Consider the following 57,671-nt stretch of genomic DNA (forward strand, 5'->3'; position numbering starts at 1 on the left):
CGAAGCTGCTGGAGCCGCTGAGTGACGTGGAGCGGGCTGCGGCGCGGAGCAAGCTGCTGGCGGCAACGGGCAGCGACGCCGAACTGACGGAACGGCTACTGCCGTTCTACCGTCTGATCCGGCGTGACCTCCGGGACCTGCCGGTGGTGATCGGCGCGGGCGGGCTGTACGTCACGGAGTCCTCGCTCCGGAAGAACACCGGTACGCACTACACGCCGAAGTCCCTGGCACAGCAGGTCGCGGACGGCGCGCTGGAGCCGCTGGTCTACGAGTACGGCCCGCTCCAGACGGCGGACCGCACCCAGTGGCGGCCGAAGGCTTCGACCGAGATCCTGAAGCTGAAGGTCGCGGACATCGCGATGGGCTCGGCGGCGTTCCTGGTGGCGGCATGCCGGTACCTGGCGGGCGCGCTGGTGGAGGCGTGGAGCCGGGAGGGCGACGCGCGGGCGGTCGCCTACCTGGAGGCGGCGGACTCCCTGTCCGCGTCGGCGGTGGAGGCCGAGGCCGAGCCGGTGATGGTGGAGGCGCGTCGCCAGATCATCGAACACTGCCTGTACGGCGTGGACATCAACCCGATGGCCGTGGAGATGGCGAAGCTGTCGCTGTGGCTGGTCTCGATGGACCGGGATCGTCCCTTCACGTTCCTGGACGACCGCCTGGTGGCGGGCGACTCGCTGCTCGGTATTACGTCGGTGGAGCAGCTGGAGGCGATGCACCTGGATCCGGTGCGGGGCCGCCGGATTCACGGGGACGGCATCGACTTCACGGGGGGCGTGCGGCGGGTCATCGCGGAGGTCGCGGAGGAGCGGCGGAAGCTCGCCGGCATCCCGGGCACAGGCTTGGAGGAGCTGGAGCAGAAGCGCGCCATGCTGGCCTCTGTGAGGGAGAAGACCCGCCAGGCGAGCGTTTTCGCGGACTTGGTGGTGGGCGCGGCGCTGGCCGGTGCGGGGCGGAGCGGGTCGGATCAGGACCAGCTGTCGTTCGCCGCGGTGACGGCGGCCCATGCGGTGTCCGACGCGGCGGATGACGAGCAGCTGGCCGCCGCCGAGCTGCGGCTTGCGGAGACGCTGGCGCGGGATTGGCTGGCTACCGGGAAGCCGACCGGAGCGTTCGAGCGAGAGCCCGTTCATTTGCCGCTGGTGTTCCCGGAAGTCTGGGACGAGCGAGGCGGGTTTGATGCGGTGGTGGGCAATCCGCCGTTCCTGGGTGGCAAGAAGCTTACGGGTGCGCTCGGCGAGGCATACCGAGAATACTTGGTTGGTGAGCTGGGGCGCGGAGCACGGGGCAGCGCCGACCTAGTGGCGTATTTCTTGCTGCGGGTGCATGAGTTGCTCAACGAGAGTGGCCAGACGGGGCTGATCGCCACGAATACGCTTGCGCAGGGTGACAGCAGGGAAGTCGGACTTGATCAGATAGTGGCAGATGGCGTGACGATCCGGCAGTCGGTGAAGAGTGCGCCGTGGCCGTCTCGGAGCGCAGTGTTGGAGTACTGCGCGGTCTGGACGAGTTGGGCAGAGGTTGATGAAGCTGGCCAGCGCATCGCGGACGGGGAAGCGGTAGGTAAGATCACTACCGCTCTTGATGCTGCAACGCGAGTGACGGGTACTGCGTGGCGCCTAGCGGAGAACCAAGGGGTCGCATTCCAGGGGGCGATCGTCCTGGGGCTGGGGTTCACCCTGGACCCTGACGCAGCGCAGAATTTGATTGCGCGAGACGAGATTAATTGCCACGTGCTGTCCCCGTATCTTAGTGGCCAGGACCTCAACTCGCGCCCAGACGCCTCTGCCAGTCGATGGGTGATCAATTTCTACGACTGGAGCGAAGAGAAGTCTCGGCAGTACAAGGATGTATTTGAGATCATTGAGCGGGAAGTCAAGGAAGAGCGGCAGCGCCGCAAACCTGATGGTTCTTTTGTGCTACGGAATCCCCTCCCGCAGCGATACTGGCACTACGCGGATAAGCGGCCGGGACTCGTAAGGGCGATCTCTGGTCTTGAACGGGTGCTGGTGATTGCGCGTGTCAGTGACACTCTCATGCCGATTTTCGTTCCAAACGGCCAGGTGTTTCACGAGAAGCTTGTGGTGATTGCCAGGGAATCGGGGGCGTTTCTGGCGTTCATGTCGAGTGCCGTGCACTACTGGTGGGCGGATCGTCAGAAGACGACTCATGGGGGAGCGGGTACGGCCACGTATGCGCCAGAGCGGTGCTTCGAGACTCTTCCGCAACCTGGAGAAAATGATCTCCTTGAGTATCTCGGCGACGTCTTGACTGATCGCCGTCAAGCGTTGATGCGTGAGCGTCGCACGGGCCTTACTGCCATGTACAACCTCGTCCACGATGAGAGCTGCACGGACGGGGACATCATGGAACTCCGTGAAATGCACCGCGCGATCGATGAGGAGGTGGCCCGGGCCTACGGCTGGGATGACCTACTGGTTCAACCTGGTGGGCTCGACCACGGGTTCCACGACACCCGGCAGGGGCCCCGCTACACCGTCGGGCCGGTTGTCCGGCAGGAAATTCTCGACCGGCTACTCGAAGAGAACCAGCGGCGTTACGCGGCCGAAGTTGCCGCCGGTCTGCACGACAAGAAGGGCGCCAAGAAGAAGGCGGCGGCCCCTGTCCAGCGGAAGCCGAAGCCTCCGGTGGAGGAGCCGCCGAGCCTGTTCTGAGTGCGAGGACGAGGGAGCGGTGGGCCGGTCAGCGTCAGTGGCGTGCCGGTCCGCCGCCGGCGTTCCGGTCGCGGGAGACCTTGACCGCGACCCACGGGCCCAGAACGAAGATGTTCCCGTCCTCGAACTCCAGCCGTTTCCGCCGCCCCCGCAACTCCCTTACATCCCGCACCCGGTGTGGGATCCCGCCCACGGCGATCACATCCCCTCGCCGCACCCCATCGGGCATGACCTCCAGGGTCTGCATCACGCGCTGCACGCCCATTCCCCTACCGCCGAGGCGCAAGGCTGCGCTTGTTGGCCTCGCGGACCTTGGCCAGCAGTACCTCGTGGTGTACGGCGCCGGCCGTGGCGTCTTCGGTCGAGTCAGCCTCGTCCTCCGGATCCGGCGCCGACTCCTCGGTCACTGCGCGCACTTCCTCAGGGCCGTCGCCAACTTCCATGCCACATCGGCCCGGCAGCAACCGAGTTCCACCAGCGGCGACAGGTAGTCGCTCGTCAGGGACACCAGATCCACCCCGAGCGACGGCAACACGATGTCCACCCCCGCCAACGCCTCGCGCAGCTCGTCCCGTGCCGCCTCCGCCTCCCGCGCCTTGTCCGACGAGCGCTCGCGCTTGCCCGTATCCATGTCCGCCTGCCTCCTTGCCGATCACTGTCTTTCAGCGATGAGCATGGAGGCGTAGCGCTACGCTCACCAGGGGTAACGGTTTTCGGAGCATCGGAACGAAAACGGGAGTCGCCAGTGCCCGCCCCCAAGGAACTCGACCCAAGCGCCTCCCTCGTCGCGCTCTACGGTGCGAAGCTGCGCAAGCTCCGTATCCGCGCCGGGCTCACGCAGCGCCAGCTCGGCGACAAGATCCCCATTGCGCACAGCCGGATCGCCCAGTTCGAACTGGGTAACGAGGTCCCTCCCGAGGACGTCAACAGCAAGTTGGACGTGCTGCTCGATGCCGGTGGTGACTTGATCGACCTCTGGGGTCATGTGCGCCGGACCCCGTTCCCTGACTGGGTACAGAAGTTCATGGCCTGCGAGGCCAAGGCGATCATGATGCGCAAGTTCTCGCAGGTCATCCCCGGGCTCGCGCAGACCGAGGCTTACGCGCGAGCGGTGCTTGGCGCTGGCCAGATCTACGACGACGGAGATACCGAAGACAAGGTTGCCGCCAGGCTCCGTCGGCAGGCCATTCTGCGCCGGGATGCTCCTCCGTGGATGTGGTTCATCCTGGATGAGGTTGCGCTCCATTGGATCGTTGGCGGACGCCACGTGATGCGCGAACAGTTGGCCCACCTGCTGCACCTGGGGCAGTTGCCACGTGTGCACTTACAGGTGCTTCCCTTCAACAGCGTGGATCCCGCTGCCATGGGAGGTTCCTTCTCGCTGCTGACCCTGCCCGATGGTGGTGAAGTTGCCTACGAGGAGGGGATTGTCTATGGACGGCTCATCGAAGAAACGGACGAAGTCCTGCGACGATCGGTCCTTTACGATCGCCTCCAGGCCAACGCGTTGTCCCCGATTGAGTCTGCGGACCTCATCCGCACGGCTATGGAGGAGCGGTATCCGTGCATGTCACCCAAGGACCGTTGATGAACATACGGTGGCACAAGAGCAGTTACAGCAATGCGGCCAACGGTGACTGCCTAGAGGTCGCCGACGGCAGCCCCGGCGCCGTCCCTGTCCGGGACAGCAAGGTGCCCGCCGGTCCCGTGATCCTCGTCGGGGACGCCGCCTGGAGTGCCTTCGTGCAGCACGTCCGAGGGGTGTAGGTCGGCCCGCAACCGGGGCGCGGATTCCTGGACCCCGGTGCGGCGCGTCGCCCTTCTAAGGAATGGGAGAGAACCCACCCAACCAAACCCGGTGGTCCAACTCCCGTCGCCACACGATCGGGTGAAGGGCACGACGGGGACCCTGACCGGTGGGGTACGGTCGGCCGCAACAACCCCATAGACGCAGACGGCCCCCGACAGGACGGCAATCCTGACGAGGGCCTGACCGATCCGGAAGAAGAGACCTTCCCGATGGCTGATCCGCAGTCTAACGCGGTCGCTCCCGCGCGCCCCGCGAATCCGATCCCCACAGACGCCCCCAGCGCCGGGGTGATCCACTTCCGCCACCGCCACACCGACCGGTTCACGGTCGTCGGCAATCATCTGGCCCAGCATCCGCAACTCTCCGCCGTTGCGATCGGACTCGCCGTCTACATCCAGTCCGTTCCGGACGGGGCCAGCGTCACGGCCAAGGCCCTCACCCTCCGCTTCCGCGAGGGAGAGATCACCATCCGTCGGGCCCTCAACGAGCTTGAGGCGGCGGGGTATCTGGAGCGTCGGACGATTCCGCTCGGTGGCGGCCGTTTCGCGACCCGCACCCTCGCCTACGACAAGCCTGGTTGTGCCGCAGTGCCTTCCGCCGCGCCAGCTCCGCTTGTACCGGTCGCGCCCCAGCCCGAACCCGAGCCCTTCCCGCCACCGGCCGCAGGCCCGGCGGCGGACCTCCTGGCCCGGCTGCGGGCCGTCGACGCCCGTCTGATCCTCTCGGTGCGTGACGTCCAGCGGCTGACGCCCGCCGTCGAGGAGTGGCTCGCTCGGCATGCGACCCCTGAGCAGATCACCCGTACCCTCACCGCCAACCTGCCGCCCGCACCGGTCCCCATCCACCACCCGCCCCGCTTCCTGGAACACCGGCTCACCACCCTCCTGCCGCCGCCTCTCCCGGTGTCCGCGCCCGAGCCGCATCGGCCACGGCCCGCACCCCTCATCACGTGCGACGAATGCGAACGTGCCTTCCGTAGCCATGTCCCTGATGCCCTGTGCGCGGACTGCGGCCCGGCGCCGGACCATTGCGTTGCGTGAGGAACGCGCCCGCTCCTGACGGATGTGCACTGTTGCTCTGGTCAGGGGTCACAGCGTGGGTGATCATGGGGTGACTGTCAGTGGGGGCCCGTAACGTCGAGCGAGTCAGTCACCGACCGTGGCCGCCTGCCCCCGTCTCTGGAGTGTCGCCCGACCATGACATCTTCCGCGCCGTACGCCTCCACCTCCCTGGCCGATCTCCTGCCCGCCCTCCGCTACGCCGATCCGCATCTGCTCGCCGCCCGGCTGGAGGACGTTCGGCTGCCGCTCGGCTGGTGGCATGCAACTCCGTTGATGGAGATAGAGCGCGTCATCGGAGCCGAGGCTCTCAGTCACCAGGTGGCGCAGGCCCTGCGGTCGCTGTGGCCGCATGCGGAGCTCGGGGACGTGATCCCCGTACTGCGGCTGCTCGGTGCACCCGGAGTCGAGCCGGGGAGGACGGTGGCGCAGGTCGCTCGGGAGGCCGGGCCCGGGGTCGTGGACGGGGACCGGGTCCTGGCTGCGGCGTTCGCGTCAATCCTGGACCGGTTGCACCAGCGCGGCGTACCTCGGGAAGAGAGTGAGGGGGCACGCGTACGGGATGCCGTGGCCGTGATCGCGCGGTGGCTGCCGGCGGACGCGCCGACCGAGGTGTGGGCGGCGCTCGCCGTGCTCCAGGGGTTGGAGGAAGGGCCGGAGGACGGGCCCTCGCCGGTGTCGGTGCCCGAGCTCGTCGAAGACCAGGCGGCCGAGGATCAGGCCCCGGCGGTAGAGATCCCGGCACCCCGTGCGGAGTTCGAGGAGGACGACCCGGCCGAAGACGCCGAGGAGCCGCATGTCGGCGACGACGTGAGCGCGCCGCCCGCCCCCGTGCTGATGGCCGAGCCGCTCGCCGCCTTCACACGGCTGGTCGGCGGCTGGGACGAGCGGGCCCTGGTGATCGCCGGGCAGCGGACGTTCACCGACGAGCCGGTGAAGCTTCAGGGCCTGGGCGAGCGGTTCTCCGTCAGTCGGGAGCGGGTGCGGCAGTTGGAGCGCACCGTCATGGGCTCCGTCCGGCGGTGGCTCTCGGCCGATGCTGAAGGCCGTGCCTTCGCCGGGCACCTGGCCGCCGTCGCCGAACAGCTCGGCACCGTGGGCCGGGTCGCCGAGGTGCACGCCCTGCACCCGGACCACGCCCGCCCCGTAGAGGCGGTGGGTGTCCCCCTCGGGGACATCGTTGCGCGGCTGCTGCCCGGAGGGACGCTCGTCGGGACCTGGATCGTGCAGGGCGACGCGGCCGCGCTGCGGGCGGTCATGCAGGAGGACCTGCTCGCGGCCTGCGGGGACACCCCGCTTGCCTGGGACGAGGCGGTGGCCCTCGGGTTGCGCTACGGAGTCCGGGGCGAGGTGCTCGCCGACTGGGCGGCCGACATCGGACGCTTCCAGATCCGGGAGGGGCGGCTGCTGTACTGGGGGCGTTCGCTCAACGACCGGGCCGCCGCCGTGCTCGGCCTGTACGGGAAGCCGATGTCCATGGAGGACATCCACGAGCAGCTGGCCGACGGCACCGCCATCAACAGCATGCGCAACCAGATCTGGACCGACGAACGCTTCCTCCGGGTCGACCGGAACCTGTACGGCCTGCGCGCGTGGGGCGGCGAGGAGTACCTGGGCATCCGGGAGATGATCGCCCGTGAGATCACCAACGCGGGTGGAGAAGCCGAGGTGAACGCGATCGCCGAGGCCATCAGCTCCCGCTTCGACGTGTCGGCGGCATCGGTACGCACCAACCTCGCCGGACCCGGGTTCGCCCGTACCCGCCGCGGCTGGGTCCGTGTAGCCGACCAGACGAGCGACCTGGACGCACCGTACGTGCCGCGCAACGACGTCGCCGGTACGCGACGTTGCTTCGTCGGAGCCGACGGGCGCTGGTGGTACCGCATGGAAGTGACAGGCGACCACCTGCGCGGCTCCGGCTTCCCGGTGCCCGCCGGCTGGGCCGCACACATCGGCGGCGCCCCTCACCGCGAAGCGGTCCCACTGGGCCACGAGGCCGGGGAGACCTCGCTCACCTGGCGCGCCCAGCCCGCCTTCGGCTCGGTGAAGCCGCTGCTGGAGCACATCGGGGCGACGGCCGGCGACCAGGTCTTCTTCAACGTGACCGACGGCCACCTCAATGCGCTGCGGCTGCCCGCACCGGCAGACGGACTCGGCCCCGAGGCCGGAGCGGTTCGGCTCACCGGCTGGACGGCCCCGGTGACCCCGGCGGAGGCGGTCGAGGTCATCGCGCGGCGCATCGGGATGGAGCCGGGCCAGGACGCCGCCGCCCTGCTGGAGCGGCTGGCCGAGCGTGGGGACAAGGACATCGGTGAACTGCTCGAACAAGCCCTGCCCGGGGCGGTACCGGCATTCTGATGTCGGAGGCGCTCGCTAGCATCGGGATCACGGCCGGCTGTCACGGTCCGGGCGGCGTCGGCCGCGCTGTGGGGAGGGGCCCGCGAGGGCACCGCGCGAGGGACGAAAGAGGGATGCACTGATGGCGATGGGGAAGAGCGCCGAAGGCCCGGGCGGCACGAGTGGTTCGAGCGGTTCGACGGAGGCGGACATCCTCCAGCGGGTCCGAGAGGTGGCGCAGGACCTCGTTCCGGCGTCCTCGTACGAGATCCGGGACGACCTGGGTGAGCTCATCAGCCGGGACCTGCTCGGCCCGTGGGACGGACCGGACGAGGAGTTCGACCACCGTGCCGCCGGCCCCCGCGACCGGTACCTCGTCGGGCGCATCGGGCCGAAGCGCGCCCTGAGCACGACCCTCGCCGCCGCCGACGAGCAGCTCCTCGACGACTCCGACGGCGAGGGCGACGGCACCGACCAAGGGCTTCCGGAGCGGCTCACCACCCAGAACGCGGGGCGCATGTGGGCCTCGTCGATGGGCCTGATGTTCGCCCTCCCGGCAACGGACGACGCGGCGGCCGTCTCCGTGCGGGTCCGGTGGGGGCAGTACCACCGTTCGCAGGTCCTCGGTGACGACGGCGTCGCACGGTCCACCTGGACCCGGGAGCAGGTGGGGAAGCTCGTCACCGTCCCGGTCGACGGCGCGCCCCGCCTGGTGCTGCCGCTCACCGCCGACCAGGAGGACGCCCCCGGTGTCCGGCTGGTCGCGGACGTACGCAACCGGCCGGGGGCCGCGGGACCGAGCCGCGTCGTCGAACTGTCCCTCGTCAACGCGCAGGACGAACCCCAGCAGGCCAAGGACGCGGCCTGGCTGTTCCAGGCCGAACTGCACGTCACCGCCACAGACGGCACGGCGCCGGTCTTCCTGCCCATCTCCGATCCGCTGGACGAGGCCGAGGAAGCAGCCCAGGACGCTCTCGGAGCGGCCGACCTGGAGGAGCAGCACCTGACGTTGCTCTACCGCAACCACCTGAAGCACGCGGCGGGCCGCAACGTGGCCGTGGCGGTCACCCTCGCCAAGGGGGAGCGCAGGGCCCACGCCCTCACGACCACCTGGCTGCCGGTCCACGACGTGCCGGCCACGATCGCCCCGTCAGGAGCGGATGCGCAGCACCTCGACGGCATCGAGCTCTCCATGGACGAGCTCGCCGTGCTCCCGCCGGCCGCGCTGAGCGACGCCCTGGCTCCGCTCGCCGACGGCTACAGCGCCTGGCTCGACGAGCGGGAGGCACAGGCCGAGCAGCTGACCGGGGCGCTGCGCACCAGTGCCCTCGACGCGGTGGGTCAGGCCCGTGACGTCGCCGTCCGGATCGCCCTCGGCGTGGACGCGCTCTCGAACCCCGAGCACCCCGAGGTGCTGGAAGCGTTCCGCTTCGCCAACCGGGCGATGGCCCTCCAGAGACGGCACACCGCCATTGCGGCCCTGCGGGAGCGGGAGGGCCTCACGTTCCAGGAGGCCAAGAAGCGCATCGACGCCAAGGGCGCGGAAGCCGCGTCGTGGTACCCGTTCCAGCTGGCCTTCGTCCTCCTCAACATCCGGGCGCTCGCCGACCCGACGCTGAAGGAGCGCGAGGCGGGCCCGGACGGCATCGTCGACCTGCTGTTCTTCCCGACAGGCGGCGGTAAGACCGAGGCCTACCTCGGGCTCGCGGCCTTCACCTTCGCCATCCGCCGGCTCCAGGGGACGATCGGCACGGGGGAGGACGCCCGTAGTGGCGAGGCCGGTGTCGCCGTCCTGATGCGGTACACCCTGCGGCTGCTGACCGCCCAGCAGTTCCAGCGTGCCGCGGCGCTCGTCTGCGCGGCGGAAGTGCTGCGCCGCGAGGCCTACGACGGCGGCGACGTGCGCTGGGGGACCACCCCCTTCCGGATCGGCCTCTGGGTGGGCGGCGCGGTCTCCCCGAACGGTTTCGACGAGGCCCGGAAGCAGATCGCCGAGGCCAAGGACGCCGGAGACGGAAAGGGCGCGAAGGTCCTCCAGACGCTGGCCTGCCCCTGGTGCGGCTCCGCACTGAGCGCCCAGCGCGACCTGCATGCCGACGAGGACCTGCGCCGCATCCTGCTCTACTGCCCCAACGGCGAGGGCAAGCAGGCCTGTCCGTTCTCGCAGCGGCGTTCACCGGGTGAGGGCATGCCCATCCTGACGGTGGACGAGGAGATCTACCGGCTGGCCCCCAGCCTGCTGATCGCCACCGTCGACAAGCTGGCGCAGCTGCCCTGGCGCGGTCAGGCGGGCATGCTGTTCGGGCGGGTCACCGACCTCTGCCCCCGGCACGGCTACCGGCACGCGGACCTCGACACCCGGATCAAGTGCGGGGACAAGCACCAGGCCAAGGGCAAGCACGCGGCCGTGAAGAGCAAGCCGGTGACGCGACTGCGCCCGCCGGACCTGATCATCCAGGACGAACTCCACCTGATCTCCGGTGCGCTGGGTACGACCGTCGGCCTGTTCGAGGCGGCCGTCGACGAGCTGTGCGGCTGGCCGGCGCAGGACGCCTACGGCACCACCGTCCGCGTCGGCCCCAAGATCGTGGCGTCGACGGCGACGACCAAGCGGTCGGCGGACCAGATCAGCGGTGTCTTCGCGCGGAAGTCGGCGATCTTCCCCCCGCAGGTCATCGACATCGGCGACACGTTCTTCTCCCAGCAGGTCGAGCTCTCCAAGGAGGCGCCGGGGCGTCGCTACCTGGGCATCTGTGCCCACGGCGTCCGTATGAAGCAGGCCGAGATCAGGGTCGCCGAAATCCTCTTCCTGGCCGGTCAGACCCTCTTCGACCGGCACGGCAAGCCCGCCGACCCCTACATGACGCTGGTCGGATACTTCAACGCCACGCGGGAACTCGCCGGCATGCGGCGCTTCCTCGACGACGACATCGCCACCCGCGTACGCATCCACGGCGCCCGCAAGGGATTGTCGAACCGCCTCCTGCGCCGCACGGAGATGCTGTCCGTCCAGGAGCTGACCTCGCGCATCTCCTCCGCGGACATCACCGAGGTGCTGTCCCGCCTGGAGGTCGCCTTCGACGAGTCCATGGACACCACCGTGCGGCGGCAGGCGGTCGCCGACGAACTGCGCGCGGCCGGAGCGCACAAGCAGCGCATCGACTTCTCGAAGCTCGGACTGCGCAACGAGGGCACGGGAGCGGTCGACGCGGTGATCGCGACCTCCATGCTCCAGGTGGGGGTCGACGTCTCCCGCTTCGGCCTCATGATGGTCGTCGGCCAGCCCAAGAACACGGCCGAGTACATCCAGGCGTCCTCGCGCGTGGGCCGCGACGCCCAGCGCCCGGGACTGGTCGTGGCGCTCTACAACTGGACGCGGCCACGGGACCTGGCGCACTTCGAGAACTTCGGGCACTACCACGCCACCTTCTACCGGCAGGTCGAAGCCCTCTCCGTCACCCCCTTCGCCCGCCGGTCCCTGGACCGCACGACGGCGGCCGCCTGGATCGCCGCCGTGCGCAACGCGACCACGCCCCACTCCCGCAACCACGACGCCTACGACATCGACCTCGACGGCCCGGTCGCACAGCAGGTCACCGAGCGGTTCCTGGCCCGCGCCGAGACCGTCGGCGGGCCGCGCGCCCGCACGTACCTCGGGGAGCGCATCGAGGTCCTCAAGGACGCCTGGGCGCACAAGAAGCAGGGCTCCGCCCGCCTCGGATACGAGGAGGCGGCGTGGCAGGGCCAGCGACTCAGCGGACTGCTCAACAAGGCCACCGGCGCCACCTGGGACGAGCTCACCGTCGCCCAGTCGATGCGTGAGACGGAGAACGAGATCAACCTGCTCGTGCCAGGGGCCGGTCTCTACGACGTGGTCGGCGGGGCGCCCGCGTGGAGCTACGCGGCTGGGGCGGCTCAGGCCGGCTCCGACGGTGAGGACTCGCCCGAGGGGGACGAAACGGGCGCCGTACTGGACGGCAAGGCCGACAAGGCAGGCCGTCAGGGGAAGAAGGCACAGGCATGACGGACAAGACACAGCACCGGCGCCGGGTCGGATCCGTACGCCCCAGCCACCTGATGTACACGGGCGGTGTGGGCGCTCTGGTCGACCTGCCCAACTTCGCCGTCCTGGTGCGGGGGATCGACGACTGGCAGTACGACGCGTTCGAGTGGGCGGACCTGAAGGAGCCGCGGCTGCTGCGGGCCGTCAACGGCCTGATAGGCGACCCGTACGGCGCCCAGGTCACCCAGTTGCGGCCGGCACCCTGGATGGACGGCACGGACAACGATCCCACCGGCCCGGCATCCCGCGTCGGCGTCCCGGTCCTGCCCTTTCCCCAGTGGCTGCGCTGCACCGCGTGCAATGCCCTCGGCGGCCTCGACGCGAACATCTTCAAGTTCGAGAACGCCAAGCCGAGGCGTCCCGACCATGCGCGCTTCTTCCACGACAACTGCACGGCCAAGCGCAAGGGGAAGGCCCGCTCGCCGTCGCGGCGCGCTTCGTTCTGGTCTGTCAGGCCGGACACCTGGACGACTTCCCGTACGCGTCGTTCGTCCACCGGGGCGGGGACTGCACGGGGGCGTCCCACCCGCGGCTGGAGATGCTCGACCACGGCGGCAACCAGGCGGCCAACGTGAAGGTGCGCTGCGTGAGCTGCGGCGGCGAGCGCAACATCCGCGACGCCATGGGGCAGCGCGGCGAGATCACCCTGCCGCACTGCCGGGGCCGCCACCCCCACTTGGCGACCTTCGATCCGGCCGGCTGCAAGCATCGGCCCAAGCCGCTGGTCATCGGCGCCTCGAACCAGTGGTTCGCGCAGACGCTCAGCGTCCTGGCGGTACCGCCGACCAGCGGCAGCGCCCTGCAGGGCAAGGTGGAACAGCTCTGGGAGCAGCTTCAGAAGGCGAAGTCGCAGGAGTTCCTCGACATGGTCTGGGAGCTCCCGCAGTTCAAGCCGTTGCACCAGTGGAGCCAGTCCGAGGTGTTCGAGGCCGTCGAGGCGCACCGGGCCGCAGCCGCAGAGTCCCCGTCCTCGGAGGCCGTCTCGTACCCGGATCTCCTCACGCCCGAATGGGAGATCTTCACCAGTCCGCAGCTCCCGGAGCCGACCGAGGACTTCGCGCTGCGCGACGTTCCGGTGCCGTCGGCTCTCGGCGGGGTCTTCTCCCATGTCGTCCAGGCGGAGCGGCTGCGGGAGGTACGGGCGTTGATCGGCTTCACCCGGCTCGACGCACCGGACCCCGAGGACCCCACCCTGGTGGCCCATGCGCCCCTCTCGCGCAGCCGCGTCCCCGCCTGGGTGCCGGCCAGCGAGGTGCGCGGCGAGGGCATCTTCCTGCGGGTCTCGGACGAGCTGATGGCCGACTGGGAGCAGCGGGTGGCCGGTACCGAGGCGCTGGCGGCGCACCGGGACGCCTACGTCGAATTCCGTCGCAACCGTTACTCGGGCCGTGTCGAGGACACCGACGACCCGCTGCGCGGCTGGCCGGGCGCCAGGTACATCGCCCTCCACACGCTCTCGCACCTGCTGATCCGGGCCATCTCGCTGGAATGCGGCTACTCCTCGGCGAGCCTCTCCGAGCGGATCTATGCGGGCCGCGAGGACGACCGGCGTACCGGCATCCTGATCTACACCGCGGTCCCGGATGCCGAGGGGACCCTGGGCGGTCTGGTGGCCCTGGCCGAACCGGAGAAACTCAGCAGGGTCGTGCGGCGCGCGCTGCACGATGCCGAACGGTGCTCGTCCGACCCGCTGTGCGCGGACCGGCTGCCCAGGCCCCCGCACGAGGACTTCCTGCACGGGGCCGCATGCCACGTGTGCCTGTTCGTATCGGAGACGACGTGCGAGCGGGGCAACCGCTTCCTCGACCGGCGTTTCATCGTCCCCATCGACGATCCGGACCTCGTGCTCCTCCAAGGCCTCACATGAGGTGGGCACGGGTGCTCAAGGCGGCCGCGGAGGTGGAGGCGGGCGCGGGGGCCCTTGCCCTCGGCGCACTGGCTGACGGCATAGCCGCCGGGCGATCCCGCGCCACCCTGCTCACCCTCCGGTCGGCCTCCGCGTACACGGAAGCCGCGGCTCTCGTGCTCGACGCGATGGACGCGGACGGTCTGTCCCCGGAGGAGGCCGCGGCCTGTCTGCACGGGCTGGCCGCCGGCTACACGCAGCGCGACCAGGAGCAAGACATCTCACTGGTGTGGAGCGGCCCCTCCTCCCACCGGGTGCCCGTACGGTCCACGGCCCGGGCGCTCCTGGGGTTGATCGCTGAGGCGCGGACAGAGCTGACCCTCATGACCTACTCGGCACGGCGGTATCCGCCCCTGACGCAGGCGCTGAAGGACGCCGCGGCCCGGGGCGTCGGTCTGGACATCGTCGTCGAGACACTGCAGGGCGCGGGCAGCGCCCTTTCCGGGGACGAGCCGGCGAGCGCGTTCACCGATGTGGACGGAGCACGCCTGTGGCATTGGCCGCAGGACAAGAGAGCGGAGCCCGGGGCAAAGACGCACGCGAAGCTGGCCGTGGCCGATCGGCAGACGCTGCTGACCACCAGCGCCAACTTCACGCAATCGGGAGTCGACCGCAACATCGAGGCCGGAATACTCATCAGAGGCGGCTCCGCGCCGGCACGGGCCGCGGAACACGTGACGGAACTCCAGCGCACGGGCGTCCTCCAGCGGTTCTGGTGACTTCGCTGCGGACCGGACACGATCAGGACCGGTGCGAATCGGCCAAGTACCGAAGTCCCTGCCGATCATGGACTGTGCTCCAGGAGGATGGCGGGCAATGGACATGATTTCTCCGCAGGCGGAGGGCCCGCCCGACGGGTACGGGCCCTTCGCGCATCTCACCGCTCCCCACGTGCTGCTCTACCGTGCGGTGATGCGGGCCTTCCTCCTCGCCAAGGAGCGGTTCGCCGTGCACCTGCGGCCCGAGGACGTGTACGCGGGGCTCGTCTCCGGGGCCCGGCCGACGGAGCTCGATGCCGTGGTCAAGGCGCTCGACAGCCTGGTGGGGTGGGGCAATCTGCGGGCCGACCCGGACACCGGGCGGGTCACCGCCGTCGAGGACTTCTACCGCAAGCGGTTCATCTACCAGCTCACGCGGGAGGGCGAGGCGGCGGAAGAGGCCCTGTCCGCGTACGACGAGGCGCTCGGGCGGCGGGGCGCGCTGCAGGCCGTCGCCCTGCACGACATCGTGACGCAGCTGCGGGCCCTGCTCGTGCTGGCGGCCGAGGAGGAGCCCGATCCGGCCAAGACGCATCTGGCGCTGGACGGGCTCGCGAGTCGTTTCGGTGCGCTCGCCGACAACGCTCGGGCCTTCATGAGCTCCCTGCAGCGGACCATCGACCTCCACGACGTGGGGGAGGAGGTCTTCCTCGCCTACAAGGATCAGCTCATCCAGTACCTGGAGCGGTTCATCCAGGACCTGATCACCCTCGGCGGTCGCATCGCGCGGCTGATCCTGGAGTTGGAGGAGGGCGGGAGCATCGAGCTGCTGCTGCGGGCCGCGGCCGCCCGTGAGGCGGCGGACGCCACCCCGCAGGAGGCCGAGCACGCCGAGCGGGCCGCGTACGAGCGATGGGCCGGCCGGTGGGCGGGCCTCGCGGCCTGGTTCCTCAGCCGGGACGGCCGGGAGTCGCAGGCCCGGCTACTGCGCGGCCGGGCGCTCGGCGCGATCCCCCAGCTGCTGGCCGTCGTACGGTCGCTGAACGAGCGGCGGGCCGGTCGTTCGGACCGCTCCGCCGACTTCCGCACCCTTGCGCGCTGGTTCGCCGAAGCGCCCGACGACGACGCCCGGCACCGGCTGTGGCGCACCGCCTTCGGGCTGTACCCGGCCCGGCACCTCACCGTGGACCCCGAGACGCTGGCCGCGCGCCACGCCCGACCCGAACCCGCCGGCACCGCCTGGGCCGATGCCACGCCGCTGCGGATCAGCCCGCAGCTGCGCCGCACGGGCAGCTACGAGCGGCGCGGCAAACCCCGCAAGGTCGAGGACCGGCAGCAAGCGCGCCGGTTGCTCGCCGAAACGGCCGCCAAACAGGCCGCCGAGACCGCCGCCGCCCGGGCCCGGCTCGTCACCGGCGGCATCACCAGGCTGTCAGGGCTCGGCGAGCTGGACCCCCTCAGCTTCCGGCTCTTCCTCCAGCTCCTCGGCGACGCGCTGGCCACCTGGCGGCCCGGGATGACGCACACCGTGGCCACCAGCGGCGACGGCTCCATGGAGATCCGGCTCACGGCACCGACCGACGGGGCCACGGCCGAGGTCCGCACACCCGACGGGATCTTCCGCGGCCCCGACCACACCATCGAGATCGTCGACCTGAGCCAAGGAACGCCATGACCACCCCGCTCGCCGAAGTACTGGACGGGCAGCACGCCGCCGAACGGCGCAAGGCCGCCCGCGCCCTGCTGAAGCAGCCCCTGCTGCTCGCACACGGCGCGCACGCCGACGAGTTCCGCCTCGTCCGGCGCCACGCCTCCGAACTGCGCGAGTGGTTCGACCGCAACACCGGCTGGCCCCTCCAGGTCGACTCCGAGACCGCCCGCCTGGGCAAGATTCCCGGTGTACCGACCGACGCCACCCACCCCGCGCGCGAGGTCACCCGTAGCGCCGCACCCTTCAGCCGCCGCCGGTACGTCCTGCTCTGCCTCGCCCTCGCCGCCCTCGAACGCGGCGAGGCACAGATCGCGCTGGGCCGCCTCGCCGATCAGGTCGTCCTGGATGCCAAGGATCCCCAGCTGGCCGCGGCGGGAATCCAGTTCACTCCGGACCGCCGCGACGAGCGGCTCGACCTGGCCGCCGTCGTACGGCTCCTGCTCCACCTCGGACACCGTCCTGTCCCGTGACCGGCTCATCGAGGCGGTCGCCGGACAGGGCCTGGTCTACGACCAGGCCAAGGCGTACCGCCGGGCCGTCGACGAGGCGCTGTTCGGCCTCGGGGAGCAGCGCTACGCGGCCCTGGTGGACCTGCTCATCCAGCTGCGCCAGCCCCAGCTGTCCAAGCGTCCCAACGAGGTCGCCCTCTCCCGCGCCCTCACCGAGGCACTTCCACCGATGGACCAGGCCGTCATCGCGGACGTGGCCGAGGCCTTCCGTTCCCTGGACGAGGAGAAGGAGGAGCTGCGGGCGGCCGGGGCCGCCGAACGCGCGGCCTCCTTGTTCCTCGACCACTACCGGCGCTACGCCCGCGCGGCCTCCCGCCGCCGCGCCCGCCTCCCGCGCAGCGAACACTCGAAGTACGAGCAGCTGCTGCGCGACCTCGCCGAGGCGCAGGCGGACAAGACCGCGGCGCAGGAGGAGCGGGCGGCCGCGGAGGAACGCGTCGCCGCACTCACCGACACCCGGACGAGGCTGGAGGCGGCCGATGCAGCCCTGCGTGAGGGCCCGGAGATGCGCAGCGCCCGCGAACTGGAGCGGACCGCGCAGGCTTTGGCCCGGTCGGAGAGCGACTGGGTCCGCGCTCGGGACGACCGGGAGAGGGCTGCGATCCAGCACACCAAGGCGCTGGGCCGACTCGGTGCCGCCGAGAACCGGCTCAGGGCCGCCCGAGACCTGTCCGAGGACACGCTGTCCCGGGCCCGGGAGACGGCTGCGGCCGCCAGGCTGGACCTTCCCGGCGACGAGGGACAGACGGTTGCCGACCTGAGAGCCGCGGTGGCCGAAGTGACCGACCGCAGGCACCGCACCCTCACGCATGTGGAGGAGCTCGCCGACAAGGCCGAGGCGGCGGGCGCCGGGCGCCGGGCCGCCGTCCTGAGGCTCGACGAGACGGAGATCGAGCTGTCGCACGCCGCCGGGGCGCTGGACAGGGCCGAGGACACGGCCCAGGCCGCGGGACGGGACCTGGTCGATGCCGTACGCGAGCACGCGGGCCGTTGCGAGGAGCTGGCGTACGCCGACCCGTCCGGACTGCTGGACGAGCTCCAGGAATGGACCCGGCACCAGGACGGCCCCTACCCGGCACGCCGCGATGCCTCGGAAGCACACAGCGCCATGGCAGCGGTATTCGCCGACCGGGCGGCGGAATCAGCGCAACGCCGAGCCGGCCTGGCCGAACGTACCCGGGATGCCGAACAGGAACTAGCGGCACTGGAGTCCGGGGCCGGCGCGGGCCGCAGGCCCCGCACACCCGGACCCCCGGCCTGCGGGAGCAGGAGCCCGGCGCCCCTCTGTGGCGGCTGATCGACTTCCGGGAGGAGGTCGCGGACCACGACCGTGCCGGGCTGGAGGCCGCCCTGGAGGCGTCCGGGCTGCTGGACGCGTGGGTGCGCCCCGACGGCGCGGCCCTCGCCGAGGGCGGCCACGACGTACTCCTCGCCCCGAACACCGGACCGGTCGAAGGGGCGTCACTCGCCGGCGTACTGCGCCCGGCCGTGGACCAGGGCGACGCGCGGGCCGCTCAGGTGGGCGTGGAGGCGGTGGCCCGGCTGCTGGAGGCGATCGGCCTCGGCGAGGTTCCCGGGGGCTCACACGGCACCTGGGTCGCGTTGGACGGACGCCACCGCGTCGGCGTCCTGACCGGACGTTGGGCCAAACCCGCCGCCGAGTACATCGGAGAGGGCGCCCGGGAAGCCGCACGGCGAGCCCGGATCGCCGTCCTGCAAACTGAACTCAGCCTCCTCCAGCAGGAGTCGGCCGCCTACGCCGCGCAGGCGCAGGCCCTGTCGGCCCGCCGCCGTACCCTGGACACCGAGCTGGCCGCGGTGCCCGACGACGCGCCCTTGATCCGGGCGCACGCCGGCGCCGCGGCTGCCGCCGACACCGTGCGCCGGACCCGGTCCCGGCGCGATGAGCGGGCCGCCGAGGTGACGGCCGCAGCCGCGCGAGCCACGTCGGCAACCGACGAACTGCACGAGAGCGCAGCCGATCTGGGGCTGCCTCCGGACCGGCCGACGCTGGCCGCCGTACGGCAGGCCCTCGCAGTTCAAGACCCTCCAGGACGCACTGTCGCGGCACGGCAACACCGCCTCGGCCCGCATGGTCGAGGACGGGATGATCGTCGATGTCGTTTACCAGGGCCGCGAGCGAGCCGTACCCGAACTCGCCGGGGCTCTCGCGGTCGAGGTCGGCGAACTCACCCGCATCCTCTCCGCGCACGAGCGGGAGATCCTCGAAACCCACCTCATCACCGAGGTGGCCGGCACCCTGCAGGAATTGATCGCGGCCGCCGAACGGCAGGTGCTGGCCATGAACGCCGAGCTGGAGGAACGGCCCACCTCCACCGGCATGAGGTTGCGCCTGGTGTGGCGGCCGTCCCGCAAGGCCCCGATCGGCCTTGCCCAGGCCCGTGGCCGCCTGCTCCAGACCGCTGATGCCTGGACGGCCGAGGACCGGGCCGCCGTCGGCGAATTCCTGCAGACGCAGATCGCCCGCCAGCAGACCGAGGACGCGGCGGGCAGCTGGCTGGAGCACCTCACGGCCGCCCTCGACCACCGCTCCTGGCACGAGTTCGCCGTGGAGCGCCAGCAGCACGGCCGCTGGGTACCCGCTACGGGTCCTGCCTCCGGGGGTGAACGCGTGCTGGCGGTGTCCGTTCCCCTGTTCGCGGCTGCCTCCTCGCACTACGCGAGCGCGGGCAGCCCCTACGCGCCACGCCTGGTGACCCTCGATGAGGCGTTCGCAGGTGTGGACGACGACTCGCGTGCCAAGTGCCTCGGCCTCCTGCACGCCTTCGACCTGGATGTGGTCATGACCAGCGAGCGGGAGTGGGCCTGCTATCCGCAGGTGCCCGGCATCGCCATCGCCCAGCTCGCCCGCATCGACGAGGTGGCCGCCGTCCTGGTCACCCGCTGGGAGTGGGACGGCACAGCTCGTACGCGCCGCGAGGACCCGGTGCGGCCGGCGGACCCGGAGCCCCTGTGGGTGTGAGTGGTCCGCCCGTGGACGAAGCGCGCCTGCGGCGGCTCCTGGGAGGCGCCGACCTGGTGTGGCTGGTGGAGCGGGTACGCCGACGGCTGGAGCGCGGGCAACCACTCACCGGAGCGCTCTCGCTGGCAGCGCCGACCCCTGCCGAGCGGGCAGCGGCCGAGAGGTTGCTGGGCCGGGCACCAGGTGCCGGCCGGGCGCTGACGGTCCGGCTCGACGCCGTGGATGCCATGTTGGTCAGATCGGGTATCAGCCCCGAAGGCCTGGCGGCGGCCGTGACGGCGCTCACCGGGCGGGTCGTCCCTCTCGAAGAGGCCCGCCGCAGTGAGGAGCAGGCCTGGCGGGAGGCGTATGCGCCTCTCACCCTGCTGGCCGAAGATCTACCGCACCATGCCGCTTGGGCTGTTCGTGCGCGTGACGACGGCCTCGTGCGCCGTCTCGCCCGCACGCCGGCCGCCGCCCGGCCGTTGCTCGAGCAGACCGTCCGCGTACTGCGGGAACTGCCGGTCGAACCCGCACGGTCGCTGCCGGTGTTCGCCGCGGAGATCCTGGGGAGTGCCCACGCCCTCGACGACGGCACGCCGGTGGCCACCCTCGCTCTCTCCGGAGCCCGCGCTCTGACCGGCCACCCCGAGGGAGCAGGCGCTGCCTGGCGGCGGGCCGCATGGGCTTCGGCAGGGCTGCTCCGGGACGACGTCTCCTCGACGGTCCTCACCCTCAACCTCCGCGGGACTCCAGCCCTGGACTGGATGGCCGACGGGCACGTGCCGTGGCGGCCCTGGCGCTACACGGCCCACGACTACCGTGAGGCAGTAGCGGCGGCTGGACCCGATCTGCGTCCATTGAGCGGGAAGCCGACCCCGTCGCCATGGGAGCCGGATCTGGCGTTCGCCCTTGCCGAGCACGCGCTGCGTGTGGAGGAGGAGACCGTTCTGGACGCATTGCTGGCGGACCTCGAGGGATGAAGAACGGTCCCGACACGTCCGGGTGTCGGGGGGTCACCGTCCTGCCGACCGGACGGTGGGTCGCTCGACGGGCCTCGGGTGTTGCCGGTGCGGAGCGAGGTCGGCGGGTGTGGTGTCGGTTGGCGCACGCATGGCGCACCGTCTGACCTGCGGATTTACAGCTGGCGGCACATGTGGTGCCAGATTGGCTCGACGTGGTGCCAGATGTGTGTCATGCTGTGGACATGGACCTCACGCCCTATGTCGCCAGCCTTCGGAACGAGCTTGCGGTTGCCGCCGAAGCGGGTGGCGAAGAAGCCCGCGCTCTCGCCGAGCGCATCACCGCGCCGCTAGAGTCGGCAGCCAGACTCACCCTGCTGAACGCCCTGTCGGACGCCATGGGTGAGGTCACCCGGGAGCTCGCTCCGGGTTCGGTCGACGTGCGGTTGCGCGGACTGGAGCCCGAGTTCGTCGTGACCGCGCCGCCGAAGGAAGAGCCCTTCGTGGCGCAGGGATTCGACGAGGCGCACGCCCTGCCCGCCGTACCGGTCGTGCCGGAAGGAGAGGACGGCAGTACCGCCCGTATCAACCTCCGACTCCCCGGCCACGTCAAGGCGCGTGCGGAGCAGGCGGCCGCGCGGGAGGGGCTTTCGCTCAACGCGTGGCTCGTCAGGGCTGTTTCGGGTGTTCTCGAGCCCGGCGGCGGGCGGCAGGGCGACGGGCCGGCGCCCCAGCGGAGCAGTGGGCGCAAGAGCTTCACGGGCTGGGTGAGCTAGCCCTCCGCGGGCGGTGGCGCCCGCCCCCGCGTCGGCGTGCGAGAGGCCGATCACTCTCGCTGCATCTTCACGTCCCCGGTGCGGGGGCGACCACCAGACTCACGAGGACGGGACAGCCATGCCTTCTTACGAAACCAAGGGACCCATCACCGCGAACATCCACGTCGAGGTCGGAGTCGCCCGGATCAGTGCGACGGACCGCACCGACACGGTCGTCGAGGTCCACCCGCGTACCGCCGGGGACAAGGACGACCTCCGCGCCGCCGAGGAGACCAAGGTCGAGTTCACCGACGGCACGCTGTCGATCCGCACCCCGAAGGCGCGCGGGCTGTTCTCCGCCCGGGGTTCGGTCACGGTCGACGTCGCGCTGCCTCAGGGCTCGCGGCTGCTCGGTTCGCTGGAGATGGGCGACATCAGCTGCAAGGGGACGCTGGGCGAGTGCGAGGTCCGTACCAGTGCCGGGCACATCCGCCTCGACCAGGCCGGCGCGGTGCGGCTCAAGACACAGCACGGGGACGTCCAGCTCGACACGGCGGCGGGGGACGTAGACATCACGACCGGGTCGGGCGAGGTGCGCATCCGTACGGTCGGCGGCGACGCCGACATCAAGAACTCCAACGGCAACACGTGGCTGGACGACGTCGCGGGCGATCTGCGACTGAAGGTCGCCAATGGAAACATCACGGTCGGCCGAGCGCAAGGGTCCGTGTCGTCAAAGAGCTCGAACGGCAACGTACGCATCGAGGAAGTGGCGCGGGGCACCGTCGAGCTCCAGACTAAAGCCGGCAACGTCGAAGTCGGGATCCGCCAGGGGACTGCCGCCTGGCTCGACATCAACTCCCAGTCCGGGACGGTCTACAGCACCCTCGGATCCGCCGAAGGCCCCGCAGAGGGTGCGGAGACCGTCAAGGTGCACGCGAGGACCAGCCTCGGTGACATCACCATCCAGCGTGCGCACGGCGCCTGACGGCAGAGCTCTGCCTCGCAACAGCTACGAAATGGAGGGGGCACGATGAGTGCCGCGACCGAACAGATGGCCCCGCCCAAGGGGATCAGCGCAGTCGGCCTGCGCAAGTCGTACGGCGAGAAAGTCGTACTCGACGGGATTGACCTGCACGTGCAGGCGGGCACGATCTTCGCGCTGCTCGGTCCGAACGGGGCGGGGAAGACCACCACGGTCCAGATCCTCTCCACGCTCATCGCCGCCGACGGTGGCGAGGCGACCGTGGAGGGGCACTCACTGGAGCGGAGCGCGGACGCCATTCGCGCCCGGATCGGTGTGACCGGCCAGTTCGCGGCGGTGGACGGACTGCTGACCGCCGAGGAGAACATGCTCCTCATGGCGGACCTGCACCACCTCGACCGCGCGGAGGGCAAGCGCCGCACCGCCGAATTACTGCGGCAGTTCGAACTCACCGACGTGGCGGGCAAGATGGCCTCCACCTTCTCCGGCGGCATGCGCCGCAAGCTGGACCTGGCGATGACCCTCGTCGGGAACCCGAGCCTGATCTTCCTCGACGAGCCGACCACCGGGCTCGACCCGCGCAGCCGCCGCACGATGTGGCACCTGATCCAGCAGCTCACCGCGCAGGGCGTGACCATCTTCCTCACCACGCAGTACCTGGAGGAGGCCGACCAGCTCGCCGACCGGATCGCCGTCCTCGACAAGGGCAAGATCGTCGCCGAGGGCACCGCGGACGAGCTCAAGCGGCGCATCCCCGGCGGCCATATCCGCCTCCAGTTCTCCGACGTCCTCGACCTGGACGCCGCCTCCCGCCGGCTCGGCCTCGACGAGGGCGCCCGCGACGAGGAGAAGCTCACCCTGCAGATCCCGAGCGACGGCAGCATCCCCGCGCTGCGCGCCGTACTCGACCTGCTCGAGAGTGCCGGTGTCACGGCGGACGCGCTGACCGTCCACACGCCCGACCTGGACGACGTTTTCCTCGCCCTCACCGGTGACGGGTCGCGCCACCACGCGACCACCGTTCCCAGCCCCGCCAACACGGCGCAGGAGGCCCGCCGATGAGCACCACGTACGCGATGCGCGACTCGATGACGATGCTGCGCCGCAACCTCAAGCACGCGCAGCGCTACCCCTCGATGACGATCTCGATCGTCGCGATGCCGATCCTGATGCTCCTGCTGTTCGTGTACGTCTTCGGCGGCGCGCTCGGCGCCGGCATCGAACTGCCGGGCGGCGGCACCGGCGACCGCGGCGACTACACCAACTTCGTGGCCCCCGGCATCCTGCTGATGGCCGCCACCGCCGGCGCGGTCTCGACCGCCGTGTCGGTCTGCACGGACATGACCGAAGGCATCATCAACCGCTTCCGGACCATGTCGATCTCGCGCTCCTCGGTGCTGACCGGGCATGTGGTGGGCAATGTCATCCAGACCATGATCAGCCTGGTCCTGGTCATCGGTGTCGCGCTCCTGGTGGGCTTCCGGCCCAACGCCACCTTCGTGGAGTGGCTCGCCGCCCTCGGCATCCTGGCCCTGCTCGCCTTCGGCCTCAGCTGGCTGTCCGCGGCGATCGGCCTGGGCTCCAGCAGCGTGGAGGCAGCGAGCAACGCGCCCATGCCGCTGACCTTCCTGCCCTTCCTCGGCAGCGCGATCGTCCCGCCGGAGTCCATGCCGGTCGGACTGCGCTGGTTCGCCGAGTACCAGCCCTTCACCCCGATGACCGACACCCTCCGCGGCCTGCTCATGGGCACGGAGATCGGCAACAGCGCGTGGCTCGCCCTCGGTTGGGGCCTGGTGCTCAGCGTCCTCGGCTACCTGTGGGCCCGCTCGGCCTTCAACCGCGAGGCGAAGATCTAGAGAGCGCCCGCACGGACCAGAACGTGAACGGGGCTGCCCGGCCATCGGCCGGGCAGCCCCGTTCTTTGTGTTCGTGCCTGTCCCGTCGACGGGACAGGCACGAACACAAAGAACGGGGCACGGTGGCCGAAAATGCAAGAAGGAATCGCTCACCAGTACCGCGGTGGCAGGGCTGTGCGGGCATTCCTTGCCCCGCCCGGGAGCCACTCCTACGATCGATTCGAAAGGGCGGGAAATAGGCCGGAGATGATCCGGCCCCTGTGTCCACTCCAATTTCTGCCCCTCGATTCCCGTCTTCCGTTTCCACGAAATCGCTGAGGGGTCATGGTCATACACGCGCGCAGCCACGAGGCGGAAACCAGCGCCGGACTCGTCGTCGAAAGCCCCTTCATATGGCGGGCACGCCGGCCCGGGCACCGCCACCAACTGGTCTGCTTTCCCCAGGCCGGCGGCGGCGCGGGCGCCTTCGCCGACTGGGTGCACCGGCTCCCCGCCGGCATCGAGGTGGTCGCGGTACAGCTGCCCGGCCGGCAGAACCGGATCCTCGAGGACCCGGCCACCGAGGTCGGCCCTCTGGTGCGGACGCTGGCGCAGGCTCTGCGCCCGGTCCTGGACGGCCCGTTCTCCTTCTTCGGCCACTCCTGCGGGGCCCTGCTGGCCTTCGAGCTGGCCCTGGCGCTCCAGGTGCGCGGCGGCCCCCGGCCGGCCCACCTCTTCCTTTCCGGCCAGGCCTCGCCCGTCCCCTTCCGTGACCGCCCCCAGCTGCACGGACTCTCCGACGAGGAGTTCCGGGCCGAGGTGCTGCGCCTGGGCGGATTCGACGAGGAGCTCGCCGAGGACGAGGACGCCATGGAGGCCCTGCTGCCGCCCGTCATGGACGACTTCACGCTCTGGGAGCGGCACGTCATGCCTGTCGACGCACGCCTCGACGTACCCATCACCGCACTGGTCGGCGAGTCCGACAGCAGGGCGCCGCGCGGCGAGATGGAGACCTGGAGCGCGCACACGGACACCGCCTTCGACCTGCGTGTCTACCCCAGCGGGCATTTCTATCTCTTCGAGCCCGGGCTGAGCTCCGAGCTGCTCGAATTCATCGCCGCCACCCTTCTGGAGTCATAGGCTCCTGCTGGGCAATGCCTGTATGGCAGCTTTTTCGGGTTGCCGCGACACCCGCCCGGCTGCGATTAATTGATAAATCAAACCCACGAGATTCCGGTCTTCATGTCCAACCATTGGGGGATGGTCGCTTTGTGCTCGTTCCATGACACGGCGGTGCCGGTGGCGACGATTCCTGAGATGTTCGAGAAGCAGGTCGTCGCCGCTCCGGAAGCCGTCGCGCTCGTATGCGGCGATACCTCGCTGACGTACCGCGAACTCGACGCGCGGGCCAACCGCCTGGCCCGGGTCCTGGTGGGTCACGGCGTCGGACCCGAGTCGGTCGTGGGCGTGGCCGTGCAGCGGTCCACGGAGCTGTGGGTGGCGGTCCTGGCCGTCCTCAAGGCGGGCGGCGCGTACCTGCCGATGGACGCGGCCTACCCGGCCGACCGCCTCCGGTACATGGTGGAGGACTCCGGCGCCCGCCTCGTCCTGGCGGACGCCACGACCGGAGCCGAACTGCCCGTGCTTCCCGCACCGGTGCTCCTGCTGGACGCCCCCGGGACCACCGCGTCGGTCTCCGGGCAGCCGGCCGGCGCGCTGACCGACGCCGAGCGGATCCGCCCGCTGCGGGTGGCGCAGACCGCGTACGTCATCTACACCTCGGGCTCCACCGGCCGCCCCAAGGGCGTCGCCGTCACCCACAACGGACTCGCCCCGCTGCTCGCCACGCACGTCGAGCGGCTGAAGGTGACCGCCGCGAGCCGGGTCCTCCAGTTCGCCTCGCCCAGCTTCGACGCCTCGGTGTGGGAGATGTGCATGGGCCTGCTGTCCGGAGCCACCTTCGTCCTGGCCGGCAAGGAGGCGCTGGCCCCCGGAGCCCCCCTGGCCGAGACCGTCGCCCGCCACGGCGTGACCCATGTGACGCTGCCGCCCCCGGTGCTGGCCACCCTGTCCGCCGAGGCATTGGCCTGCGTCGAGACCCTCGTGGTCGCCGGTGACGCCACCACCCCCGAGCTGGTCGCCACCTGGTCGGCCGGCCGGCGCATGATCAACGCGTACGGGCCCACGGAGACCACCGTGTGCGCCTCGATGAGCGCCCCGCTGGCCGGTGACGGCCGGGTACCGCCGATCGGCCGCTCGATCACCGACACCGACGTGCACGTCCTGGACGACGCCCTGCGCCCGGTCGCCGCCGGGGTGATCGGCGAACTGTACGTGTCGGGTGCCTCGCTGGCCCGCGGCTACCTCGGCCGCCCCGACCTGTCCGCCCAGCGTTTCGTCGCCTGCCCGTTCGGCGGGCCCGGCGCCCGGATGTACCGCACGGGCGACCTCGTCGAGTGGACGCCGGAGGGCGAACTCGTCTTCCACGGGCGCGCCGACACCCAGGTCAAGATCCGCGGCATCCGCATCGAACCGCTGGAGATCGAGGCCGTGCTCAGCGGCCACCCCGGTGTGACGGACGCCGCGGTCCTCCCGTACGAACGGCGCGGCAGCCGCCAGCTGGTGGCCTACGTCGTCCCCGCCGCCACCGGCCGCCCCGGCGGGGCGGGCCCGCAGGGCAGCGCCTACGGCAGCATCGCCCTCGACTCCGGTTTCGGCGTCGGCGAGCTGCGTGCCTTCGCCGCCGAGCGCCTGCCCGACCACATGGTCCCCTCGGCCTTCGTCCTGCTGGACCGGCTGCCCCTGACGCCGAACGGCAAGCTCGACAAGACCCGCCTGCCGGAACCGGAGTTCAAGGGCGAGGCCTACCGGGCCCCGCGCACCCCGCAGGAGGAGATCCTCGCCGAGCTGTTCGCCAAGGCTCTCGGCGTCGGCCAGGTCGGTATCGACGACGACTTCTTCACCCTCGGCGGCGACAGCATCCAGTCGCTCCAGGTCGTCTCCTGGGCCCGGGCCCGCGGCCTGACCATCAGCGCCCGCCAGGCCGTCGAGCACCGAACGGTCGCCCGCCTCGCCGAGATCGCCGTCGCGAACGGACAGGGCGAGGGCGCCGGCCCCGTCCTGGCGGAGCTCGAAGGCGGCGGCGTCGGCTGGATGCCGCTGCTGCCCGTCGCCCGCTGGATCCGCGACTGGGGCCCCGGCTTCGACCGGTTCCTGCAGGCCATGGTCCTGGAGCTGCCCGAGGGCATCGACCGCGCGGGGCTGGCCGCCACCCTGACCGCCGTACTGGACCGTCACGACCTGCTGCGCTCCCGCCTGGTCGCAGAAGCCGAAGCCGAAGCCGAAGCCGAATCCGAAGCCGAAGCCGGCCCGGACGGCCTGGTCGTCGGGCCCGTCGGCTCCGTGGACGTGGAACCGCTGTTGCGCCATGTCACGTGCGACGGCCGCTGGGACACCGCGTCCTGGCGCGAACTGCTGCTCGGGGAGCTGGAGGAGGCCGCCCGGCAGCTGAACCCGGCGGCCGGCTCGGTGGCCCGGTTCGTCTGGTTCGACCCGTCCCCGGGCGAGGGCGGCACCGGACGGCTGCTCCTCGTCCTGCACCACCTGGTCGTGGACGGCGTGTCCTGGCGCATCCTGATGCCCGACCTCGCCTCCGCCTGGCAGCAGGTCCGCGAGGGCCGCACCCCCCAGCTGCCGCCCGTCGCCACCTCGATGCGCCGCTGGGCGCACGCGCTCGCGGACGAGGCGCGGCGTCCCGAACGGGTCGCCGAGCTGGACCTGTGGCGCTCCGTCGTCGAAGGGCCCGATCCGCTGCTCGGCACCCGCCGACTGGACCCGGCGGTCGACGTACGGTCGTGCGTACGGGTCACCCACGTCCAGCTCCCGGTGTCCGTCACCGAGGCCGTACTGACCGACCTGCCCGCGGCGTTCCACGGCGGGGTCAACGACGGACTGCTGGCCGCGCTCGCCCTGGCGCTCGCGCAGTGGCGGCGCAGGCGCTCCGTGGACGAGGCCTCCGCGCTGATCCGCCTCGAAGGACACGGCCGGGAGGAGAGCGCCGTGCCCGGCGCGAGCCTCGCCCGCACACTCGGCTGGTTCACCACCGCCTTCCCCGTACGCCTGGACCTCGCCGGAGTGGACCTCGACGAGGCCTTCGCGGGCGGGCCGGCCGCGGGCCTCGCCGTCAAGAAGGTCAAGGAGCAACTGCTGGCCCTGCCCGACAAGGGCATCGGCTACGGCCTGCTGCGCCACCTCAACCCGGACACGGCCGCCGCGCTCGCCGAACACCCCGTCGGACAGGTCGGCTTCAACTACCTGGGCCGCTTCTCCGCCGACTCCGACCTGCCCGGCGGAGCGCGGGGGGCGGGCTTCACCCGGGCCCCCGAGGCCGCCGGCATCCCCGAGCTGGCCGAACTCGACGCCGCCCAGGACCCGCGGATGCCCGCCTCCGCCGAACTGGACATCAACGCCACCGTCAGCGATCAGCCGACCGGGCCCGTACTGAACGCCGCGTTCAGCGCCCCCGAGGGGGTGCTCCCGCCGGCCGAGGTGCGGGAGCTCGCCGACCTGTGGTGCGCCGCGCTGGAGGCGCTCGCCCGCCACGCGGCCACACCCGGCGCCGGCGGCCTGACCCCCTCGGACCTTCCGCTGGTGACCGCGAGCCAGCACGACATCGACGGCTGGGAGCGGCGCTTCCCGGGCCTCACCGACGTCTGGCCCACCACCGCGCTCCAGTCCGGCCTGCTGTTCCACTCGATCTTCGAGGACTCCTCCTTCGACGCCTACCAGGTGCAGTACGCGCTCCACCTGTCCGGGCGGGTGGACGCGGCCCGGCTGCGCGCCGCCGGGCAGTCGCTGCTGGACCGGCACGCCGGACTGCGGACCGCCTTCGTGCACAACGCCTACGGGGACCTGGTCCAGCTCGTCCTGGACACCGACTCGGTGACCCTGCCCTGGCAGGACCTCGACCTGTCCGGCCTCGGCGCGGCGGAGCGCGAGGAGGCCTTCGAACGCTTCCTCGCCGAGGACCTGACCGCCCACTTCGACCAGCTCAGGCCGCCGATGCTGCGGATGACCCTGATCCGGACCGGCGAGGAGACCCACGAGCTGGTCCTGACCGCCCACCACGTGCTCTTCGACGGCTGGTCGGTGCCCCTGCTGATGCAGGACCTGCTCACCCTCTACGGATCGGACGGACGGGCCTCGGGCCTGGAGCCGGCGCGCAACTACCGGGAGTTCCTCCGCTGGCTCACCCGCCAGGACCGCGAGGAGTCCGCCCGCGTCTGGCGCGAGGAGCTCAGCGGGGTGGGGGAGCCGACGCTGCTCGCCCCGGTGGTGACGGCCGCCTCCGGATCGACAGCCCAGTTCGACCCGGCCGCGTCCGACGGGTCCGTCGCGCCCGCCGCGCCCGAAGGGTCCGCCGAGGACATCGCCATGCGGCAGGCCGAGGTCCCGCTGTCCGTCCCCGCCTCCCGCGAGCTGTTCCGGCGCGCTGCCGAGCTGGGCGTCACCCTGAACACGGTGGTCCAGGGCGCCTGGGCGATGCTGCTGGCCCAGCTCACGGGCCGTCAGGACGTGGTGTTCGCCTCCACCGTCGCCGGCCGGCCGCCCGCCCTGCCCGGTGTCGAATCGACGGTCGGCATGTTCCTCAACACCCTCCCGGTACGGGTGCGGTGCGCCCCCGCGGACACCGTCGCCGAGCTGCTCACCGCGGTCCAGGGCCGGCAGGCCGCGCTGATGGACCACCACCACTTCGGGCTGAGCGAGATCCAGCAGGCCGCCGGGGTGGACGCCCTCTTCGACACGATCATCGGCTTCGAGTCCTTCCCCATGGACCGGGCCGGCATCGTCGAGGCGAGCCGCACCGCCGGCATCTCCATCACCGGCATCCGCTCCTTCACCGCCAGCCACTACCCGGTCACGGTGCTCGCGTTCATCGAGCCCGACCGGCTGCGCCTCGCGATCCAGTACCGGCGCACCGTGCTCGACCCGGCCGCGGCCGAGTCCGTCGCCGCCCGGTTCGGGATGATCCTGGCCCAGCTGGCCGAGGACACCGGCCGCCGGGTGGGCGCCGTGGAGGTACTGGAGCCCGCCGAGCGGGACCGGCTGCTGAACGGCCCCGGCGCCGCACCGCAAGGCACCCCGGCGCCCGCGACGACGGTCCCGGAGCTCTTCGAGCGGCAGGCCGCCGCCACACCCGACGCGGTCGCGGTGGTCTCGGGCGAGCAGTCCCTGACCTACCGTGAGCTCGACGAGCGGGCGAACCGGCTGGCCCGCGGCCTGACCCGGCGCGGCGCCCGCCCCGAGCTCCCGGTGGCCGTGGCCCTGCCCCGGTCGGCCGACCTGGTGGTCGCGCTGCTCGGCGTACTGAAGTCGGGCGCCGCCGCCCTTGCCCTCGACCCGCGCCGGCCGGCCGACCGCCTCGCGCACGTCCTGACCGACGCGCGGCCGCTGCTGGTGCTCACCGACGCGGACACCGCGGCCGGGCTGCCCGACACCGGGGTGCCGACCGCGCACCTGGACGAACTCATGTCCGGGGGAGGTGACTTCGCCGCAGCGGGTGGCCCCGCCGCGCGGCCCGAAGGGCTCGCGTACCTCTCGTACGCGTGCGGCAGTTCGGGTGGCCCGACGGGCGTCGAGACCAGCCACCGCAACCTCACGGACCGGGCGGCGGGGCTCCTCGCCCGGCTCGGCTCCGCCGCCCGCGCCCGCCTGCTGGTGGGGACCTCGGAGTCGGCGGACGCCGAACTCCCGCTCCCGGAGATCGTCGCCGCACTCTGCGGCGGCGGTGTCGACCTGCACCGCGACCCGCGCGCCACCACCGCGGCCGATGTGCTCGCCACGACCCCCTCCGCCTTCGCCGACCTGCTCGACGAGGCGGTCGACGACCTCCGCGCGGACACCGTCGTGTTCTCGGGGGAGCCGCTGCCGGCCGCACTGGCCCGGCGGGCGGCGCAATCCGCCCCGGGCGCCCGCCTGGTCGCCCTCCACGGGCATCCCGAGACCGGCCCCGCCACGGCGTACTCCCCACCCGATGGCGGGCCGGGGCAGGGCGCCGAAGCCGTCCTCGCCGGGACCCCGCTCGCCGGGGTGCGCGCGTACGTCCTCGGCGCGGGCCTGCGGCCCGTTCCGTACGGTGCGGTCGGCGAGCTGTACCTCGCGGGCGGCGTGCCCGCCCGCGGCTACCGGGGGCACGGCGGCCTGACCGCCGGGCGGTTCGTCGCCGACCCCTACGGCCCCGCCGGATCGCGGATGTTCCGCACCGGCGACCTGGTCCGCCGGAACGGCGACGACACGCTGGAGCTCCTCGGACGCGGTGACGCGGAGGCCACGGTCGGCGGCACGCGGATCGCGCCGGCCGAGGTCGAGGCGGTGCTCACCGGGCACCCCGGGGTGGCACGGGCGGCGGTCGTCGTCCGCGCCGGCCACGGGCCGGGTGGGACCGGACAGCTGGTGGGCTATCTCGTACCCGCCGAGGCGTCCGCCGACCTGCTCGCCGCCATACCCGGCGACCCGTCCGACACCGACCCGTCCGACACCGACCCGTCCGGTGTCGACCCGTCCGGTGTCGACCCCGCCGCATTCGCCGAGGCGGTACGCGCCCACGCGGCGCGCCTCCTGCCACCGGCCCTGGTACCCACGGTCCTCATGACGCTGGCGCGGCTGCCACTGACTCCCGACGGCCGACCCGACCGGGCGGCGCTGCCCGAACCCGATCCGGCGGCCCGCCCCTACCGGGCGCCGCGCACCCCCGAGGAGGCGGCTCTGTGCGAGCTGCTCGCGGAGGTGCTCGGCGTCGAACGGGTGGGAATGAACGACGACTTCTTCGAACTGGGAGGCAACTCCCTGCTGGCGACACGGCTCACCAGCCGGATCCGGAAGGTGCTCGGGGTGAGCGTGCCTCTGCGGTCGATCTTCGAGTCTCACGCAATTTCAGAACTTTCGCGCACGGTCAAGAACGCAGGCACGTCGAGCCGGCCTCGACTGCGCAAGATGGACAGGAGTGGACAGTAAAATGATCCCGTTGTCGTTCGCACAGCGTCGGTTGTGGTTCATCGACCGATTCGAGGGACCGTCGGCCACCTATAACGTCCCCTTCCTCGTGCGGTTGACCGGCGAGCTGGACCGGACTGCCCTGCAGTCGGCGGTGCGCGATGTCGTGGCACGGCACGAGAGCCTTCGTACGCTCATCGTGATGGACGAGCAGGGCGTCCCCTCGCAGCAGGTGCTGCCGGTGGACGCGGCCCTGCTCGATGTACCGCTCGTGGAGGTCTCTCCCGAAGCGGTGGACGAGGCCGTCTTCGAGGCGGCGCAGTACACCTTCGACCTGTCGGCGGAGATACCGGTCCGCGCCACCCTGCTGCGCACCGGCGAGCGGGACCACGTCCTGCTCCTGCTGGTCCACCACATCGCCAGCGACGGCGAGTCGATGGAGCCGCTCTCCCGCGACCTGGCCACCGCGTACACCGCGCGCCTCGGCGGCCGGGCCCCGCAGTGGGCGGACCTGCCCGTGCAGTACGTCGACTACACGCTGTGGCAGCGCGAGCTGCTCGGTGACGAGAAGGACCCCGAGAGCGTCGTCTCCACACAGGTCCGCTACTGGCAGGACGAGCTGCAGGGCGTACCGACACCGCTGCGCCTGTCCACGGACCGCCCGCGCCCGCCGGTGGCCAGCCACCGCGGCGACACGGTCGGCTTCCCCATCGACGCCGGGCTGCTGGCGGCCGTCGAGGCCGTGGGACGCGAGCGGGACATGACCGTCCCGATGGTCCTCCAGGCCGCCCTCGCCGTGGTGCTCCAGCACCTGGGCGCCGGCCAGGACATCGCCATCGGCTCCACCGTCGCCGGCCGTACCGACGACGAACTCGCCGACCTGGTCGGCTTCTTCGTCAACACCTGGGTCCTGCGTACGGACCTCTCGGGCGCCCCGAGCTTCGACCGGGTGCTGGAGCAGGTGCGCCAGAAGGCGCTGACCGCCTACGACAATCAGGACGCCCCCTTCGAGCACCTGGTGGAGGTCCTGAACCCGGAGCGCTCCACCGCCTACCACCCGCTCTTCCAGGTCATGTTCACCTGGGAGAACGACGCCTGGATCGACCTGGAGCTGCCGGGTCTGGAGCGGGCGCGCTTCGAGGTGCTCGCCACCCCGACGGCCAAGTTCGACCTGGAGTTCAACTACTTCTCGGACCCCACCGGTCCCGGCATGCTCTGCTACCTGGAGTACGCGACCGACCTGTTCGACCGCGCCACCGCGCAGTCCGTCGTCGACCGCTACCTGCGGGTCATCCGCGAGGTCGTCGCGCACCCGGAGCGGCCGGTCGCCCTGGCGCCCGTCCTCGATGCAGCCGAACTGGACACGGTCGTACGGAAGTTCAACGACACCGCGGTCGCGCTGCCCGAGGTGACGGTCGCCGAGCTCTTCGAGCGGCAGGTCGCGGCCACCCCGGACGCGGTCGCGCTGGAGGCCGGGGACGAGACCCTCACCTACCGCGAACTCGACGCGCGGGCCTCGCGGATCGCGCGGGAACTGACGGAGCGCGGCGTGACCGCCGAGACGCTCGTGGGCGTCGCCCTGCCGCGCACGGCGGACCTGGTGGCCGGACTGCTCGGCGTGCTCAAGGCCGGCGGCGCCTACCTGCCGATCGACCCGAGATACCCGAGCCGGCGGCTCGACTTCATCCTCGAGGACGCGGCGCCCGCGCTGATCCTGACCGACGAGCAGACCGCGGGCGTGCTGCCGCGCACGCGGATCCCGCAGCTGTTCGCGGGCGACATCGACCTCGGGGCCCCGCAGGACGCGGAGCCCGTCCCCGCCGCTGCGGGCCGGCCCGGCCAGGTCGCGTACGTCATCTACACCTCGGGCTCCACAGGCACCCCCAAGGGTGTGGCGATCACCCACGCCAACGTGGTGAACGACATCCTGGGGCTGGCCTCGGCCATCGGCGTCGGCGCGGGGACCCGCGTACTCGCCGGCACCTCGGTCAACTTCGACGTGTCCGTCTTCGAGATCTTCTCCACCCTCTGCTCCGGCGGCATCGTCGAACTGGTGCGCGACGCACTGGTCATCGGCGAGCGCGGCGGCTGGACCGGCGGCGTGATCAGCACCGTCCCCTCCGTCTTCGCGGAACTGCTCGGCCAGGTCAGCGGCCACATCAAGGTCGATACCGTGGTCTTCGCCGGCGAGGCCCTGCCCACCTCCCTGGTGGAGCGCGTCCGCGAGGCCGTCCCCGGCGTCCGCGTGGTCAACGCCTACGGCCAGAGCGAGTCCTTCTACGCCACCACCTTCTCGCTGCCCGCCGACGAGGAGTGGGAGGGCGCCGGCAGCGCCCCCGTCGGAGCCCCGCTCGGCAACGTCCGCACCTACGTCCTCGGCCCCGGCCTGCGGCCCGTCGCGCCCGGCGTGGTGGGCGAGCTGTACGTCGCCGGCGAGATCGGCCGCGGCTACTTCGGCCGGACCGCCCTGACCGCCGACCGCTTCGTGGCCGACCCCTTCGGGCCGGCCGGATCGCGCATGTACCGCACCGGCGACCTGGCGCGCTGGAACGCCGCCGGACAGCTGGAGTACGCGGGCCGCGACGACGCCCAGATGAAGGTGCGCGGCTTCCGCATCGAGCCCGGCGAGATCGAGGCGGTCCTGACCGCGCACCCGGGCGTGGCCCAGGCCGTGGTCACCATCCGCGAGGGCCGCGGCAGCAAGCAGCTCGTCTGCCACGTGGTCCCGCTCGACGCCGACCAGGGCGGCTTCGGCACCGTCGCCAGCCTCGCCGACCTCGACGTCGACCTGACGACGAGCGTGTCCGTGCGCGAACTGCGGCGCTTCGCCGCGGCCCGGCTGCCCGAGTTCATGGTCCCGTCCGTCTTCGTCATGGTGGGCCGGCTGCCGCTGACCGCCAACGGCAAGCTCGACCTGGCGGCGCTGCCCGAGCCCGACTTCAGCGGCGGCGAGTACCGGGCCCCGCGCAACCCCGCGGAAGAGGTGCTCGCCGCGGCCTACGCCGAGGTCCTCGGCCTCGACCGGGTCGGCATCGACGACGACTTCTTCGCCATCGGCGGCGACAGCATCCGCTCCATCCAGGTCGTCTCCCGCGTCCGCGGCGCCGGCGTGGAGGTCAGCCCGCGCCAGATATTCGACCAGCGCACCGTCGCCGAGCTGGCCGCCGTCGCGGTCCTGGGCATCGAGGCGGGCACCGGCCCGGCCCTCCCGGAGCTGGAGGGCGCCGGCACCGGGTGGATGCCGCTGACGCCGATCGGCGCGTACCTGCTGGACCTCGGCGAGGGCACCGACCGGTTCTCCATGTCCCTGGCCGTCGACCTGCCCGAGGGCATCGACCGGGCCGGCCTGGCGGCCACCCTGGGCGCGGTATTCGACCGCCACGACATCCTGCGCTCCCGCCTGGTCACGGCCGACACCGCCGGCGACCGCTCCGGCCTTCAGGTCGAGGCCCCCGGCTCGGTCGACGCCGACGCGCTGATCCACCGTATCGAGTGCGACGGCCACTGGGACGAGCAGTGGTTCGAGCGGGCCACCACCGAACTGAACGCCGCCACCGGGCGGCTGGACGCCGCGGCCGGCGCGATGGCGCAGTTCGTATGGTTCGCCCCGGAGCAGGGCGCCGGACGCCTGCTGCTGGTCCTGCACCACTTCGTGGTCGACGGCGTGTCCTGGCGCATCCTGCTGCCGGACCTCGCCACCGCCTGGGAGCAGGTCAGGGACGGCCGCACCCCCGAGCTGCCCGAGGTGGGCACCTCGGCCCGCCGCTGGGCGCACGCACTGGCCGAGGAGGCCGCCTCGCCCGAGCGCGTCGCCGAACTCGCCCTGTGGCGTTCGGTCGTGGCCGGCCCCGACCCGCTGCTGGGCTCGCGCGCCCCGGACCCCGCCGTCGACGTGATGTCCACGGTGGACCACACCTGGCTCAAGCTGCCGGTCCCGGTCACAGAGGCCCTGCTGACCACCCTGCCCGCCGCCTTCCACGGCGGTGTCAACGACGGCCTGCTCGCCGCGCTGACGCTGGCCGTCGCCCGCTGGCGCCGGGCCCGCGGCATCGACGAGTCCTCCGCCCTGATCCGGGTCGAGGGCCACGGCCGCGAGGAGGACGTGGTCCCGGGCGCCGACCTGTCGCGCACGGTCGGCTGGTTCACCACCATGTTCCCGGTCCGCCTCGACCTCGCCGGGATCGACCTCGACGACGCCTTCGCGGGCGGCCCGGCCGCCGGCGCCGCCGTCAAGGCCGTCAAGGAGCAGCTCCAGTCCCTCCCGGACAAGGGCGTGGGCTACGGCCTGCTGCGCCACCTCAACACGCAGACCGCCGAGGTGCTGCGCCGGTACTCCGCCGGCCAGATCGGCTTCAACTACCTGGGCCGCTTCTCGTCCTCCTCGGACGCGCCCGAGCACCTGCGCGGCCCGGGCTGGACCCTCGCCGAGGGCACCACCGCCCTGATCGCCGACCAGGACGAGCGGATGCCCGCCCTGAGCACGCTGGACGTGGGCGCGCTCGTCACCGACACCGAGCAGGGTCCGGAGCTCACCGCGCGCCTCGCCTTCCCCGCGGGCCTGCTCGCGAAGGAGGACGTCGAGGAGCTCGCCGAGCTCTGGAGCACCGCGCTCCAGGCCCTGGCCCGGCACGCCGCCCGGCCCGACGCCGGCGGTCTGACCCCTTCGGACGTCCCGCTGGTCCAGGTGACCCAGGCCGAGATCGAGGCCTGGGAGGAGACCTACCCGGGACTGGCCGACGTCTGGCCGCTGACCACGATGCAGGACGGCCTGCTCTTCCACGCGCAGCTGGCCGGATCCACCTTCGACGCCTACCAGATGCAGTTGGTCTTCCACCTCTCCGGAGAAGTGGAGCCCGCCCGTATGCGCGCCGCCGGCCAGGCGCTCCTGGACCGGTACGCGAACCTCCGCGCCGCCTTCGTATTCGACGCGGCGGGGGACCGGGTGCAGGTCGTCCGGGACCGCGTGGAGCTGCCCTGGCAGTACCTCGACCTCAGCGGGTTCGGCGAGGAGGGCCGCGAGGAGGCGCTGGGGCGCTTCCTCGCCGAGGACCACGACTCCCACTTCGACCTGACCCGGGCCCCGCTCGTGCGGATGTCCCTGGTCATGCTGGCCCCCGACCGCTGGGAGCTGGTCTTCACCGCCCACCACGTCCTCTTCGACGGCTGGTCGATCCCGGTCCTCATGCAGGACCTGCTGCGGCTCTACGGATCCGAGGGCGACGCGTCCGCGCTGGCGCGCGTACCCGGCTACCGCGACTTCCTGGTGTGGCAGGCCGGCCAGGACCGCGAGGCCTCGGCCCGCGCCTGGGCCGCCGAGCTCGCCGGCGTCGAGTCGCCGACCCTGATCGCCCCCGACGCGGCCCTCGCGTCCGACCCGGCCGGCATCGGCCAGATCGACATCCCGCTGTCCGCCGACGACGCCCGCGAACTGGGCCGCCGCGCCGCCGAGCTGGGCCTCACCCTCAACACCCTGGTCCAGGGCACCTGGGCGCTCGTCCTCGCCGGACTCACCGGCCGCCAGGACGTGGTCTTCGGAGCCACCGTCTCCGGCCGTCCGCCCGTCGTCCCCGGCGTGGACTCGATGGTCGGCCTCTTCATCAACACCCTTCCGGTCCGCGTCGAGTGCGGTCCCGGCGCCACTCTGGGCGAGCTGCTGCGCGACCTGCAGAACCGGCAGAGCGCCCTGCTCGACCACCACCACCACGGGCTGCTCGACATCCACCGCTCCGTCGGGCTGAACGTCCTCTTCGACACCCTCGTGGGCTTCGAGTCGTACCCGATCGACGGCGTCGCCATCAAGGAGGCGAACTCCGCCGCCGGCATCACGGTCACCGGCATCAGCCCGCTCAGCGGCGCCCACTACCCGCTGGTCGTGATGGCCTTCGCCGACCCGCACCTGCGGGTGGCGCTCCAGTACCAGCACCACCTCTTCGACCCGGCGACCGTCGAGGGCATCGCCGTCCGCTTCGCGCGGATCCTCCAGCAGCTCGTGGCGGATCCGGACGCCCGCGTCGGCTCGGTGCACGTGCTGGAGTCCGCCGAACGCGATCGGCTGCTGGGCGAGTTCAACGACACGGCCGTGCCCGCCCCGCCGCGGACCGTCCCCGCCCTCTTCGAGGAGCGGGCCGCGGCCTCCCCGGACGCCGTCGCCGTCGCCTCCGGCGGCCGCACCCTGACCTACCGCGAGCTGGACACCGAGGCGAACCGGCTGGCCCACCTGCTCGCCGCGCGCGGCGTCGGCCGGGAGTCCGTCGTCGGCGTGGCCCTGCCGCGCTCGCCGGAGCTGGTCGTGGCCCTGCTGGCGGTCCTGAAGGCCGGCGGCGCCTACCTGCCGGTGGACCCGGACTACCCGGCCGAGCGCATCGCGTTCATGCTGGGCGACGCCGCCCCGACGCTGCTCCTGACCGACTCCGAGATCGTCGCGGGTCTGCCCGGCAGCACCTGCCCGTACGTGGTCCTGGACGACGCGGACACGGCCCTCGCCGTCGCCGGGGCCTGCGCGGAGGCCCTGCCGGCCGCCGCCCACGAGCGCGTGGACCAGCTCGCGTACGTCATGTACACCTCCGGCTCCACCGGTGTGCCCAAGGGCGTCGGCGTCACCCACCGGTCCGTGTCCGGCCTGGCGCTGGACCGCCAGTACCGCGGCGGCGCCCACGAGCGGGTCCTCCTGCACTCCGCCCAGTCCTTCGACGCCTCCACCTACGAGCTGTGGGTCCCGCTGCTGGGCGGCGGCACCTCCGTGATCGCCCCCGTCGGCAAGCTGGACGCCGGCGCGCTGGCCGCGGTCATCACCGAGCAGCGGGTCACCGCGCTGTGGCTGACCGCCGGCCTGTTCAAGGTGATCGCCGACGAGAACCCGGAGTGCTTCGCCGGCGTCCGCGAGGTGTGGACGGGCGGCGACGTCGTCTCCCCGGCCTCGGTGAGCCGCGCCCTGCGGGCCTGCCCCGGCCTCAAGGTCGTCGACGGCTATGGCCCGACCGAGACCACGACCTTCGCCACCACCCACCCCATGCCCGACCCCGAGCGGGTCGGCGAGCCGATCCCGATCGGCCGCCCGATGGACAACATGCGCGTCTACGTCCTCGACGCGGGCCTGCGCCCCGTGCTCCCGGGCGTTGCGGGAGAGCTCTACATCGCGGGCGCCGGCCTGGCCCGCGGCTACACCCACCGCTCCGCGCTGACCTCCGAGCGCTTCGTGGCCTCCCCCTTCGGCGAGCCCGGCGAGCGGATGTACCGCACCGGCGACGTGGTCGCCTGGAACCCGGACGGCGAACTCGTCTTCCGGGGCCGCGTGGACACCCAGGTCAAGATCCGCGGATTCCGCATCGAGCCCGCCGAGGTCGAGGCCGCCCTGGCCGGGCACCCCGGTGTGGCCCAGGCCGTGGTCACCTGGAACGAGGACCGGACCGGCGAACGCCGTCTCGTCGGCTACGTGGTCCCGCGCGTGGACGGCTCCGACACCTCGGGCGCCGCGGAGCAGGTCGACGAGTGGGAGGAGATCTACGACGACCTGTACGCCGTGTCCGACGCCCGCTGGGGCGAGGACTTCACCGGCTGGAACTCCAGCTACACCGGCGGCCTGCCGATCCCGCTCGACGAGATGGCCGTGTGGCGCGACGCCGCCGTGGAGCAGATCACGAACTGGTCCCCGCGCCGTGTGATGGAGATCGGCGTCGGCACCGGCCTGCTGATGTCGCAGACCCTCGGGCAGGTGGAGGAGTACTGGGGCACCGACATGTCGGCCGCGGTCGTCGACCGGCTGCTCGTGCAGGTGGACCAGACCGGATTCGGCGACCGGGTGCACCTGCGGCACCAGAACGGTGACGACATCTCCGGTCTGCCCCGCGAGCACTTCGACCTCGTGGTGATCAACTCGGTCGTCCAGTACTTCCCCGACGCCGAGTACATGGACCTGGTCCTGGCGGGCGCCATGGAACTGCTGGCCCCCGGCGGCCGGATCCTGATCGGTGACGTCCGCAACGCCGCCACCCTGCGGCTCTTCCGCAGCGGGGTGCAGCGCGCCCTGCACCCCGAGGCCTCCGCCTCGGTGAGCCGCGCGGCGGTCGCCCGCGCCATCCTGATGGAGAAGGAACTCGTCCTCGACCCCGAGTGGTTCACCAAGTGGGCCGAGCGGCACGGCGCCGGCGGTGTGGACATCCGGCTCAAGGCCGGCCGTCCGCACAACGAGCTGACCCGCCACCGCTACGAGGTCCTGCTGCACAAGGCGCCCGTGGCCGCGCTCCCGCTGAGCGAGGTCCCGGCCCTGGCCTGGGGCCGCCAGGTCGAGGACTTCCTCGGCCTGGAGGAGCTGGTCCGCGCCCACGGCGAGCAGCCCGTACGCGTCACCCGCATCCCCAACGCGCGGCTGGCCGACGAGGTCGAGTCCGCCGCCGCGGTCGGTGTGATCTCCGCACCCGCCGCCGCGGGCCCGGTCCTCGACCCGCAGGACCTGCGCGAGTGGGCCGCCGAGCGCGGCTGGGGCGTCGTCCTCACCTGGTCGGCCGCCGCGGCCGAGTGCTTCGACGCGGTGATCCTCCCGGCCGGGCCCGTCACGGACCAGGTCCTGACCGGCGGGTTCACCCCGTCCGGCCGGGCCGACCGGCAGCTGGCCAACGAGCCGGCCGCCGCGGGCCGTATCGGCGCCCTGGTCGGCGCCCTGCGCGACTACCTGGGGGACCGGCTGCCCGACCACCTGGTGCCGTCCTCCGTCGTCGCCATCGCCGAGGTGCCGCTGACCCCGAACGGCAAGCTGGACCAGCGGGCCCTGCCCGCCCCGGACTTCGCCGCCGCGGCCACCGGCCGGGCCCCGCGCACCCCGCAGGAAGAAGTCCTGTGCGGCCTGTTCGCCGCGGTGCTGGGCCTGGACCGGGTCGGCATCGACGACGACTTCTTCGCCCTCGGCGGGCACTCCCTGCTCGCCACCCGCCTGGTCAGCCGGATCCGCGAGGCCCTGGACGTCGAACTGCCCATCCGGGTCGTGTTCGAGGCGCCCACCGTCGTGGAGCTGGCCCTGCACCTCGCGGCGGGCGCTCCGGTCCGGCCGCCGCTGCGCCGCACGGCCGAGCGCCCGGAATCCGTACCGCTGTCCTTCGCCCAGCGCCGCCTGTGGTTCATCGACCGCTTCGAGGGCCCCTCGGCGACGTACAACGCCCCCTTCCCGCTCCGCCTGACCGGCGAGCTGGACCTGGCCGCGCTCGAGACCGCGCTGCGCGATGTCGTGGCCCGCCACGAGAGCCTGCGCACGCTGATCGTCGAGGACGCCGACGGTGTCCCGGCCCAGCGCGTGCTGCCGGCCGACGAGGCGCGACTGCACGTCCCGCTCGTGGAGGTGGAGAGTGGCGGACTCGCCGACGCCATGGCCGAGGCCTCGGCGTACCTCTTCGACCTGGCCACCGAGATCCCCGTACGGGCCCCCGTGCTCCGCCTCGGAGCCGAGGAGCACGTCCTGGTCCTGCTGATCCACCACATCGCGAGCGACGGGTCCTCCATGGCCCCGCTGGCCCGCGACCTCGCCACCGCGTACGCGGCCCGCAAGGAGGGCGGCGCCCCGAGGTGGGCGGAGCTCCCGGTCCAGTACGTCGACTACACGCTGTGGCAGCGCGAGGTGCTCGGCGACGAGGAGGACCCGGCCAGCGCGCTCGCCGCGCAGGTGGGCTACTGGCGCGAGGAGCTGGCCGGTGTGCCGCAGCCGCTGCAGCTCGCCTCCGACCGCCCGCGCCCGGCCAAGGCCTCCCACCGCGGCGACGCCGTGGAGTTCGCCCTCGCCCCCGAGGTGGCGGCCGCGGTCGAGGAGCTGGCGCGCCGGCACGGTGCGACCTCCTCGATGGTGCTCCAGGCCGCCCTGGCGGTGCTGCTGCACGGGCTCGGCGGCGGCGACGACCTGACGATCGGCTCCCCGATCGCCAACCGCACCGACGAGGCCCTCGCCGAACTGGTCGGCTTCTTCGTCAACACCTGGGTGCTGCGCGTCGACCTGTCCGGCAACCCGGCCTTCACGGAGCTGCTGGAGCGGGTCCGGGGCAAGTCCCTGGCCGCGTACGACAACCAGGACGTCCCCTTCGAGCGGCTGGTGGAGGTGCTGAACCCGGAGCGGTCCACCGCCTACTCCCCGCTCTTCCAGGTGATGTTCGCCTGGCAGAACTTCGCCCGGAAGGACTTCGCCCTGCCCGGTCTGCGGGTGGAGTTCGAGCGGGTCCGCACCGAGACCGCCAAGTTCGACCTGTTCTTCAACATGGCCGACCTGCCCGGCATGGGTGTGGTGGGCCTGCTGGAGTACGCCACCGACCTGTTCGACCGGGAGACGGCCCAGGCGGTCGCCGACCGCTTCGTACGGGTGGTGGGCCTGCTGGCCGCCGCGCCCGGGCAGCGGGTGGCCGCGGTCGAGCTGGTGCGGCCCGAGGAGCGCGAGCTCGTGCTGCACGGATTCAACGCCACCGAGCGGCCCACCCCCGAGGTGAGCGTTCCCGCGCTCTTCGAGCTCCGGGCCGCCGAGCGGCCCGACGCGGTCGCGCTGGTCTGCGGCGAGGAGTCGCTGACCTACCGCGAGCTCGACGAGCGGGCGAACCGGCTGGCGCGTGCGCTGACCCGGCACGGCGTCGGCCCGGAGACCGTGGTCGGTGTCGCCCTGCCGCGTACGACGGACCTCGTCGCGGCCCTGCTGGCGGTGCTGAAGGCGGGCGGCGCCTACCTGCCGATCGACCCCAAGTACCCGAGCCGGCGCCTGGAGCACATCCTGGCCGACGCGCGGCCGCGGCTGGTCCTGACGGACGCGGCCACCGCCGGTGTCCTGCCGGACTCCGGGATCACCCGCCTGTACCTCGGTGACCTGGCCCTCGGTGACCACGGGGACGCCACGGCCCCCTTCGGCGACGCCGGCCGGCCGGCGGCCCTGCTGCCGGACCACGCGGCGTACGTCATGTACACCTCCGGCTCGACGGGCGTGCCGAAGGGCGTCACCGTCACCCACTCCAACGTGGTCAACGGCGTGCTGCGGCTCGCCTCCACGATCGGCGTGAACTCCGGCACCCGTACGCTCGCCGGCGCCTCCGTCAACTTCGACGTCTCCGTCTTCGAGGTCTTCACCACGCTGACGGCGGGAGGCACGGTCGAACTGGCCCGTGACGTCCTGGTCATCGGCGAGCAGGGCGGCTGGACCGGCGGCGTGATCAGCACGGTCCCCTCGGTCTTCGCCGAGCTCCTCGACCAGGTCAACGGCAAGATCACCGCGGACGCGGTGGTGTTCGCCGGCGAGGCGCTGCCCGCGTCCCTGGTCCGGCGGGTGCGCGAGGCCGTCCCGGGGGTCCGGGTCGTCAACGCCTACGGCCAGACCGAGAGCTTCTACGCCAGCACCTTCGCGCTGCCGGCCGACGAGGAGTGGGACTCCGCGCACACCGCCCCGATCGGCGCGCCGCTCGGCAACATGCGCGCGTACGTCCTGGGCGCGGGCCTCGGCCCGGTGCCCGTCGGCGCCGTGGGCGAGCTCTACGTGGCGGGCAACGTCTCCCGCGGCTACCACGGCCGCGCCGCCCTGACCGCCGAGCGCTTCGTCGCCGACCCGTACGGTGCGCCCGGCTCGCGGATGTACCGCACCGGCGACCTGGCCCGCTGGCGGGCCGACGGGCAGCTGGAGTACATCGGCCGCGGCGACGCCCAGCTCAAGATCCGCGGGTTCCGCATCGAGCCCGGCGAGATCGAGGCCGCCCTGACGGCCCACCCCGGCGTGGAGCACGCCGTGGTGACCGGCCAGACCGGCCCCGACGGGGCCAAGCGCCTCGTCGGCTACGTGGTCGCCTCCCCGGACTCCGGCGGCCAGGTCGACGCGCAGGGCCGCTTCGAGGCCGACATGACCTCCGGCACCACCATGCGGGAGCTGCGCCGCTTCATCACCGGCCGGCTTCCCGAGTTCATGGTTCCGGCGGTGCTCGTACCGCTGGACCGGCTGCCGCTGGCCCCCAACGGAAAGCTGGATCGCGCGGCCCTGCCCGAGCCGGACTTCACCGGGGAGAGCTACCGCGCCCCGCGCGGCCGCACCGAGGAAGTGCTCGCGGGCGTCTACCGCGAGGTGCTCGGCCTCGACCGGGTCGGCATCGACGACGACTTCTTCGCCATCGGCGGCGACAGCATCCGCTCCATCCAGATCGTCTCCCGCGCCAAGGCGCAGGGCGTCGTCGTCAACCCGCGGCAGATCTTCGAGCTGCGGACGGTGGCCGAGCTGGCCGCCGCCGCGGGCAGCGAGAACCTCGGACCCGTCCTGGCTGAGCTGGCGGGCGGCGGCACCGGCTTCATGCCGCTGCCGCCCATCGCGAAGTACATGCTCGAACTCGGCAGCAGCTTCAACCGGTTCTCGATGTCCGCGGCGCTCGACCTGCCGGCCGGCATCGACGCGGACGGGCTGAACGCCGTACTGACCGCGGTCCTCGACCACCACGACGTCCTGCGCTCCCGCCTCGTCCTCGACGGGGCCGGCAGCCTGGAGATCTCCGCCCCCGGTACGGTCGATGTGGCCCCGCTGGTCCGGCGGGTGCCCTGCGACGGCACGTGGGACGAGGCGTGGCTGGAGACGGCCCGCGCCGAACTGGACGCCGCGACCGGCCGGCTGGACCCGTCCGCCGCCACCATGGCCCAGTTCGTCTGGTTCGCCCCGGAGCGCGGGGCCGGCCGACTGCTGGTGGTCCTGCACCACCTGGTCGTCGACGGCGTGTCCTGGCGCATCCTGCTCCCGGACTTCGCCACGGCGTGGGAGCGGATCGCCGCGGGCTCCGCGCCGAGCCTGCCCGCGGTCGGCACCTCCGCCCGCCGCTGGGCGCACGCACTGCACCACGAGGCCTCCGACCCCGACCGCATCGCCGAACTGGCCCAGTGGTCCGAGATCGTGGAGTGCAACGACCCGGTGCTCGGCTCGCGGGCCCTGAACCCCGCGGTGGACGTCATGTCCACCGTGGAGACGGTCTCCCTGGAGCTGTCGGAGCCGGTCTCCGAGGCACTGCTGACAGCGGTGCCCACCGCCTTCCACGGCGGGGTCAATGACGGTCTGCTGGCCGCCCTGGCCCTCGCGGTGACCCAGTGGCGCACCGACCGGGGCGTCGAGGAGTCCTCGACGCTGATCCGGCTGGAGGGCCACGGCCGCGAGGAGCAGGTCGTGCCGGGCGCCGACCTGTCCCGTACGGTCGGCTGGTTCACCAGCATGTTCCCCGTACGGCTCGACCTCGCCGGCCACGACGTCCAGGAGGCCCTCGCCGGCGGCGCGGCCGCGGGCGCCGTCCTCAAGACGGTCAAGGAACAGCTCGTGTCCATCCCGGACAAGGGCGTCGGCTTCGGCCTCCTGCGCTACCTCAACCCGTCCACCGCCGCCGAGCTCGACTGGCGCGCGACCCCGCAGATCTCCTTCAACTACCTGGGACGCGTCGCCGCCGGCGACACGTCCGACGGCGGGCAGGCGGCCGGCTGGAACCTGGCCGCCGACGCGCTCGGTCTCGCCGCCGACCTGGACGCGGACATGCCCGCGCTCTCCACGGTCGAGATCAGCGCCTACGTCACCGACACCGCCCGGGGCCCGCGGTTCCACGCCCGCGTCTCCTACCCGGCGGGCGTGCTCGCGCAGGCCGAGGCCCAGGAACTGACCGACCTGTGGGTCCGTGCGCTGGAGGGCCTCGCCCACCACGCCACCGCCCCCGGCGCCGGCGGCCTGACGCCCTCCGACGTGCCGCTGGTGCGCATGACGCAGGGCGAGATCGAGAACTGGGAGGCGCAGTACCCGGGTCTGGCCGATGTCTGGCCGCTGACCCCCCTCCAGTTCGGTCTGCTCTTCGAGACCATGCGCCTGGAGGAGAACGCCTTCGACCCGCACATCGTGCAGGTGGCCTTCCACGTCCAGGGCCAGGTCGACGCGGCCCGGATGCGGGTGGCGGCGCAGGCGCTCCTCGACCGGTACGCCAACCTGCGCACCGCCTTCGTCACCGACGCGAACGGGGACCTCACCCAGCTGGTCCTCGACCGCGTCGAACTACCCTGGCGGGTCGCCGACCTGCGCGGACTCGACGACGCGGCCCGCGAGGAGGGACTGGAGCGGATCCTCGCAGAGGACCACTACGCGCAGTTCGACCCGGCGAAGCCGCCGATGCTGCGGGCCTCGCTGGTCCAGCTGGCCGCGGAGACCTCCGAACTGGTGCTGACCGTGCACCACGCGCTCTTCGACGGCTGGTCGTTCCCGCTGCTCGTACGGGACCTCGCGTACCTGTACGCGTCCGAGGGCGACGCCTGCGAGCAGCCGCGCGTACCCGAGTACCGGGAGTTCCTGCGCTGGCTGTCCCGGCGGGACGACAAGGCGGCCGCGGCTGCCTGGGCCAAGGAGATGGAGGGCGTCAGTGAGCCCACCCTGCTCACCTCCGAGCCCCCGGTGGACGCCGGCGAGGACGCCCGCGTCGGGCAGGTCGACATCCCGCTGCCGCTGGACGAGGCCCGCGCCCTGAAGAAGCGCGCCGCCGAACTGGGCGTGTCCATGGGCACCCTGGTCCAGGGCGTATGGGCGCTGATGCTCGGCCAGCTCACCGGAAAGCGGGACGTGATCTTCGGAACCACCGTCTCCGGCCGCCCGGCGGAGGTGGCCGGCGTCGACCAGATGGTGGGTCTGTTCGTCAACTCCCTTCCCATCCGCGCCGAGTACGCGCCGAGCGAGACCCTCGGCCAGGTGCTGAAGAACCTCCAGGAGCGCCAGACCGCCCTGCTGGACCACCACCACTTCGGACTCCACCGCATCCAGCGCGAGGCAGGCCTGAAGGAACTCTTCAACACCATCGTGCTGTTCCAGTCCTTCCCGGTCGACAAGGAGGCGCTGGGCGCGGCCAACACGGCGGCGGGAGTCTCGTTCACCGGGATCCGCCCGTCCGCCGGCGCCGCCTACATGGTGGGCCTGGCGGCCGACGCCGAGCCCTACCTGCGCATGATCCTGCAGTACCAGCGGCAGGCCATCGCCGCGGAGAGCGTGGAGCGGATCGCGGAGCGGGTGCTGCACATCCTGCGGCAGCTGATCGCCGACCCGCAGATCCCGGTGGGCGCGCTGGACGTCCTGCACGAGGCCGAGCGCGAGCGGCTCCTGCTCGCCTTCAACCGGACGCGGACCGAGACCCCGGCGCTGACCCTGCCCGCGCTGTTCGAGCGGAAGGCGGCCGAGGCCCCGGACGCCGTCGCCGTCCTCTTCGAGGACGAGAAGGTGACCTACGGGGAACTGGACGCGCGGGCCGACCGGCTGGCGCGGATCCTCGTCGAGCGGGGCGTCGGACCGGAGACGGTCGTGGGCGTGGCCCTGCGGCGCTCGCCGCAGTGGCCGGTCGCGGTCCTCGCCGTGATGAAGGCGGGCGGCGCCTACCTGCCGCTGGACCCGGCCTACCCGGCCGACCGGCTCACGTACATGGTCGAGGACTCGGCGACCGGGCTGATCCTGACCGACGGCGCCACGGTGGACCGGCTGCCGGACCTGCCCTCGGAGCTGCTGAACCTGGACGCCCCGGAGCTCGCCGCGGCCTTGGCGGCGACGGACGGCGACGTACCGGCGGGCGCGCGCCCGCCGATCCCGCTCGTGGTGGCCAACACGGCCTACGTCATCTACACCTCGGGCTCCACAGGCCGCCCCAAGGGCGTGGCCGTCACGCACACCGGCTTCGCCAACATGGTCGCCGAGGTGACCGAACTGCTCGGCATCACCGCCGACAGCCGGGTCCTGCAGTTCGCCTCGCCGAGCTTCGACATCTCCGTCGGCGAGATGTGCATGTCCCTGTTCGCCGGGGGCGCCCTGGTCATGGCGGACCCCGACCGGCTCGCCCCGGGGGCCCCGCTCGCCGAGACCGCCGACGCGTTCGCGGTGACCCACGCGATCCTGACGCCCACGGTGCTCGCCGCCATGCCGGCGGGCTCGCTGTCCACCGTCCGGTCCCTGATGGTGGCCGGTGAGGCCACCTCGCCGGAGCTGGTGGCCACCTGGTCGGCCGGCCGCCGGATGTTCAACGGCTACGGCCCGACGGAGACCACCGTCGGCGCCACGGTGAGCGAACTGCTCGCCGACGCCCCCGTGACCGTCGGCCGCCCGATCCGCAACACCCGGGTCTACGTCCTGGACTCGGCGCTGCGGCCGGTCCTGCCGGGCGTACCCGGCGAGCTGTACATCGCCGGAGCGGGGCTGACCCGCGGCTACCTGGGCCGGTCGGAGCTGACCGCCCAGCGGTTCGTGGCCTGCCCGTTCGGGGAGCGCGGCGAGCGGATGTACCGTACCGGCGACCTGGTCGAGTGGACCGGGGACGGCGAGCTGGTCTTCCGCGGCCGCACCGACCACCAGATCAAGATCCGCGGGTTCCGCATCGAACTCGGCGAGATCGAGACCGCGCTGACGGCCCACCCGGCCGTGGACCACGGCGTCGTGACCGCCCGGGACAACCTGGCCGGCGACAAGCAGCTCGTCGCCTACGTCATCCCCGCGGCGGGCGAGAGCGTGGTGGCCGAGGACCTGCGCAAGCACCTGACCAGCCGGATGCCGGAGTACATGGTCCCGTCCGCCTTCGTGACGCTGGAGCAGCTGCCGCTCACCCCGAACGGCAAGCTGGACCGCGAGGCCCTGCCCGACCCGGAGTTCAAGGGCGGAGCCGACTACCGGGCACCGCGCAACCCGCTGGAGACCACGCTGGCGAAGCTGTTCGCCGAGGCGCTCGAACTGGAGAAGGTCGGCATCGACGACGACTTCTTCGACCTCGGCGGCCACTCGCTGCGCCTGACCCGCCTCATCAGCCGGATCCGCGCGGTCCTCGGGGCCAAGGTCCCGATCCGCGTGATGTTCGGCGCCACCACCGTGGCGAAGCTGGCCGAGTACCTGGAGGCCCAGGTCAAGACCAGCCAGGCGCCGGTGTTCGCCGACCCGTTCGCGGTGGTCCTCCCGATGCGGACCGAGGGCGGCAAGCCGCCCCTGTGGTTCATCCACCCGGGCGTCGGACTGTGCTGGTCCTACGTGGGCCTCGCGCAGCTCCTCGGCGACCGGCCGGTGTACGGCATCCAGGGCCGCGGCTTCGACGGCACGGGCCGGGCCGAGTCCACCCGGGCCATGCTCGACGACTACCTGGAGCAGATCCTCGCCGTCCAGCCGGACGGCCCGTACCACCTGGTGGGCCACTCCACGGGCGGCACCTACGCCCACGCCCTCGCCGCGGAACTGAAGCGGCGCGGACACCAGGTGGCGCTGCTCGCCCTCATGGACAGCCCGCCCAGCGCCTGGTTCCGGCACATCGAGGACCCGGTGAACATGCCGGAGGTCCGCGAGTTCTTCAAGGAGTTCTTCATCGGCTCCGGCGTGGACGAGGACCGCGAGGCGCTGGTGGAGAACGGCAGCCACCTCTTCAAGTCGCACGCCGAGATGCTCCTGGAGTGGGACTCGCCGGTCTACGACGGCGACGCCGTGTTCTTCAACGCGACGCAGAACCCGGACGAGTCCTACGCCGCCATCTGGGCCCCGCACATCGGCGGAACCGTCCACGAGTACGACGTCGACGCCACGCACATGGGCATGCCGAAGGCCCGGCCCGCGGCCGAGATCGCCCGCATCATCAACCTGCACCTCGAGGGGAACTGACCATGACCGGGACATCCGCCGGCACGGACCGGACGGAAGCTGCGGCCTTCGTCGACGACCTGGGCATCAACCCGGAGTTCTTCTGGATGCGGGGCGAGAAGCCCGAGCACCCGGTCGAGGTCAACGGCTACGGCATCGTCAACGTGTACGGGTACAAGGAGGTGCTGGAGGTCGTCGGCAATCCGGGCACGTACTCCAGCGACGTCGCCGAACTGATCGCCGGCGACGTGGAGATCGACCCGGAGTTCAGCGACGGCACCCTGCTCCAGTCCGACCCTCCGGACCACACCAAGCTGCGCAAGATCATCAGCAAGGCGTTCACCCGCGGGATGGTCGCGGCCCTGGAGCCGCGGATGGTCGAGATCACCCACGAGCTGCTCGACCAGGTGTCCGACCAGGACAGCATCGAGATGGTCGACGACCTCGCCTACCCGATGCCGATCATCGTCATCTCCGAGCTGCTCGGCGTACCGCAGAGCGACCGCGACCTGTTCAAGACCTGGGTCGACCGGATGGCCCACAGCGCGGTCGCCCTCACCTCCGGCGACCGCGACCTGGACGAGGACGTCGACGCCCAGGCCGCCATGCGCGTCGTCCCGGAGATGTTCCAGTACCTGCGCGAGCACGCCGCCGAACGCCGGATCAAGCCCCGTGAGGACCTGCTGACCAAGCTGGTCGAGGCGGAGGTCGACGGCGAACGGCTCAGCGACAACGCGGTGGTGAACTTCGCCAACGAGCTGCTCGTCGTCGGCCACGCCACCACCAGCGCCCTGCTCGGCAACACCCTGCTGTGCCTGGACCGCTACCCGCGCCACCTGGCCGCGGTACGCGGGAACCCGGAGCTGACCCCCGGGCTCATCGAGGAGTCGCTGCGCTACCTGAGCCCGATCGCGACGGCCTACAAGGCCTGCGTCGCCGAGGGCGAGCTCGCCGGCGTCAAGGTCCACCCTGGGCAGCTCGTCGCCATCTCGCTCTCGGCGGCCAACCGCGACGCCCGGGTGTTCCAGAACCCGGACGTCTTCGACCCGACCCGCGACCCCAATCCGCACATCGGCTTCGGCCGGGGCATCCACTTCTGCCTCGGCGCGCCGCTGGCCCGGATGGAGGGCCGGATCGCGACGGACATCCTGCTGGACCGCTTCCCGAAGCTGCGGACGGACCCGGACAACCCGCCGACCTTCCTGCCGCTGCCCCACGTCATCTCCACCTCGGAGCTCCCGCTCCTCGTCCGATGAGGCCCCGACCCGAAGCCCGTGGCCGGGCCGCCGAAGGAGACCCCCGATGAGCACCACGACCAACCCCGCCGACAAGTGGGCCAAGTGGGAGATGCACCCGCGGCATTTCTGGCTGCGCGGGATCCGGCCGGAGAAGCCGGTGGTGTACGACCCCGAGGTCGGCATGTGGCACGTCTACGGATATCCGGAGACCCTGGAGATCCTCAGCGATCCCGCGACCTACTCCTCGGCGGTGGCCGCGCGCTACGTCAGCCCCGAGCAGGCCGCCGTCGCCTTCGACGGAAACCTGACCCAGGCGGACCCGCCGGAGCACCAGCAGCTGCGCAAGCTGGTGGGCCGCACCTTCACCCTGAAGATGGTGGCCGAGCTCGAATCGCGCATCACCGCCCTCACCCACGAGCTCCTCGACGAGATCGAGGGCGACACCTTCGACCTCGCGGAGGCGCTCGCCTACCCGCTGCCCGTGATCGTCATCTGCGACATGCTCGGGATCCCGCGCGAGGACCGCGACCTCCTCAAGGAGTGGGCGGACCAGTCCCTGATGGCGAGCGCCCAGCTCACCACCCACCAGGGCGACCAGGCGCAGGAGGAGTCCCTCGACACCCAGGCCGAAGCCGCCATGGCGATGGGCTTCTACATCCTGGAGCTGGTCACCCAGCGGCGCGCCGAACCGCAGGACGACCTGCTGTCCCGGCTCTGCGAGGCGGAGGTCGACGGGGAGCGGCTGACCGACCGGCAGATCGTCAACTTCGCCAACCTGCTGATCTCGGCCGGCCACATCACCACCACCATGCTGCTGGGCAACACCATCCTGTGCCTGGACGCCTTCCCGGACGTCGACGAACGGGTGCGCGGCGACCGGTCGCTGGTGCCCACCCTGCTGGAGGAGTCGCTGCGCTACCTGAGCCCCCTCGCGGCGGGCTACCGGGTCACCACGCGCGACGTGGAGATCGGCGGGGTGACGGTGCCCGAGGGCGACGTCCTGGAGGTGTGGTTCTCGGCCGCCAACCGCGACCCCCGGGTGTTCGAGAACCCGGACGTCTTCGACCCGGCCCGCAACCCCAACCCGCAGATCGGCTTCGGCCGGGGCATCCACTTCTGCCTCGGCGCCCCACTGGCGCGGCTGGAGGGCCGGGTGGCCATGAACATCCTGTTCGACCGCTTCCCGAAGCTGCGCGTGGACCCGGAGCAGAAGCCGACCTTCCTCACCTCCCCGGAGTTCACCGGGGTCTGGAAGCTGCCGATCCGGGTCGACTAGAACGCCGGCGGCCCGGACCGCCCCGAACGCCGGCGGCCGGGACCGCCCCGAACGCCGGCGGCCCGGACCGCCCCGAACGCCGGCGGCCCGGACCGCCCCGAACACCGGCGGCCCGGATCCGGACCCCCTGCGGATCCGGGCCGCCGGGCCCGTACCCCTCCGTACACACCACCCCGTCACCCCGTGAGGCATACGCCGGCGCAGGACAAGGAGCATCTCTTGACCCACTACGACGTGATTGTGGTCGGCGCGCGGTGCGCCGGGGCGCCGGCCGCGATGCTGTTCGCGCGCGCCGGCTACCGGGTGCTCATGGTCGAGCGCGGGACCTTCCCGAAGGACACCCTGTCCACGCTGTACATCCACCAGCCCGGAGTCGCCGCCCTCGCCCGCTGGGGCCTGCTGCCCGCCGTGGTGGCCACCGGCGCCCCCGCCCTCGACCACGTCCGCCACACCCACGGCGACATCCGGCTCGAGGGCTGCTCCTGGGCCGCCGACGGCCAGGGCGCCGCCTACGCGCCGCGCCGCTACCTGCTCGACCCGATCCTCGCGCAGGGCGCCGTCGACGCGGGCGTCGAGTTCCGCGAGAACTGCCCGGTCAGCGACCTCGTCTTCGACGGCGACCGCGTCGTCGGCGTCCGGCTCGGCCCCTCCGCGGGCGGCGCCGTCGAGCGGGCGGCGCTCGTCGTCGGAGCCGACGGAATGCGCTCCACCGTGGCCGCGAAGGTCGGCGCCCCCCTCGACGTCGAGGACCCGACCACCACCTGCGCCTACTACTCCTACTGGTCCGGCCTCGAACCCGGCTTCCGGCTGTTCGACACCCCCGGACACTGGGTCGGCACCGTACCGACCAACGACGGCGCGACGCTGGTGGCCGGCTACTTCCCGCAGGAGCAGTTCCGCAGCGTCCGCGGCGACGCACTGAACGCCCTCCTCACGAACGTGGAGAAGACCGCCCCCGAGCTGCGGGAGGAAATGGCGGGCGGCGCCCGCCTGGAGCGCGTCTACGGCACCGGCGACCAGCGCAACTTCTTCCGGCGGGCGACCGGAGCGGGCTGGGCCCTCATCGGCGACGCCGGCCACCACAAGGACTCGATCACCGCGCGCGGCATCACCGACGCCTTCTACCAGGCCCAGCTGCTCGCCGACTGCATCGGCGACGGGCTGCACGACCCCGAGCGGCTGCGGGCGGCGCTGGACACCTTCGCCGAGCAGCGGCTGGAGGGGCTCCTGCCCGAGTACCGCGCCACCCTGAAGACCGCCCGGCTGGACCCGCCGCCGCACCACCTGGACCTGCTGCGCGCCATCGCCACCAGCCGGGACCTGACGGACCGGTACTTCTCGACGCTGTCCGGTGTCTGCCCGATCGACGAATTCGTCACCCCCGAACTGCTCGACCTGATGGAAGAGATGGAAATGAAAGGACTGAAGGGATGACCGACGGGACCACCGACGGCGGAGCCGGGAGCGACCGGCTGCCGCTCACCCTCGGGCAGGAGCTCATCCGGTCCGCCCACCGGCACGGGCCCGGACCGCGGGCGGCGCACGCCCGCCCCGCCCGCCACCCGCTCCTCGCGCTCCGGCTGACCGGCACCCTCGACCGCGTCGAACTGATCGCCGCCCTGCGCCGGTTGGTGGCCCGGCACGAACCGCTGCGCACCACCTTCACCGAGGCCGGGGGCATACCCGCGCAGAAGATCTGGCCGGCCGGGCCGCTGGAGCTGGAATTCACCGACCTGGAGCCGGTGCCCGCCGACGCGCGCCCCGGGCAGCTCGAGGCCCGCATCGCCGAACTCGCCGCGCGCCCCTACGACCTCACCTCCGGGCCGCTGCTGCGCTCGCTGCTGATCCGCCTCGGTGCCACCGAGCACGTACTGGTACTCGGCGCCCACCGCATCGCCGTGGACACCCGCTCCGAGGCGATCCTCACCGCGGAAGTCGCCGAGCTGTACGCGGCGGGAGTCGGCGGCCGCGCCGCCCGCCTGCCCGAACTGCCGGTCCGCTACGCCCAGTACGCGGCCGAGCAGCGCGCCCGTGTCACCGAGGCCGAACTCGCCGCCCAGCTCGAGCACTGGCGCGCCCACCTCGCCGGCCTGCCCGCGCTGCGGCTGCCCACCGACCGGGCCCGGTCCCGGGCGCGCGGAGCCGCCGCGGCCCGGCACGCGTTCCGGGTACCGGCGCGGACCGCCCAGGGGCTCGCCGAGACCGCCGCCGCGCACGGCGGAACCCTGCTCGCCGGCCTGCTCACGGCCTGCCAGGTGCTGTTCTCCCGGCACACCGGCCAGGAGGACCTGGCACTCGGCACCCGCGCGAGCGGCCGCACCCGGCCCGTGCTCGACGGCTTGGTCGGCGCCTTCGACAACCCGCTGCTGCTGCGTGCCCACGTCGGGCCCCGGACGCCCTTCACCGACCTCCTCGCCGACACCTGTGCCACCCTCGCCGAGGGCCTCGCCCACCAGGACGTGCCCTTCGAGCTGGTCCGGGCCGCGCTGGGCGAGGGCAAGGACGCCGGCGACACCCCCGACGTCCAGGTGATGGTCGTGCTGCGCGGCGCCGCCGAGGCGGCCGAGCCCGCGCAGGCGCCCGCACTGGCCGCCAGCGCCTTCCCGCCGCCCGGGGTGCCCGCGGAGTTCGACATCACCGTGGAGTTCACCGGGACCGACTCCGGCGACCTGGACGTCGTACTGGACTACGACAGCGCACTGTTCGACGCCGTCACCGTGGAGGTACTGGCCCGCCACCTGTCGGTGCTGCTCGACGCCGCCGCGGCCGATCCGGCACCGGCCGTGGAGGACCTGCCGCTCGCCGACGCGCAGGAACTGCGCCTGCTCACCACCGAGTGGGCCGTCAACCGGACCGACTTCCCCGCCGACCGGTGCGTGCACGAGCTCGTCGCCGAACAGGCCCGGCTGCGCCCCGACGCGGTCGCCGTCACCGCCGGCCTGGAGACGCTCACCTACGCCGAACTGGACGCCCGCGCGAACCGGCTGGCCCACCTCCTCGTCACCGACGGGGTCACGCCCGGCACCTTCATCGCCGTCTGTCTGCCCCGCGGCCCCGAACTCGTCACCGCGCTGCTCGCCGTCCTCAAGGCCGGCTGCGCCTACCTGCCGCTGAACCCCGACTACCCCGGGGAGCGGCTCGCCTTCATGCTCTCCGACGCCGCGGTGCCGCTGTGCCTCACCGAGTCCTGGCTGACCGGCCGACTGCCCTCCGCCGGCACCCGGATGATCTCCCTGGACGAGCAGTACACGGCGCTCGACGGGCTGCCGACCACGGCCCCGCGGGTCGAGGTCACCGCCGACGACCCCGCCTACATCATGTACACCTCGGGCTCCACGGGTACGCCCAAGGGCGCCGTGATCGGGCACCGCTCGGTCGTCCGGCTCTTCCGCAACGCCGACTGGGTGTCGCTCGGCCCGGACGACGTCATGGCCCAGGGCTCGGACGTCACCTTCGACGCGGCCACCCTCGAGATCTGGGGGCCCCTGCTCGCGGGCAGCCGGATGGTCGTCATCGACAAGGACACCCTGCTGGACCCGGACGGGCTCGCGGCCGCCCTGCGCCGGCACGGCGTCACCACCCTCTTCGTGACGACCGCCGTGTTCAACCAGATCGTCGCCGCCGACCCGTACGCCTTCGGCGCCCTGCACCACGTGCTCTTCGGCGGCGAGGCGGCCAACTCCGTGCGCGTGTCGGAGGTACTGGCGGCCGCACCGCCGCAGCGGCTCGTGAATCTCTACGGGCCGACCGAGACCGCAGTCCTCGGCACCTGGCACCTCATCCGCGAGGCCGACGAGAACCTGACCGTCCCCATCGGCCGGCCCGTCGCGAACACCACGGCCTACGTCCTCGACGACCGGCTCCGGCCGGCGCCGATCGGCGTGGCCGGCGAGCTGTTCATCGCCGGCCCCGGAGTGGCCCAGGGCTATCTCAACCGGCCCGAGCTGACCGCCGACCGCTTCCTGGACAACCCGCACGGCGAGGCCCCGGACCACCGGATGTACCGCACCGGCGACCTGGTGCGCTGGACCAGCGCCGGGGTCATCGAGTACGTGGGCCGCGCCGACCACCAGGTCAAGGTCCGCGGCTACCGCATCGAGCCGGGAGAGATCGAGCTCGTGCTCCAGCAGCACCCCGAGGTCGGGGTGGCCCTGGTGGTGGCCCTCACCGACGGCGAGCACAAGCGCCTCGTCGGCTACGTGACCCACGCCGTGCCCGGAAGGCCCCCGCAGCCGGCAGAGCTGCGGGAGTTCGTCTCGGCCCGGCTGCCGGTCCACATGGTGCCGTCCGCCCTCGTGTGCCTGGAGCGGTTCCCGCTCACCCCGAGCGGCAAGGTCGACCGCTTGGCCCTGCCCGCCCCCGAGCACGCCGCCGCCGCGCCCGCGAGCGCGCTGGAGCCCCGTACCGGGACCGAGCGGCTGCTCGCCCAGATCTGGTCCGACGTGCTGGGCGTCCCGACCGTCTCGGTCACCGACAACTTCTACGAGTTGGGCGGGGACTCCATCCTCGGCATCCGGGTGGTGGCCAGGGCGAAGAAGGCCGGGCTGGTGATCTCCGCCAAGGACGTGTTCCGCAAGCAGACGATCGCCGAACTCGCCACCACCGCCGTGGCGGCCGAAGCCGCCTGAGCGCCCCGCCCACCCCCGCCCACCTCCGTCGCAGACCCTTACCGCGCCGCGGGCCCCCGGGCCCGCGGCCCTGGAGGAGACACACCCATGACTGCCCCGACCCTTCCGGTCGCCGAGCCGGCCGAAATCGCCGCCTGGGCCGACCCGGCGGCCCTCGACCTCACCGACCCGCAGACGTTCGACGACAACGACCCGCACGAGATGTGGCGGCCCTACCGCGCGCACAACCCGGTGTTCTGGCACGCCCCCCGGGGCGGCAACCCGGGCTTCTGGGTCTTCACCAAGTACGACGACATCATGGCCGCCTACCGCGACAACAAGCGGTACACCTCCGAGCAGGGCAACGTGCTCAGCACCCTGCTGCTCGGCGAGGACTCCGCCGCCGGCAAGATGCTCGCGGTCACCGACGGCCCGCGCCACCGCGAGATCCGCAACCTGATGATGAAGTCCTTCTCCCCGCGCGTCCTCACCCCCGTCGTGGAGAACGTCCAGAAGCTCACCGACCGGCTGATCTCCGAGGCCGTCGAGATGGGCGAACTGGACTTCGTCACCGCGGTCGCCGACCGGATCCCCATCCACACCATCGGCGACCTCATGGGCATCCCCGCCGAGGACCGCGAGCAGCTCGTGGACTGGAACGCGCAGACCCTGTCCCGCTACAGCGCCGACGACGGCGAAGAAGTGTCG

Annotated in this window: 27 protein-coding genes (2 of these 27 only partly in view); 24 read left to right on the forward strand and 3 right to left on the reverse strand. The window is 72.1% G+C overall.

Annotated features, from left to right (window positions below; all coding sequences use genetic code 11):
* Nucleotides 1–2,672, forward strand: partial view of an Eco57I restriction-modification methylase domain-containing protein gene (locus tag ACIQZO_RS19960; RefSeq protein ID WP_403627747.1) — the 3' portion only. 1,558 nt of this gene lie to the left of the window's left edge; 2,672 of the gene's 4,230 nt are visible here — the last part of the coding sequence; its start codon lies off the left edge, out of view; it ends in the stop codon at nt 2,670–2,672.
* A 34-nt stretch (nt 2,673–2,706) separates the two neighbouring features.
* Here the strand turns inward: ACIQZO_RS19960 and ACIQZO_RS19965 are convergent, their stop codons facing one another.
* From ACIQZO_RS19965 to ACIQZO_RS19975, 3 genes are read right to left on the reverse strand one after another with little or no spacing between them, the layout of a single operon-like run.
* Nucleotides 2,707–2,931: a hypothetical protein gene (locus ACIQZO_RS19965; protein WP_403627749.1), complete on the reverse strand. Its 225-nt coding sequence runs from the start codon at nt 2,929–2,931 to the stop codon at nt 2,707–2,709.
* A gap of 10 nt (nt 2,932–2,941) precedes the next feature.
* Nucleotides 2,942–3,079 carry a hypothetical protein gene (locus tag ACIQZO_RS19970; protein ID WP_403627751.1) on the reverse strand — a complete coding sequence of 46 codons (138 nt, stop codon included), beginning with the start codon at nt 3,077–3,079 and terminating at the stop codon, nt 2,942–2,944.
* A complete protein-coding gene (locus ACIQZO_RS19975) occupies nt 3,076–3,303 on the reverse strand; it encodes a hypothetical protein (RefSeq protein ID WP_403627753.1) in 228 nt (75 codons plus the stop codon). The genes ACIQZO_RS19970 and ACIQZO_RS19975 overlap by 4 nt, the downstream gene beginning before the upstream one ends.
* A 114-nt stretch (nt 3,304–3,417) precedes the next feature.
* Here ACIQZO_RS19975 and ACIQZO_RS19980 point away from each other — a divergent pair, with 114 nt between their 5' ends.
* The 23 genes from ACIQZO_RS19980 to ACIQZO_RS20090 all read left to right on the forward strand — a co-directional run.
* A complete protein-coding gene (locus ACIQZO_RS19980; protein WP_403627755.1) occupies nt 3,418–4,260 on the forward strand; it encodes a Scr1 family TA system antitoxin-like transcriptional regulator in 843 nt (280 codons plus the stop codon).
* Entirely contained in the window at nt 4,260–4,439 is a 180-nt protein-coding gene (locus ACIQZO_RS19985) for a DUF397 domain-containing protein (RefSeq protein ID WP_403627757.1), read from the forward strand. The genes ACIQZO_RS19980 and ACIQZO_RS19985 overlap by 1 nt, the downstream gene beginning before the upstream one ends.
* Nucleotides 4,440–4,691: 252 nt before the next feature.
* The gene (locus ACIQZO_RS19990; protein WP_403627759.1) at nt 4,692–5,522 is read left to right on the forward strand and encodes a hypothetical protein; all 831 of its coding nucleotides are present in this window, start codon (nt 4,692–4,694) and stop codon (nt 5,520–5,522) included.
* A 156-nt stretch (nt 5,523–5,678) separates the two neighbouring features.
* Entirely contained in the window at nt 5,679–7,898 is a 2,220-nt protein-coding gene (locus tag ACIQZO_RS19995; protein ID WP_403627761.1) for a hypothetical protein, read from the forward strand.
* 121 nt (nt 7,899–8,019) lie between these two features.
* Nucleotides 8,020–11,901 (forward strand): DISARM system helicase DrmA, encoded by a 3,882-nt coding sequence (gene drmA / locus ACIQZO_RS20000; RefSeq protein ID WP_403627763.1) that lies wholly within the window; start codon nt 8,020–8,022, stop codon nt 11,899–11,901.
* A gap of 334 nt (nt 11,902–12,235) precedes the next feature.
* Complete coding sequence (gene drmB, locus ACIQZO_RS20005; RefSeq protein ID WP_403627764.1) at nt 12,236–13,807, forward strand: DrmB family protein; 1,572 nt, start codon at nt 12,236–12,238, stop codon at nt 13,805–13,807.
* Nucleotides 13,804–14,565 (forward strand): DISARM system phospholipase D-like protein DrmC, encoded by a 762-nt coding sequence (gene drmC / locus ACIQZO_RS20010; protein WP_403627766.1) that lies wholly within the window; start codon nt 13,804–13,806, stop codon nt 14,563–14,565. Before drmB ends, drmC begins: the two co-directional genes overlap by 4 nt.
* A 97-nt stretch (nt 14,566–14,662) precedes the next feature.
* Nucleotides 14,663–16,219: a TIGR02677 family protein gene (locus ACIQZO_RS20015; protein WP_403627768.1), complete on the forward strand. Its 1,557-nt coding sequence runs from the start codon at nt 14,663–14,665 to the stop codon at nt 16,217–16,219.
* A complete protein-coding gene (locus ACIQZO_RS20020; protein ID WP_403627770.1) occupies nt 16,216–16,725 on the forward strand; it encodes a TIGR02678 family protein in 510 nt (169 codons plus the stop codon). Before ACIQZO_RS20015 ends, ACIQZO_RS20020 begins: the two co-directional genes overlap by 4 nt.
* Before the next feature lie 2,131 nt (nt 16,726–18,856).
* Entirely contained in the window at nt 18,857–19,747 is an 891-nt protein-coding gene (locus ACIQZO_RS20025; protein WP_403627772.1) for an SbcC/MukB-like Walker B domain-containing protein, read from the forward strand.
* 11 nt (nt 19,748–19,758) lie between these two features.
* Complete coding sequence (locus tag ACIQZO_RS20030) at nt 19,759–20,709, forward strand: TIGR02679 domain-containing protein (RefSeq protein ID WP_403627774.1); 951 nt, start codon at nt 19,759–19,761, stop codon at nt 20,707–20,709.
* 224 nt (nt 20,710–20,933) lie between these two features.
* Nucleotides 20,934–21,464, forward strand: a complete 531-nt coding sequence (locus ACIQZO_RS20035) for a toxin-antitoxin system HicB family antitoxin (protein ID WP_403627776.1) — start codon at nt 20,934–20,936, stop codon at nt 21,462–21,464.
* A 118-nt stretch (nt 21,465–21,582) separates the two neighbouring features.
* On the forward strand, nt 21,583–22,431 hold the full coding sequence (locus ACIQZO_RS20040) for a DUF4097 family beta strand repeat-containing protein (protein WP_403627777.1): 849 nt from the start codon (nt 21,583–21,585) through the stop codon (nt 22,429–22,431).
* A 45-nt stretch (nt 22,432–22,476) separates the two neighbouring features.
* Nucleotides 22,477–23,490 carry an ATP-binding cassette domain-containing protein gene (locus ACIQZO_RS20045; RefSeq protein ID WP_403627779.1) on the forward strand — a complete coding sequence of 338 codons (1,014 nt, stop codon included), beginning with the start codon at nt 22,477–22,479 and terminating at the stop codon, nt 23,488–23,490.
* Nucleotides 23,487–24,284, forward strand: a complete 798-nt coding sequence (locus tag ACIQZO_RS20050; protein WP_403627780.1) for an ABC transporter permease — start codon at nt 23,487–23,489, stop codon at nt 24,282–24,284. The genes ACIQZO_RS20045 and ACIQZO_RS20050 overlap by 4 nt, the downstream gene beginning before the upstream one ends.
* Before the next feature lie 324 nt (nt 24,285–24,608).
* Nucleotides 24,609–25,403 (forward strand): thioesterase II family protein, encoded by a 795-nt coding sequence (locus ACIQZO_RS20055; protein ID WP_403627782.1) that lies wholly within the window; start codon nt 24,609–24,611, stop codon nt 25,401–25,403.
* Nucleotides 25,404–25,580: 177 nt separating this feature from the next.
* Complete coding sequence (locus tag ACIQZO_RS20060) at nt 25,581–32,276, forward strand: amino acid adenylation domain-containing protein (protein ID WP_403627783.1); 6,696 nt, start codon at nt 25,581–25,583, stop codon at nt 32,274–32,276.
* A gap of 10 nt (nt 32,277–32,286) precedes the next feature.
* Nucleotides 32,287–49,863: an amino acid adenylation domain-containing protein gene (locus ACIQZO_RS20065; protein ID WP_403627785.1), complete on the forward strand. Its 17,577-nt coding sequence runs from the start codon at nt 32,287–32,289 to the stop codon at nt 49,861–49,863.
* 2 nt (nt 49,864–49,865) lie between these two features.
* Entirely contained in the window at nt 49,866–51,098 is a 1,233-nt protein-coding gene (locus ACIQZO_RS20070) for a cytochrome P450 (RefSeq protein ID WP_403627787.1), read from the forward strand.
* A gap of 46 nt (nt 51,099–51,144) precedes the next feature.
* Nucleotides 51,145–52,356: a cytochrome P450 gene (locus tag ACIQZO_RS20075; RefSeq protein ID WP_403627789.1), complete on the forward strand. Its 1,212-nt coding sequence runs from the start codon at nt 51,145–51,147 to the stop codon at nt 52,354–52,356.
* A 219-nt stretch (nt 52,357–52,575) separates the two neighbouring features.
* Entirely contained in the window at nt 52,576–53,790 is a 1,215-nt protein-coding gene (locus tag ACIQZO_RS20080) for an NAD(P)/FAD-dependent oxidoreductase (protein ID WP_403627791.1), read from the forward strand.
* Nucleotides 53,787–56,984: an amino acid adenylation domain-containing protein gene (locus tag ACIQZO_RS20085; protein WP_403627793.1), complete on the forward strand. Its 3,198-nt coding sequence runs from the start codon at nt 53,787–53,789 to the stop codon at nt 56,982–56,984. Before ACIQZO_RS20080 ends, ACIQZO_RS20085 begins: the two co-directional genes overlap by 4 nt.
* A gap of 87 nt (nt 56,985–57,071) precedes the next feature.
* On the forward strand, nt 57,072–57,671 hold the beginning of the coding sequence (locus ACIQZO_RS20090; RefSeq protein ID WP_403627795.1) for a cytochrome P450. 672 nt of this gene lie beyond the right edge of the window; only the first 600 of its 1,272 coding nucleotides appear in the window; its start codon is at nt 57,072–57,074; its stop codon lies off the right edge, out of view.

It is taken from the genome of Streptomyces sp. NPDC097617 (assembly GCF_044761485.1).
GTDB lineage: Bacteria > Actinomycetota > Actinomycetes > Streptomycetales > Streptomycetaceae > Streptomyces.

Excerpts from the sequence above, each read along its gene's own strand:
- ACIQZO_RS19990 (WP_403627759.1), top strand. The coding sequence starts at position 4,692 with ATGGCTGATCCGCAGTCTAACGCGGTCGCTCCCGCGCGCCCCGCGAAT.
- ACIQZO_RS20040 (WP_403627777.1), top strand. The coding sequence starts at position 21,583 with ATGCCTTCTTACGAAACCAAGGGACCCATCACCGCGAACATCCACGTC.
- ACIQZO_RS20060 (WP_403627783.1), top strand. The coding sequence starts at position 25,581 with ATGTTCGAGAAGCAGGTCGTCGCCGCTCCGGAAGCCGTCGCGCTCGTA.
- ACIQZO_RS20035 (WP_403627776.1), top strand. The coding sequence starts at position 20,934 with ATGGACCTCACGCCCTATGTCGCCAGCCTTCGGAACGAGCTTGCGGTT.
- ACIQZO_RS19975 (WP_403627753.1), bottom strand. The coding sequence starts at position 3,303 with ATGGATACGGGCAAGCGCGAGCGCTCGTCGGACAAGGCGCGGGAGGCG.
- ACIQZO_RS20045 (WP_403627779.1), top strand. The coding sequence starts at position 22,477 with ATGAGTGCCGCGACCGAACAGATGGCCCCGCCCAAGGGGATCAGCGCA.
- ACIQZO_RS20050 (WP_403627780.1), top strand. The coding sequence starts at position 23,487 with ATGAGCACCACGTACGCGATGCGCGACTCGATGACGATGCTGCGCCGC.
- ACIQZO_RS20085 (WP_403627793.1), top strand. The coding sequence starts at position 53,787 with ATGACCGACGGGACCACCGACGGCGGAGCCGGGAGCGACCGGCTGCCG.
- ACIQZO_RS20055 (WP_403627782.1), top strand. The coding sequence starts at position 24,609 with ATGGTCATACACGCGCGCAGCCACGAGGCGGAAACCAGCGCCGGACTC.
- drmC (WP_403627766.1), top strand. The coding sequence starts at position 13,804 with ATGAGGTGGGCACGGGTGCTCAAGGCGGCCGCGGAGGTGGAGGCGGGC.
- ACIQZO_RS20020 (WP_403627770.1), top strand. The coding sequence starts at position 16,216 with ATGACCACCCCGCTCGCCGAAGTACTGGACGGGCAGCACGCCGCCGAA.
- ACIQZO_RS19985 (WP_403627757.1), top strand. The coding sequence starts at position 4,260 with ATGAACATACGGTGGCACAAGAGCAGTTACAGCAATGCGGCCAACGGT.
- ACIQZO_RS19995 (WP_403627761.1), top strand. The coding sequence starts at position 5,679 with ATGACATCTTCCGCGCCGTACGCCTCCACCTCCCTGGCCGATCTCCTG.
- ACIQZO_RS20025 (WP_403627772.1), top strand. The coding sequence starts at position 18,857 with ATGGTCGAGGACGGGATGATCGTCGATGTCGTTTACCAGGGCCGCGAG.
- drmA (WP_403627763.1), top strand. The coding sequence starts at position 8,020 with ATGGCGATGGGGAAGAGCGCCGAAGGCCCGGGCGGCACGAGTGGTTCG.
- ACIQZO_RS20070 (WP_403627787.1), top strand. The coding sequence starts at position 49,866 with ATGACCGGGACATCCGCCGGCACGGACCGGACGGAAGCTGCGGCCTTC.
- ACIQZO_RS20015 (WP_403627768.1), top strand. The coding sequence starts at position 14,663 with ATGGACATGATTTCTCCGCAGGCGGAGGGCCCGCCCGACGGGTACGGG.
- ACIQZO_RS20075 (WP_403627789.1), top strand. The coding sequence starts at position 51,145 with ATGAGCACCACGACCAACCCCGCCGACAAGTGGGCCAAGTGGGAGATG.